General features: G+C 74.4%; 47 protein-coding genes, 1 tRNA gene and 3 pseudogenes (2 of these 51 running past the window's edge). 24 read left to right on the top strand and 27 right to left on the bottom strand.

The window, feature by feature from the left end; genetic code table 11:
* From ACFPBZ_RS01450 to ACFPBZ_RS01395, 12 genes are all read right to left on the bottom strand, one after another.
* A protein-coding gene (locus tag ACFPBZ_RS01450; protein WP_378034191.1) for an alkaline phosphatase family protein crosses the window boundary here: on the bottom strand, positions 1 to 554 show its 5' portion. The gene continues 667 nt to the left of window position 1, outside the view; only the first 554 of its 1,221 coding nucleotides appear in the window; the start codon lies at positions 552 to 554; the stop codon falls past the left edge of the window.
* A 60-nt stretch (positions 555 to 614) separates the two neighbouring features.
* Entirely contained in the window at positions 615 to 2,276 is a 1,662-nt protein-coding gene (gene mctP, locus ACFPBZ_RS01445; RefSeq protein ID WP_378034190.1) for a monocarboxylate uptake permease MctP, read from the bottom strand.
* Entirely contained in the window at positions 2,273 to 2,545 is a 273-nt protein-coding gene (locus tag ACFPBZ_RS01440; protein ID WP_378034189.1) for a DUF3311 domain-containing protein, read from the bottom strand. Before ACFPBZ_RS01440 ends, mctP begins: the two co-directional genes overlap by 4 nt.
* 75 nt (positions 2,546 to 2,620) lie before the next feature.
* Positions 2,621 to 3,259 carry a DedA family protein gene (locus ACFPBZ_RS01435; protein WP_378034188.1) on the bottom strand — a complete coding sequence of 213 codons (639 nt, stop codon included), beginning with the start codon at positions 3,257 to 3,259 and terminating at the stop codon, positions 2,621 to 2,623.
* Between the two features lie 121 nt (positions 3,260 to 3,380).
* The gene (locus ACFPBZ_RS01430) at positions 3,381 to 5,207 is read right to left on the bottom strand and encodes a phosphoenolpyruvate carboxykinase (GTP) (RefSeq protein WP_378034187.1); all 1,827 of its coding nucleotides are present in this window, start codon (positions 5,205 to 5,207) and stop codon (positions 3,381 to 3,383) included.
* A gap of 225 nt (positions 5,208 to 5,432) precedes the next feature.
* The gene (locus ACFPBZ_RS01425) at positions 5,433 to 6,320 is read right to left on the bottom strand and encodes a Sir2 family NAD-dependent protein deacetylase (RefSeq protein WP_378034263.1); all 888 of its coding nucleotides are present in this window, start codon (positions 6,318 to 6,320) and stop codon (positions 5,433 to 5,435) included.
* A gap of 57 nt (positions 6,321 to 6,377) precedes the next feature.
* A complete protein-coding gene (locus ACFPBZ_RS01420) occupies positions 6,378 to 6,728 on the bottom strand; it encodes a hypothetical protein (protein WP_378034186.1) in 351 nt (116 codons plus the stop codon).
* A 74-nt stretch (positions 6,729 to 6,802) separates the two neighbouring features.
* A complete protein-coding gene (locus ACFPBZ_RS01415; protein ID WP_378034185.1) occupies positions 6,803 to 8,209 on the bottom strand; it encodes a metallopeptidase TldD-related protein in 1,407 nt (468 codons plus the stop codon).
* Positions 8,206 to 9,741 (bottom strand): TldD/PmbA family protein, encoded by a 1,536-nt coding sequence (locus tag ACFPBZ_RS01410; protein ID WP_378034184.1) that lies wholly within the window; start codon positions 9,739 to 9,741, stop codon positions 8,206 to 8,208. The genes ACFPBZ_RS01415 and ACFPBZ_RS01410 overlap by 4 nt, the downstream gene beginning before the upstream one ends.
* A gap of 29 nt (positions 9,742 to 9,770) precedes the next feature.
* Positions 9,771 to 10,163, bottom strand: coding sequence for a DUF6802 family protein (locus ACFPBZ_RS01405; RefSeq protein ID WP_378034183.1), 393 nt, complete (start codon positions 10,161 to 10,163; stop codon positions 9,771 to 9,773).
* 55 nt (positions 10,164 to 10,218) lie between these two features.
* Positions 10,219 to 11,757 carry a hypothetical protein gene (locus ACFPBZ_RS01400; RefSeq protein ID WP_378034182.1) on the bottom strand — a complete coding sequence of 513 codons (1,539 nt, stop codon included), beginning with the start codon at positions 11,755 to 11,757 and terminating at the stop codon, positions 10,219 to 10,221.
* Complete coding sequence (locus ACFPBZ_RS01395) at positions 11,754 to 13,202, bottom strand: dynamin family protein (RefSeq protein ID WP_378034181.1); 1,449 nt, start codon at positions 13,200 to 13,202, stop codon at positions 11,754 to 11,756. Before ACFPBZ_RS01395 ends, ACFPBZ_RS01400 begins: the two co-directional genes overlap by 4 nt.
* Before the next feature lie 168 nt (positions 13,203 to 13,370).
* Here ACFPBZ_RS01395 and ACFPBZ_RS01390 point away from each other — a divergent pair, with 168 nt between their 5' ends.
* The 4 genes from ACFPBZ_RS01390 (at position 13,371) to ACFPBZ_RS01375 (ending at position 16,800) form a co-directional block, all read left to right on the top strand.
* Positions 13,371 to 13,787, top strand: coding sequence for a hypothetical protein (locus ACFPBZ_RS01390; protein ID WP_378034180.1), 417 nt, complete (start codon positions 13,371 to 13,373; stop codon positions 13,785 to 13,787).
* 153 nt (positions 13,788 to 13,940) lie between these two features.
* A complete protein-coding gene (gene trmB, locus ACFPBZ_RS01385; RefSeq protein WP_378034262.1) occupies positions 13,941 to 14,639 on the top strand; it encodes a tRNA (guanosine(46)-N7)-methyltransferase TrmB in 699 nt (232 codons plus the stop codon).
* A gap of 44 nt (positions 14,640 to 14,683) precedes the next feature.
* The gene (locus ACFPBZ_RS01380) at positions 14,684 to 15,394 is read left to right on the top strand and encodes an NYN domain-containing protein (protein WP_378034179.1); all 711 of its coding nucleotides are present in this window, start codon (positions 14,684 to 14,686) and stop codon (positions 15,392 to 15,394) included.
* A 74-nt stretch (positions 15,395 to 15,468) separates the two neighbouring features.
* Positions 15,469 to 16,800, top strand: a complete 1,332-nt coding sequence (locus ACFPBZ_RS01375; RefSeq protein ID WP_378034178.1) for an amidohydrolase family protein — start codon at positions 15,469 to 15,471, stop codon at positions 16,798 to 16,800.
* 23 nt (positions 16,801 to 16,823) lie between these two features.
* On the opposite strand, the gene ACFPBZ_RS01370 is transcribed toward ACFPBZ_RS01375, so the two are convergent.
* Positions 16,824 to 18,230 carry a DUF6194 family protein gene (locus ACFPBZ_RS01370; RefSeq protein WP_378034177.1) on the bottom strand — a complete coding sequence of 469 codons (1,407 nt, stop codon included), beginning with the start codon at positions 18,228 to 18,230 and terminating at the stop codon, positions 16,824 to 16,826.
* Positions 18,231 to 18,292: 62 nt separating this feature from the next.
* Between ACFPBZ_RS01370 and ACFPBZ_RS01365 the strand changes: the two genes are divergently transcribed.
* Together ACFPBZ_RS01365 and ACFPBZ_RS01360 are read left to right on the top strand one after the other, a co-directional pair.
* Positions 18,293 to 19,033, top strand: coding sequence for a MerR family transcriptional regulator (locus tag ACFPBZ_RS01365; RefSeq protein ID WP_378034176.1), 741 nt, complete (start codon positions 18,293 to 18,295; stop codon positions 19,031 to 19,033).
* 56 nt (positions 19,034 to 19,089) lie between these two features.
* Positions 19,090 to 20,982, top strand: coding sequence for a propionyl-CoA synthetase (locus ACFPBZ_RS01360; RefSeq protein ID WP_465251503.1), 1,893 nt, complete (start codon positions 19,090 to 19,092; stop codon positions 20,980 to 20,982).
* Positions 20,983 to 21,034: 52 nt separating this feature from the next.
* Here the strand turns inward: ACFPBZ_RS01360 and ACFPBZ_RS01355 are convergent, their stop codons facing one another.
* From ACFPBZ_RS01355 to ACFPBZ_RS01335, 5 genes are all read right to left on the bottom strand, one after another.
* A complete protein-coding gene (locus ACFPBZ_RS01355) occupies positions 21,035 to 21,214 on the bottom strand; it encodes a YbdD/YjiX family protein (RefSeq protein WP_378034175.1) in 180 nt (59 codons plus the stop codon).
* Entirely contained in the window at positions 21,214 to 23,475 is a 2,262-nt protein-coding gene (locus tag ACFPBZ_RS01350; protein WP_378034174.1) for a carbon starvation CstA family protein, read from the bottom strand. The genes ACFPBZ_RS01355 and ACFPBZ_RS01350 overlap by 1 nt, the downstream gene beginning before the upstream one ends.
* A gap of 59 nt (positions 23,476 to 23,534) precedes the next feature.
* Positions 23,535 to 24,434 (bottom strand): transglycosylase SLT domain-containing protein, encoded by a 900-nt coding sequence (locus ACFPBZ_RS01345; protein WP_378034173.1) that lies wholly within the window; start codon positions 24,432 to 24,434, stop codon positions 23,535 to 23,537.
* A gap of 403 nt (positions 24,435 to 24,837) precedes the next feature.
* Positions 24,838 to 25,785 carry an alpha/beta hydrolase gene (locus tag ACFPBZ_RS01340; protein ID WP_378034172.1) on the bottom strand — a complete coding sequence of 316 codons (948 nt, stop codon included), beginning with the start codon at positions 25,783 to 25,785 and terminating at the stop codon, positions 24,838 to 24,840.
* An 84-nt stretch (positions 25,786 to 25,869) separates the two neighbouring features.
* Positions 25,870 to 25,943 (bottom strand) — tRNA-Gly (locus tag ACFPBZ_RS01335).
* Positions 25,944 to 26,198: 255 nt separating this feature from the next.
* Between ACFPBZ_RS01335 and ACFPBZ_RS01330 the strand changes: the two genes are divergently transcribed.
* From ACFPBZ_RS01330 to ACFPBZ_RS01320, 3 genes are all read left to right on the top strand, one after another.
* Complete coding sequence (locus ACFPBZ_RS01330; protein ID WP_378034171.1) at positions 26,199 to 26,819, top strand: hypothetical protein; 621 nt, start codon at positions 26,199 to 26,201, stop codon at positions 26,817 to 26,819.
* 164 nt (positions 26,820 to 26,983) lie between these two features.
* Positions 26,984 to 28,744, top strand: a complete 1,761-nt coding sequence (locus ACFPBZ_RS01325) for a diguanylate cyclase domain-containing protein (RefSeq protein WP_378034170.1) — start codon at positions 26,984 to 26,986, stop codon at positions 28,742 to 28,744.
* A 53-nt stretch (positions 28,745 to 28,797) separates the two neighbouring features.
* Positions 28,798 to 29,157, top strand: coding sequence for a nuclear transport factor 2 family protein (locus tag ACFPBZ_RS01320; protein ID WP_378034169.1), 360 nt, complete (start codon positions 28,798 to 28,800; stop codon positions 29,155 to 29,157).
* 7 nt (positions 29,158 to 29,164) lie between these two features.
* Here the strand turns inward: ACFPBZ_RS01320 and dcd (ACFPBZ_RS01315) are convergent.
* From dcd (ACFPBZ_RS01315) to ACFPBZ_RS01300, 4 genes and pseudogenes are all read right to left on the bottom strand, one after another.
* A pseudogene (dcd, locus tag ACFPBZ_RS01315) lies at positions 29,165 to 29,449 on the bottom strand (dCTP deaminase); the annotation flags it as partial.
* 249 nt (positions 29,450 to 29,698) lie between these two features.
* Positions 29,699 to 30,226 (bottom strand): annotated as a pseudogene (locus ACFPBZ_RS01310) (hypothetical protein); the annotation flags it as partial.
* 261 nt (positions 30,227 to 30,487) lie between these two features.
* Positions 30,488 to 30,793 (bottom strand): annotated as a pseudogene (gene dcd, locus ACFPBZ_RS01305) (dCTP deaminase); the annotation flags it as partial.
* Between the two features lie 176 nt (positions 30,794 to 30,969).
* Entirely contained in the window at positions 30,970 to 33,441 is a 2,472-nt protein-coding gene (locus ACFPBZ_RS01300; protein ID WP_378034168.1) for a (Fe-S)-binding protein, read from the bottom strand.
* 470 nt (positions 33,442 to 33,911) lie between these two features.
* Here ACFPBZ_RS01300 and ACFPBZ_RS01295 point away from each other — a divergent pair, with 470 nt between their 5' ends.
* The 10 genes from ACFPBZ_RS01295 (at position 33,912) to ACFPBZ_RS01250 (ending at position 46,011) form a co-directional block, all read left to right on the top strand.
* On the top strand, positions 33,912 to 34,190 hold the full coding sequence (locus tag ACFPBZ_RS01295) for a hypothetical protein (RefSeq protein ID WP_378034167.1): 279 nt from the start codon (positions 33,912 to 33,914) through the stop codon (positions 34,188 to 34,190).
* Between the two features lie 5 nt (positions 34,191 to 34,195).
* A complete protein-coding gene (locus ACFPBZ_RS01290) occupies positions 34,196 to 34,897 on the top strand; it encodes a hypothetical protein (RefSeq protein ID WP_378034166.1) in 702 nt (233 codons plus the stop codon).
* On the top strand, positions 34,878 to 37,901 hold the full coding sequence (locus ACFPBZ_RS01285; RefSeq protein ID WP_378034165.1) for an ATP-binding protein: 3,024 nt from the start codon (positions 34,878 to 34,880) through the stop codon (positions 37,899 to 37,901). Before ACFPBZ_RS01290 ends, ACFPBZ_RS01285 begins: the two co-directional genes overlap by 20 nt.
* The gene (locus ACFPBZ_RS01280; RefSeq protein ID WP_378034164.1) at positions 37,898 to 39,751 is read left to right on the top strand and encodes an MFS transporter; all 1,854 of its coding nucleotides are present in this window, start codon (positions 37,898 to 37,900) and stop codon (positions 39,749 to 39,751) included. The genes ACFPBZ_RS01285 and ACFPBZ_RS01280 overlap by 4 nt, the downstream gene beginning before the upstream one ends.
* Positions 39,752 to 39,754: 3 nt before the next feature.
* A complete protein-coding gene (locus ACFPBZ_RS01275) occupies positions 39,755 to 40,333 on the top strand; it encodes a hypothetical protein (RefSeq protein WP_378034163.1) in 579 nt (192 codons plus the stop codon).
* 70 nt (positions 40,334 to 40,403) lie between these two features.
* Positions 40,404 to 41,408: a C40 family peptidase gene (locus ACFPBZ_RS01270; protein ID WP_417281520.1), complete on the top strand. Its 1,005-nt coding sequence runs from the start codon at positions 40,404 to 40,406 to the stop codon at positions 41,406 to 41,408.
* A 177-nt stretch (positions 41,409 to 41,585) separates the two neighbouring features.
* Positions 41,586 to 43,439, top strand: a complete 1,854-nt coding sequence (dnaK, locus tag ACFPBZ_RS01265) for a molecular chaperone DnaK (protein ID WP_378034161.1) — start codon at positions 41,586 to 41,588, stop codon at positions 43,437 to 43,439.
* 79 nt (positions 43,440 to 43,518) lie between these two features.
* On the top strand, positions 43,519 to 44,181 hold the full coding sequence (grpE, locus tag ACFPBZ_RS01260; protein ID WP_378034160.1) for a nucleotide exchange factor GrpE: 663 nt from the start codon (positions 43,519 to 43,521) through the stop codon (positions 44,179 to 44,181).
* 55 nt (positions 44,182 to 44,236) lie between these two features.
* Entirely contained in the window at positions 44,237 to 45,511 is a 1,275-nt protein-coding gene (locus ACFPBZ_RS01255) for a DnaJ C-terminal domain-containing protein (RefSeq protein WP_378034159.1), read from the top strand.
* Positions 45,508 to 46,011, top strand: a complete 504-nt coding sequence (locus ACFPBZ_RS01250; protein ID WP_378034158.1) for a heat shock protein transcriptional repressor HspR — start codon at positions 45,508 to 45,510, stop codon at positions 46,009 to 46,011. Before ACFPBZ_RS01255 ends, ACFPBZ_RS01250 begins: the two co-directional genes overlap by 4 nt.
* On the opposite strand, the gene ACFPBZ_RS01245 is transcribed toward ACFPBZ_RS01250, so the two are convergent.
* Positions 46,008 to 47,357 (bottom strand): FAD-binding oxidoreductase, encoded by a 1,350-nt coding sequence (locus ACFPBZ_RS01245; RefSeq protein WP_378034157.1) that lies wholly within the window; start codon positions 47,355 to 47,357, stop codon positions 46,008 to 46,010. The two genes, ACFPBZ_RS01250 and ACFPBZ_RS01245, sit on opposite strands and share 4 nt — an antisense overlap.
* 364 nt (positions 47,358 to 47,721) lie before the next feature.
* On the opposite strand from ACFPBZ_RS01245, the gene clpB reads away from it, so the two are divergent.
* Positions 47,722 to 50,316 carry an ATP-dependent chaperone ClpB gene (gene clpB / locus ACFPBZ_RS01240; RefSeq protein WP_378034156.1) on the top strand — a complete coding sequence of 865 codons (2,595 nt, stop codon included), beginning with the start codon at positions 47,722 to 47,724 and terminating at the stop codon, positions 50,314 to 50,316.
* Positions 50,317 to 50,376: 60 nt separating this feature from the next.
* Here clpB and ACFPBZ_RS01235 read toward each other — a convergent pair whose 3' ends face one another.
* From ACFPBZ_RS01235 to ACFPBZ_RS01220, 4 genes are read right to left on the bottom strand one after another with little or no spacing between them, the layout of a single operon-like run.
* Complete coding sequence (locus ACFPBZ_RS01235) at positions 50,377 to 51,030, bottom strand: response regulator transcription factor (protein ID WP_378034155.1); 654 nt, start codon at positions 51,028 to 51,030, stop codon at positions 50,377 to 50,379.
* On the bottom strand, positions 51,027 to 52,505 hold the full coding sequence (locus tag ACFPBZ_RS01230; RefSeq protein WP_378034154.1) for a sensor histidine kinase: 1,479 nt from the start codon (positions 52,503 to 52,505) through the stop codon (positions 51,027 to 51,029). The genes ACFPBZ_RS01235 and ACFPBZ_RS01230 overlap by 4 nt, the downstream gene beginning before the upstream one ends.
* Positions 52,477 to 52,701, bottom strand: a complete 225-nt coding sequence (locus ACFPBZ_RS01225) for a hypothetical protein (protein WP_378034153.1) — start codon at positions 52,699 to 52,701, stop codon at positions 52,477 to 52,479. The genes ACFPBZ_RS01230 and ACFPBZ_RS01225 overlap by 29 nt, the downstream gene beginning before the upstream one ends.
* A 57-nt stretch (positions 52,702 to 52,758) precedes the next feature.
* A complete protein-coding gene (locus tag ACFPBZ_RS01220) occupies positions 52,759 to 54,459 on the bottom strand; it encodes an ABC-F family ATP-binding cassette domain-containing protein (RefSeq protein ID WP_378034152.1) in 1,701 nt (566 codons plus the stop codon).
* Between the two features lie 128 nt (positions 54,460 to 54,587).
* On the opposite strand from ACFPBZ_RS01220, the gene ACFPBZ_RS01215 reads away from it, so the two are divergent.
* The 4 genes from ACFPBZ_RS01215 to pyrE all read left to right on the top strand — a co-directional run.
* Positions 54,588 to 55,667, top strand: a complete 1,080-nt coding sequence (locus ACFPBZ_RS01215; protein WP_378034151.1) for a hypothetical protein — start codon at positions 54,588 to 54,590, stop codon at positions 55,665 to 55,667.
* A complete protein-coding gene (locus ACFPBZ_RS01210; protein WP_378034150.1) occupies positions 55,664 to 56,440 on the top strand; it encodes an SDR family NAD(P)-dependent oxidoreductase in 777 nt (258 codons plus the stop codon). The genes ACFPBZ_RS01215 and ACFPBZ_RS01210 overlap by 4 nt, the downstream gene beginning before the upstream one ends.
* A 72-nt stretch (positions 56,441 to 56,512) precedes the next feature.
* Positions 56,513 to 57,424 carry a glycosyltransferase family 2 protein gene (locus ACFPBZ_RS01205; protein ID WP_378034149.1) on the top strand — a complete coding sequence of 304 codons (912 nt, stop codon included), beginning with the start codon at positions 56,513 to 56,515 and terminating at the stop codon, positions 57,422 to 57,424.
* An 18-nt stretch (positions 57,425 to 57,442) separates the two neighbouring features.
* Positions 57,443 to 57,517, top strand: the beginning of a protein-coding gene (gene pyrE, locus ACFPBZ_RS01200; RefSeq protein WP_378034148.1) for an orotate phosphoribosyltransferase. It continues 540 nt past the right edge of the window; 75 of the gene's 615 nt are visible here — the first part of the coding sequence; it begins with the start codon at positions 57,443 to 57,445; its stop codon lies beyond the right edge, outside the window.

The raw sequence follows: 57,517 nt of genomic DNA, 5'->3' as shown, positions 1-57,517 counted from the left end.
CGCTGCACCTCGGGCGCCACCCGCGTCACGGCCACCCCGGCGCGCGCCGCCCGCTGCAGCACCGTCGGGTGCGGCTGGACGGCCTCCGGGGGGAGGTCGGCGATCAGGTCGACCGGGTCGGTCGAGCCGTGCGCGCACCAGCGCAGGGTGTTCAGGACGACGTCCGGGGCCGCGCCGGGGTCGTCGGGCGGCGGGACCGCCATCGAGTAGCCCTCGATGCCGTGCGCCCCGGGCGTCAGGCCGGTCCCGAGCGAGGTGATCGAGACCGCCGTCGTCGCCGGGAAGCAGGCCGTGAGCCGACGCGAGTCGGCCGAGGACGCGAGCTCGTGCAGGGCCGGGGCGTCGTGCGGGTGGGCGGCGAGCAGCTCGGCGCCCATGCCGTCGATCAGCAGGAGGCCCGCCGCAGTGACGTCCCCGCGGTGGCGGGCGACGCCGAGCGTGTCGGTGAAGCCCGGGACGTCGAGTGCTGCCGCCATCGACGGCATGACCTCGGTGAGGGTGCCGTGGCCGTAGGCGGGAAGGAACGGCGCGGTGCGCGACGCCGTGCTGGTCATGGCGCGGGATCGTAGGGCAGGGACCTCGTGGGCTCCGCCGTGGCGGAGCCCACGGGCCTCCTAGACCGACGAGACGACGTCCGGCTTCGTGTCCTCCGGCACGCGGGTCGCGTGGTAGTCGTCGCTCGTGGTGCGGTCGATCCCCGGGGCCGTCCTCGTGGCCCGCAGGATCAGGGTGACGACGACCGCGACGACGAGGTTGCCGATCAGGGCCACCGCGCCGACGTATATCTGGACCCTGGAGCCCTCGAACGGCAGCCAGCCGAACAGGTCGAGCTTGCCCAGCGCGAGGGCGGAGCCGCCGAAGTGCTGCTTGCCGTTCACCGGGTTGGGGATGCCGTAGAGCATGATCATCCCCCAGAGGAGGCCGACCGCCCAGCCCGCGAGCAGCGCCCACCGGTGGAACCAGCGGGTGTAGAGCGCGATGGCCACCGACGGCAGCGTCTGCAGGATGATCACGCCGCCGATGAGCTGCAGGTCCACGGAGAACTGCGGGTCGACGACGACGATGAACAGCACCGCCCCGACCTTGACCACGAGCGACGCGAGCTTGGCCTGCTTGGCCTCGTCGGCCGGCGTGGCGTCGCGGCGCAGGTACTCCTTGTAGATGTTGCGGGTCCAGAGGTTGGCGGCGGCGATCGACATGATCGCGGCCGGCACCAGCGCGCCGACCCCGATGGCGGCGAACGCGACGCCCGCGAACCACGGGGGGAACTGGCCCGCGAACAGCGCCGGGACGATCGTGTTCGAGTCGGGCCGCCCGGTGGAGCCGTTGACGATCGGCTTCGTGCCCGCGGCGATCGCGACGTAGCCGAGCAGTGCGAGCAGGGCCAGCAGGAACGAGTAGGCCGGCAGCGCGGTCATGTTCCGGCGGATCGTGCCGCGGCTCGCGCTCGAGAGCACGCCGGTGATCGAGTGCGGGTAGAGGAAGAGCGCCAGGGCCGACCCGAGAGCGAGCGTGGCGTACTGGAGCTGGTTGTTCGCCGTGAGCAGCGTCGACCCGGCCGGCTGGCCGGTGGCCGGCGACGGGGTGGCGAGCTTGGCCGCCCCCGCGTCGACGATCGCGCCCCAGCCGCCGAGCTTGGCGGGCAGGTAGATGATCGCCACGATGATCACGACGTAGATCAGCACGTCCTTGACCACGGCGATCAGCGCCGGCGCCCGCAGGCCCGACTGGTAGGTGTAGGCGGCGAGCACGACGAACGCCACGAACAGCGGGGCGTGGCCCCAGAAGCCGGTGCCGTTGAGCCCGATGGTGCGCAGGACCGCCTCGAGCCCCGCGAGCTGCAGGGCGATGTAGGGCATCGTCGCGACGATGCCGGTGACGGCGACGGCCAGGGCGAGCAGCGGGGAGTCGTAGCGCCCGCGGACGAAGTCGGCCGGGGTGACGTAGCCGTGGACCCGCGACACCGACCAGAGCCGCAGCAGCGGCAGCATGACCAGCGGGAACGCGATGATCGTGTAGGGCACCGCGTAGAAGCCGAGGGCGCCGGAGGAGAACAGCAGCGCCGGGATCGCGACGAACGTGTAGGCGGTGTAGAGGTCACCGCCGAGCAGGAACCACGTCACCCACGTCCCGAACTTGCGTCCGCCGAGCCCCCACTCGTCGAGGTGCTCGAGGTCGTCGGCGCGGCGCCAGCGGCTCGCCATGAAGCCCATGACGGCGACGGCGACGAACAGCAGCAGGAACACGACGAGCTGGACCACTTGTGCGCCGGTCATCGGGCGCCCTCCTCGTCGTCGTGCCGGGTCAGCAGGTGGACCGCGAGCGTGCAGAGGATCCCGAGCGGGATCACCGCCATCTGGAACCAGTAGAAGAACGGCAGCCCGAAGAGCTCGGGGTCGCGCATGTTGAACACGGGCGTGATCAGGCTGATCAGCGGCACGAGCAGGAGCAGGTTCCAGGCACGGAACCGGAAGGCGGGCTGAGCCGGCCCGTCATGGGCGGGAACCGGGTCGGGGGCGGCCCGGTCCGCGGTGGAGGACGACATCGGCGGGTCCTGCCTGACAGAGGTGGGAGTGGACCCGCGGATGTTAGGTCGGTGTAGAGGTACGCACCAGCGCTCTTACCGTTTCGTGACCGATGTCGGGTTCGAGGCCTGCTCGCGCCGCCGCTTGCGCACCTCCCGGACGATCAGCACGGCCGCCACCACGACGACGACGGGCACCGGGCCCCACGCGAGGTAGCGGGCCACGGTCTCCAGGCTGAGCGCGAACAGGTACCCGAGCAGCACGCAGCCCCCGCCCCAGAGGATCCCGCCGACGGCGTTCCAGGGCAGGAAGGTGCGCAGGTAGGGCATGCGGGCCATGCCGGCCATCCCCGGGACGAGGGCGCGCAGCAGGGCGGTGCCGCGCCCCAGGAGGACGGCCTTGCCGCCGTGGCGGCGCAGGAACCCGTCGGTGGCCTCCCAGCGGTGCTCCCCGACGAAGCGGCCGGCCCGGGAGGCGCGCAGCCGGGGACCGACGAGGCGCCCGACCTCGTAGCCCACCGAGTCGCCCGCGATCGCGCAGACGATCGCCACGACGATCATGGGAACCAGCGCGATGATCCCCTGGTGGGCGGCGAAGCCCGCGACGAGGAGGGCGGTCTCGCCGGGGAGCACGACCCCGACCATGATCGCGGCCTCCCCGAACGCCAGCCCGCCGGCGATCACGTACAGCCAGGCGCCGACGCTCTCACCCAGGCCGCGCAGGAACTCGAGCACGAGGTCATCGTGCCCCAGCCGCCGGACTCGTCGTCGGGAACCACCCCCGGAACGAGCGAACGGCACTCCCGCTGCTTCTATCGCAGCGGAAGTGCCGTTCGCTCCACGGGGAGAGCCGTCGTCAGGCGCCGAGGCGCTGCTTCAGGGCCTCGAGCTCGTCGCGCATCGACGTGGGCAGGGAGTCGCCGATCTTGTCGAACCACTCCTGGATGAGCGGCAGCTCCTCGCGCCACTCGTCGACGTCGAAGCGCAGCGACGCCTCGATGTCCTCGAGCGGCTCCTGGAGCCCGTCGATGTCGATCTGGTCGGCGCTCGGAATGTGCCCGATCGGCGTCTCGGTGGCGGCGGCCTTGCCCTCGAGCCGCTCGATGATCCACTTCAGGACGCGGCTGTTCTCGCCGAACCCGGGCCACAGGAAGCGGTTGTCCTCGCCCCGGCGGAACCAGTTGACGTAGAAGATCTTCGGCAGCTTCGTGGCGTCGGCGTTCTTGCCGGTGTCGACCCAGTGCTGGAAGTAGTCGCCGACGTTGTAGCCCAGGAAGGGCAGCATCGCCATCGGGTCGCGGCGGACCTGGCCCTTGCCGCCCTTGGCCGCGGCGGTCATCTCGCTCGACATCGTGGCGCCCATGAAGGTGCCGTGCTGCCAGTCGAACGACTCGGTGACCAGCGGGACGGTCGTCTTGCGGCGGCCGCCGAAGAGGATCGCCGAGATCGGCACACCCTGCGGGTCCTCCCACTCGGGGGCGACCACGGGGCACTGCGAGATCGGCACGGTGTAGCGCGAGTTCGGGTGGGCGGCCGGCTTCGCCGAGCCCGGCGTCCACTCGTCCCCGGTCCACGAGGTGAGGTGCTGGGGGTCGCCCTCCAGGCCCTCCCACCAGATGTCGCCGTCGTCGGTCAGCGCGACGTTGGTGAACAGGGCGTTGCCCTGCTCGATGGTGCGCATGGCGTTCGGGTTGGTGTTCCAGTTGGTGCCGGGGGCGACACCGAAGAAGCCGAACTCCGGGTTGACCGCGTAGAGCCGGCCGTCGGGGCCGAAGCGCATCCAGGCGATGTCGTCGCCGACCGTCTCGGCGCGCCAGCCCGGGATGGTGGGCTGCAGCATCGCGAGGTTGGTCTTGCCGCAGGCCGACGGGAAGGCGGCGGCGACGTAGTACGCCTTGTCCTCCGGGCTGATCAGCTTGAGGATCAGCATGTGCTCGGCGAGCCAGCCCTCGTCGCGCGCCATCACCGAGGCGATGCGCAGCGAGTAGCACTTCTTGCCCAGCAGCGCGTTGCCGCCGTAGCCGGAGCCGAAGCTCCAGATCTCGCGGGACTCCGGGAAGTGGCTGATGTACTTCGTGTCGTTGCAGGGCCACTTCACGTCGGCCTGGCCCGGCTCGAGCGGCGCACCCACGGAGTGCAGCGCGGGGACCCACTCGGCGTCCGCGCCCTCGAGGCGCGAGTACACCTCGGCCCCCATGCGGGTCATGATGTGCATCGAGGTGACGACGTAGGCGCTGTCGGAGATCTCGACGCCCAGCTTCGGGTGCTCCGCGTTCGTCGGCCCCATGCAGAACGGGATGACGTACATCGTGCGACCCCGCATGCAGCCCCGGTAGAGCTCGCGCATGGTCGCCTTCATCTCGCCCGGGTCCATCCAGTTGTTGGTGACCCCGGCGTCGCCGGGCTCCACCGAACAGATGAACGTGCGCTCCTCGACCCGCGCGACGTCGTCGGGGTCGGAGGCGGCGTAGAACGAGTTGGGCTTCTTCTCCGGGTCGAGCCGCGTGTAGGTGCCGGCTTCGACGAGCTCGTCGGTGAGACGCGTCCACTCCTCCGGCGACCCGTCACACCAGACCACCCGGTCCGGCGTGGTGAGCTCGGCGACCTCCGCGACCCAGTCCAGCACCTCCTGGCGCTGCAGCGGCGGATTGTCGAGCCCGGGGATGGTCGGTGCGGCCGTCATACGTCGTGTCACTCCTCGATCGTCTCGCCGGTCCTCCCGTACGACGACCACGCGGGTCGTCCCGCCGACGCCACGCCCTGTGATGCACCGGCATGCAGGCATTCGGGCGGCCGAGACACATCGCCGTGTGGCCCCGTCGGAGTACTACGACGTTAACGACAGATGTTGCAGACGGAACCGCTACCTGGTGTCTCAGGCACCACTTCCACGATCAAGCTGAACGATTCAGGCGCGCAGGGCCCTGACCAGGGCGGGAAGGACGTTGCCGAGCGGTGTGTCCAGGCGCACCCCGGCGAGGTCGTCGCCGCGACTGGGCCCGGCGGTGACAATCGCCACAGGAATCCCCGCCCGGGTGGCGGCCCGGGCGAACCGCAGCCCGGACATCACGGCGAGTGACGAACCCAGGACCAGCAGGGTGCGCGCCCGCCCCACGAGGTCGAAGCAGTGCGCCACCCGCGGGCGCGGCACCGACTCCCCGAAGAACACCACGTCGGGCTTCAGCGGGCCCACCCCGCACACCGGGCAGTCGATCATCGTGAACCGCGCGACGAGCTCGTCGGGCAGCTCGACGTCGCCGTCGGGGTTGACGTCGCGGTGCCGCACCGCGGTCACGGCCTCGTCGAAGGCCGGGTTCGCGGCGGCGAGCCGCGCCTGCACGTCGGCCCGGTCGAGCTCGGCGCGGCAGCCCAGGCACACCACCCGGGCGAGCGCGCCGTGCAGCTCGACGACGTCGCGGGCGCCGCCGGCCTGGTGCAGCCCGTCGACGTTCTGGGTGATCACGTCCCGGACGAGGCCGCAGCGCTGCAGCGCGGCCACCGCCTCGTGCCCGGGATTGGGGCGGGCGCCGGCGATCTGGGGCCAGCCGACGTGGCTGCGGGCCCAGTAGCGGTGCCGGGCCGCCGGGTCGCCGACGAAGGCCTCGTAGGTCATCGGGGAGTGCTTGCGGGCCGAGCTCGACGGGCCCCGGTAGTCGGGGATCCCCGAGTCGGTGGACAGCCCGGCACCGGACAGGACGCACACCCCGCCCTCGCCGACGAGCGAGGCGAGGTCGGCGAAGCCGCCGCGGACGGGGACCTCGGCGGCCTCCCAGGCGTCCGTCCCGGGGTACCGCATCACGACCTTGCCCACGATCCCAGTGTGCCCTCCCGGTGTGTCCTCCCGGGGGGAGCGTCAGGCGAGCCCGGAGCGCGGGCGACCGAGCAGGCGGAGGATCCCGACGACCACGGCGCCGACGAGCAGCCACACGAGCGCGGGCAGGCCGTAGGACACGATCACCTGCACGGTGGGGTCGCCGAGCACGAACAGGTCGCGCAGCCCGAGGGTGAGCCCGTCGGCGCCGGCGGCGACCAGCTGCGACACCGTGTTGTCCGGGTTGGCGCCGAGGACCCGGAGCACGACGTGGACCACGAGGATCGTCGCGAAGAGGCCGGTGACGAGGCGGACGACCCCGCCGACGAGACCGAGCACCCCGCGGGCGGCGGAGCCGGCACGGGAGCCGGTGGGGCGGGCGGTCTGCGACATGTCGTCCGGGTTCCCGGCGGACGACGCGCGTCATCGCGCCGGGCGCAACGATCACGTCACGCCCCTGACCGGCGTCAGCTCGCCTGCGACACCGAGGACATGTTGAAGTCGGGGATCCGCAGCGGGGGCATGGCGACGAGGGTGAACCAGTCCTTCCACTCCCGCGGCAGCGTGCGCTCGGTGGCGCCCGCCTCGGCGGCCCGCCGGACGAGGTCGAGCGGCGACTCGTTGAACCGGAAGTTGTTCACCTCGCCGACCACCTCGCCGCCCTCGACGAGGTAGACGCCGTCGCGGGTCAGGCCCGTCAGCAGCATCGTCTCCGGGTCGACCTCGCGCATGTACCAGAGGCAGGTCAGCAGCAGGCCCCGCCCGGTGCCCGCGACCATCTCCTCCAGCGACGCCGCCGACCCGCCGGTGAGCAGCAGGTTCTCCGGCGGCGGGGCGAACCGGGCCCCGGCGGCGGCGAACTCGGCCGCGGCCGCGCGGGGGTAGGCGAGCTCGTTCACGCGGCCGTCGCGCAGCCACTCGACCCGCCGGGTGGTCGCGCCGTTGTCGAAGACCGACACCTCGTCGCCCGAGCTGGTGGTGGCGAGGACCGGCTCGTGGACGAGGGCGGGGAAGCCCGGGGCGTCGGGGTCGCCGGCGAGGGTGAGCGGCAGCGTCGTGAGCTGCTCGCCGACGCGGGTGCCCCCGGGCCGGGAGAGCGCGCTGCGTCCCTCCTGCGCGGGCCGCCCGCCCATCGACCACGCCAGGTAGATCATGAAGTCGCTGACGGCCGACGGCGGGAGCAGCGTCTCGTAGCGCCCGGCGTCGAGGGCGATCCGGCGCCGGCCCCAGGCCAGCCGCCCGCGCAGGCCGTCGAGCAGCGCCGGCAGCCCGACGTCGGTGAAGTCGCGGGTGGAGGTCCCGCCCCACACCGAGGACCCCGACGACGGGTCCTTGAGGTTGACCTCCACCGCGCCGCCCGGCTCCACCCACCGGCGGCGCACCCCGGCCGACGTGCCCAGCCACGTCGTCGTGACGTGGTGGTCGGCGAAGCCCGCGCTCAGGTCGGAGGAGAAGGACTCCCCGAGGTCGCTCGCGAGTCCGGCGAACACCCCGGCGGACGTCTCGCCGGGGCCCTCGTCGAAGTCGGCGTCGGCCGGTCCGGTCGGCGGCGGCAGCTCGGCGGCGTCGCGGGCGGCGCCCGACTGCTCGGCGGCGTGCACGGCGGCCCGGACCGCGTCGTCGACCGCGCCCGTCCCGACGAGGTCGTCGGGGGCGGAGAGCCGCACCACGCCCGCGCCGGTCCCGCCGGCGCGCAGCGGCACCAGCAGGACGAGGCCGAGCGTGCGGTCGGTGGTGACCCCGTTGGTCGTCATGGTGGAGTTCGCCCAGCGCAGGACGGCCTCGCTGGTCTCCCGCACGAGCACGGCGGCCCCGGCGTCGGGCCGGATGCGCCGCGCGGCCTCGAGGGCGCGTTCGACGAGGACGGCGCTCACCGGGAACCCTCCGTGGCGGTGTTGAGGACGTTGATGCCGCGGAACAGGGCGCTCGGGCAGCCGTGGCTCACCGGCGCGACCTGTCCCGGCTGGGCCTTGCCGCACGTGAAGGCGCCGCCGAGGCGCCAGGTCGACGGGCCGCCGACCGCCTCCAGCGCGCCCCAGAAGTCGGTGGTCGTGGCCTGGTAGGCGACGTCGCGGACCTGCCCGGCGAGCTCGCCGTTCGCGATCCGGTAGAAGCGCTGGCCCGTGAACTGGAAGTTGTAGCGCTGCATGTCGATCGACCAGGAGCGGTCGCCCACCACGTAGATGCCGTCGTCGACCCGCGAGATGAGCTCGGTGGTGGAGACGTCGGCGCCGGGGTCGGGGGTGATCGACACGTTCGCCATCCGCTGCATCGGGACGTGCCCGGCGGAGTCGGCGTAGGCGCAGCCGTTGGAGCGCTCCAACCCGAGGCGCGGCGCGAAGGAGCGGTCGACCTGGTAGCCGACGAGCACCCCGTCGCGGATCAGGTCGAACTCGCCGGTGGCGACGCCGTCGTCGTCGTAGCCCACCGACGCCAGGCCGTGCGGCTCGGTGCGGTCGCCCGTGACCTGGAGGACCTCGCTGCCGTAGCGCAGGGTGCCGAGCTGGTCGGGCGTCGCGAAGCTCGTGCCGGCGTAGGCGGCCTCGTAGCCGATCGCCCGGTCGTACTCGGTGGCGTGCCCGATCGACTCGTGGATCACCAGCCACAGGTTCGTCGGGTCGATGACGAGGTCGGTGGGCCCGGCGGTGACCGACGGCGCCCGCAGCTTCTCGGCCAGCAGCCCGGGGAGCTCGGCCAGCTCGGCGTCCCAGTCCCAGCCGGTCCCGGTCAGGTACTCCCACCCGCGCCCGGCCGGCGGGGCGACGGTGCGCAGCGACTCGAACCCGCCGCCCTCCCGGTCGACCGCGGTGACGCTCACCCCCGGGTCGACCCGCACCCGCTGCTGCGTGGTGACGGTGCCGGCGAGGTCGGCGTAGAAGGTCTGCTCCTTGACCAGCAGGCACGACGCCTCGACGTGGTCGACGCCCGGTGCGGCGAGCAGGGTCGACGAGCGCTGCGCGAGCAGCCCGATCCGGTCGCCCGGGTCGACCGCGAACGGGTCGGTGTCGTAGGGCGAGACCCAGGTGCGGTCGGCGTGCACCGGCTCCGCGGCGAGCGTGACCGTCTCGCGGGCCACCGGCGCCAGGGTCGCGGCGACGTCGAGGGCGCGGCGCGCGGTCGCGACGGCCGCGGAGGGCGTCACGTCGACGTGCGCGGCGAACCCCCAGACCCCGTGGCGGAGCACCCGGACCGCGAGGCCCACCCGGTCGGAGTCGGACGAGCTCACCACCCGGGCGTCGCGCAGCTCGAGTGACTGGCTGCGCAGGCGGTGCACCCGCACGTCGGCGTGCTCGACCCCCGCGTCGCGGGCCACCTGCAGCGCCGCGTCGGCGACCGACCGCAGCGGCAGCGCGAGGAAGTCCTCGTCGACGGGGCGCGCGGGTGGGGTGTCTCCGGCGTCCGGCACGGCCGGACCGTACCCGAGGAGGCCGTCGGTCAGCCGCGCGTCCACTCCCCGGTCCGGGGATCGACCGACGGGGGAGGGGGCGGCGGCGCCCCCCACGGGTGGTCCTCGGTCTCCACCCGGCCGTCGGGGCCGTACCGGCTCGTCACCACGCCGTGGACACCGACGCGGGTGACGAGGTCGGCGTGCCCGTCGTGGTCGGGGTCGGTGGCGAGGACGAGGTCGTCGCCCAGCGGGGCGATCGTGGTGTCGGCGAGCCCGTCGAGGTCGGAGTCGAGGGTGGGGGCGTCGAGGACGGGCGCGCCCGGGACGAGGTCCCCGGTCAGCAGCTCGGGCGGACCGGCCGGGGCCGGCCACGGGACGTGCCCGGGGCCCGGGGGCTCTCCCGGCCCCGGCACGGTGGGGTCGACGGCGAACTCGGCCATGCCCGCGACGGTAGGGACCTCGTCGGGTCCGTGGTGGCCGTTCGGGGGAAGTCGCCTAGGTCGTGTCGCGGACGTGGGCGAGCCGGGCCAGGACCGCCTCGGCCCGGGCGACCGCCTCGGCGGTCCGGACCTCCCGCGCCCGGTCGCGGCGGTCCTGCTCGGCGAGGGCGGAGAGCTCGGCGTCGAGGGCGCGGCCGCGCTCGTCGAGGGCCCGGTCGAGGGCGAGCGTGATCTCCCGGTCGGCGACGATGAGGGCGTCGACCAGCACGCGCTCGAGGTCGGTCCGGGCCTGCCCGAGGGCCTCGGCGAGCCACGTCCGCGCGTGCGCCCGCTCGGCGGCTCTCCGCCGGGCCCGGGCCAGCCACGTGGCCGCGCCCAGCCCGATCCCCACCGACACCGGCACCAGCGCCGCCCCGACGACGGGGGCGACCGGCACGGCGAGCAGCGGCAGCAGGGCCAGCCGGGAGAGCCCGAGCCCGCCGGAGGCCCCCGCCACCACGAGCAGCCGGTCGGGCGCCCGCGGGGCGGGGACCGGGACGTCCGGCCGGGCCTCGGGGGCCGGGAGCCGCAGCCGGGCGAGCTCCGCGGGGGAGAGCAGACCGGCGAGGGTCCCGCCGACGAGCCTCCGCAGCCGCTCCCCGAGCTCGGCCACGACGGCCTCCGCGACCGCGGTGAGGTCCCGGGCCACCTCCGGGCCCAGGTCGGCGAGCCCGGCTCGCGACGCGGTGTCGATGCGCTCGCGGTGCCGTGCCCCGAGGGCCCGGATCCGCCGCCCGAGGTCGTCGACCGCGGCGACGCGGGCGCCGGCGAGCTCGGCGCGCCAGCGCACGTGGTGCTCGCGGCGCAGGCTCGTCCGGGCGATCTCCAGCTCGGTCCGACGACGACCCCGGTCCGTCCCCGGCCGCGTCCCCGACAGGGCCGTGACGCCCGCCCGCAGGGCGTTGGCCTCGTCGAGCATCCGCCGGCGCCGGGCGACGAGCTGGTGCAGCCGCCGCTGCAGCGGCGCGATCCCGGCCGCCCGGCGGCGCTGCTCGCCCTCCGGACCGGTGCCCCGCGCGGCGCGGGCGAGCACCGGGGACACCGGGAACCACTCGGCGCCGGCGAGGCGGGGCACGTGCTCGGCGACGAGGTCGCGGTCGGCCTCCAGGACCGTCCGCCAGCCGCGGTGGGCCTCGGTGCCGACGAGCGCGAACACGACCGTCTCCACCTCGCCCGCGACGGCCGCGAGGCGGTCGAGCTCGTCCCGGTCGAGCGGGGCGCCCGCGCCGACCACGACGAGCAGCATCGAGGCGGGGCCGGGGTCCCAGGCGCCGTCGCGGGTGCGGCGCGGGAGCAGCAGGTCGAGCTCCTCGAGCAGCGGCACCCCGCCCGGCTCGTCGGTGAACCGGTCGGGGCCGGGATCGGGGTCGAGGTCGAGCAGCGCCCCCACCAGCGCCCGGCGGCCTCGTCCCGGGGCGCCCACCACGGCCACCACGGGAGCCCCGCCGGAACCGTCGGCCGGGGATGCCGGCGAGGACGGCGCGCCGCGGTCGGCGAGCGCCCGGTCGAGCCCCCGCCGCGCCGCCGCCACCTCGTCGGGCAGCGCCGTGCTCACCGCGTGAGCTCCCCCCAGATCCGGGCCCACCCGCGGTGGACGGCCTCGGCGACGTCGGCCCGCGCGGGCGGGGTGCCCCAGGCCGCGTAGCCCCGCCAGGCCGCGGCCCGGCGTGCGGCGTGCCCCGCGAGCTCGCCCTCCCCGAGGCCCAGCCGGGCGGGCAGGGCGGCACCGGGGTCGGCCAGCAGCTCCAGCTCCTCGCCGAGGTCGGCGGGCAGGTCGAGGGCGCCGCTGCGGTGGCGGGCGGTGGCCCCGGCCAGGTCGAGGTCGAGGTGGAAGGGCCGGGCACGCAGGTCCTCGACGAGGTCGGCGCGGAGCTCGGCGTCGCGCCCCGAGAACGGCACCGCCCGCCCCGCCGGCCGGTCGGCGCGCAGGGCCGCGAGCTCGGCCGGGGCGAGGGCCTCGACGCGGCGTTCCGCCGCGACGGCCGCGAGCAGGTCGGCCCGGGCCCGGACCTCGGCGCGGAGCCGGGCGACCACCTCGTCGAGCCCCGAGGCGGCGAGCAGGGCCGCGCACACGTCGCCCACCCCCGCGCCGGGCCGCTCGCGCAGCAGGGTGACGGCGAGGGTGATGCCGCGCCGGTCGAGCAGCTCGAGCAGGCGGGCACGGGCGGGCACGTCGACCGGCAGCGCGGTCTGCAGGAAGAGCTCCGGGTCGGCCAGGGCGGTGGCCAGGGTCTCCCGGTCGGCGCTCGCGAGGGCGGCGAGGGCCTGCAGGTCGGGGGTGCGCAGGGCGCCGGTGGTGGCGGTCTCGGCGAGGAGCCCGACCACGGGGGTGACCGGCCCGAGCCGCGGGCCGAGCCGGCGGGAGAGGGTCGCGGCGACGACGTCGGCGTCCGCCGCCGAGCCCACCGTGTCGGCCCGGCCGAGCACGGCGACCACCCCGGGCGGGCCGCGCCGGGCGGCCCCGGCCAGCCGGTCGACCTCGTCGGGACGGGCGGACGAGGGCAGCACCACCAGCGCGGCCTCCGCGTCCGCGGGGCCGTCGACCGTGGCCGCCGGACGGCGCGCCGAGCCCGCTCCGGGGGTGTCGACCACGGTCAGCCCGTCGAGCGCGTCGCTGGTCAGCGTCACGAGCAGGTGGTCGACGTCGGTCGGGGCGACCCCGAGCCGGTCGCCCACCGACGCGGGCACCCGGCCCCCGTCCACGAGCGGGAGCGGGCGGCGGGTGCCGTCGGTGAGCACGACGTCGAGCCGGTCGACCGGGCCGCGGGTGTAGCGGGCCGTCAGCCGCGTGCACTCGCCCGCCCCGGTGGGCGCGACGCGACGACCGACCAGCGCGTTGACCAGCGTCGACTTGCCCGAGGAGACGGGACCGGTCACGACGACGGCCGGCGTCGCCGTGGCGCGGGCGGCGATCGCGTCGAGCGCGTCGGCGGTCGGCAGCGCCACCGACGGCGCGAGAGCGCGGCAGGCGGCCGCGGTGTCCTCGGCCCATCGACCCATGGCCGCCACGGTAGGGAGCGCGCCCCGCGCGTGGGGGCCGTTCGCGCACATCAGGTGTCCCAGCCGTCACAAGTCACGGGCGTGCCGGGTTTCGCCCGATCGGCCGGACGGGGATGCTTGTCCCCGCCGGGGCCACCGCCCGGGGAACCGAGCCAGAGAGGCCCAGCCGTGCCCAGTACCGGGACGTACCTGCTCGTCGTCGTGATCGGGTTCGTCCTCACGGTGATCGTCGGGCAGATCCTCATGCGGGCGGGCCTCGGCTTCCTGCGTGACGTCTTCGACGACCGCGACGTCGCCGCCTCGATCACCCGCCTGCTCGCGGTCGCGTACTACCTGGTCGCGCTCGGGTTCATGTCCCTGGTGTCGACCTGGGAGCCCTTCCAGATCGAGGGCACCGTGCGCTACGTGGTCACCAAGGTCGGCATGATCCTGCTGTTCCTCGGCGTCCTGCACGTGATCACGCTCTTCGTCCTCGCCCGCGTCCGGAACAACCGGCGGGCCCAGAGCATGGCCGCCTCGCTGCGCGGCGGCGGTCGGCGTCCGCAGCGCGGTCCGAACGACCGCACCCAGGCGCTCGAGGGCTGAGCCGGAGGGCCCGCAGCCGGGTGTGACGAGCCCGGCCCGGGCCGGGGTGTGAGGATCGTCGTCGTGGCAGAGGCAGCGCGCGCCGAGGTGGAGGAGTCGGACCGACCCGACCCCCGGCGCGGGATCGTCAGCTTCGCCGACCGCGGCGGGCGGATGACCGCGGGCCAGCAGCGGGCCTGGGACCGGATCTGGCCCCGGTTCGGCTGCGAGCTCGCCGACCTCGGCGAGCACGGACTGCTGCACGACGACGGCTCGCTCGACGCGGTGGCCTGGTTCGGCCGGGACGCCCCGCTGCGCCTCGAGATCGGCTCGGGCATGGGCGAGACGACGGCCGCGCTGGCGGAGGCCGAGCCGGACGCCGACCACGTCGCCGTCGAGGTCTACCCGCCCGGGCTGGGTCAGCTCCTCATGCGGATCGAGGCCGCGGACCTGCAGAACCTGCGGCTGCTGCGCGGCGACGCGCTCGTCGTGCTCCGCGAGCGCATCGCGCCCGACTCCCTGGACAACCTGCGCGTCTACTACCCCGACCCCTGGCCCAAGCGCCGCCACCACAAGCGCCGCATCGTCCAGCCGGAGACGGTCGCCCTGATGGCGTCGCGGCTGCGCCCCGGCGCCACGCTGCACCTGGCCACCGACATCGCCGACTACGCGGACTGGATGCTCGAGGTCACCGACGCCGAGCCCCGGCTGGAGAACCCCCACGGCGGCTTCGCCCCGCGCCCCGCCTGGAGGCCCCGCACCAAGTTCGAGAGCCGCGCCGAGCAGGAGGGCCGGCCGAGCCGGGACCTGCTGCTGGTCAGGACGCGCAGCGCAGCGGAGCCGGGCCCGTTGGTACGGACGGGGACGTCGTGATCGCCCGGCGGACGCGTCGGCGGCGGGCCGTTAGAGTCGATCCCGTGTCCCCCTCCCCCGCCCCCTCCCCGGCCGACCTCGCGCACGCCGCGACCGTGCCCGGGGGGATCGCCGGCGGGGCGCCGGAGCCGGACCACGCGGTGATCGAGGTCCCCCAGGGTCCCGATCGCACGCTGCTCGTCTGGGACGCGCCGAACATGGACATGAGCCTGGGCTCGCTGCTCGGCGCCCGTCCGACGTCCGCGTTCCGGCCGCGCTTCGACGCCGTCGGCCGCTGGCTCCTGGGCCTCGCCGGGCCGGAGGGCCTGGCCGAGGCGACCGTGTTCACCAACGTCGTCCCGGGCTCCACCGAGATCGTGCGGCCGTGGGTCGAGGCGCTGCGCAACGTCGGTTTCGCGGTCTTCGCCAAGCCCAAGACGGCCGACGACTCCGACGTCGACGACGACATGCTCGCCCACATCGCGGCGCGCCTGGCCGAGGGCACGCTGGCCCACGTCGTGGTGGCGTCGGGCGACGGGCGCGCCTTCCGGGAGCCGCTCGAGGACCTCGTCGAGCAGGGCATCCGGGTCACGGTCATCGGGTTCCGGGAGTACGCCGCGTTCGCGGTGGCCTCCGAGGTCGTCACGTTCCTCGACCTCGAGGAGATCGAGGGCGTCTTCCGCGAGCCCCTCCCGCGGGTCAGCCTCGACACGCTGCCCGCCGGTGGTGCCTGGCTGCAGCCGCTGCGGTCCCTGCGCTCGCTGCTCGAGCGGTAGCGAACGGTCCCGACGACGCGTCGCCAGCTCACCCGGCTGGCGGCGCTCGCCGCGCGCTGACCAGACTGGTGACCATGTCCGCGCGCCGTCTGCACGCCCCGGTCGTCCTGCCCTGCGACGGCGGGGCGGTCACCGTCCTGCGCGACGCGGTCGTCGACGTCGACGACGCCGGGCGCATCGCCTTCGTCGGGCCGGTCGCCGACGCGCCCGCGACCGACGCGCCGACCACGCGCCTGTCCGGACTGCTCATGCCGGGCCTGGTCAACACCCACGCCCACACCCCGCTCGCGCTGCTGCGCGGCATGGGCGGCGACCTGCCGCTGATGCGCTGGCTCACCGAGGTGGTGTGGCCGGCGGAGTCGCGGCTCGAGGGCGCCGACGTGCGCGCCGGGATGCTCGCGGGCGGCGTGGAGATGCTGCGCGCCGGGGTCACCACGTCGACCGAGATGTACTTCTGGGCCGACCAGGTCGTCGACGCGGTGCTCGAGCTCGGCACCCGCGTCGTGATGACCCCGGGCATCATCAGCGCGCCCGGCATGGAGCGCCTCGGCACGTGGGAGCAGATGCGTGACGGCATCTCGGCGTGGATCGACGCCGACGGGCTGCGGTTCGGCCCGGGCGACCGCGTCGAGCTCGGCTACGGCGCGCACTCGGCGTACACGCTGACGGCGGAGGCGGTCGCGACGACGGCCGCCGCGGCCCGCGAGCGCGACGCGCTGCTGCACATCCACGTGGCCGAGGCGGTGGGGGAGGACGACGAGGTGCGGGCCGTGTTCGGGTCGGTGCCCGCGATGCTGGAGACCACCGGCAGCCTCGGGGGTCGGGTCCTCGCCGCGCACGCGATCCAGCTGTCGGACCAGGACGTCGAGATCCTCGCCCGGCATGACGTCGCGGTCGCCCACTGCCCCGGCTCGAACGCGAAGCTCGCGGCGGGCGTGGCGAGGGTGGCCGAGATGCTCGCCGCCGGGCTGCGGATGGGGCTGGGCACCGACTCGCCCGCCTCGAACGACGACCTCGACCTGTGGGAGGAGCAGCGCCTCGCCTCGCTGTTCGCCCGGCAGCGCGGCGCGGACGCCACCGCCCTGACCGCCGCCGACGCCCTGGCCCTCGCGACCCGCGGCGGCGCCGAGGCCCTCGGGCGCGACGACATCGGCCGGCTGCGGCCGGGCGCGTGGGCCGACGTGGTGCACGTCGAGCTCGACGGCCCGGATGTCGGCGCCGCGTTCATCGACCCCGACGACGACGCCCAGCTCGTCTCCAACCTCGTCTGGTCGGCCGGCGCGAAGGCCGTCCGCGACGTGTGGGTGGCCGGCGAGCAGGTGCTCGCCGAGCGCGCCCCGACGCGCGTCGACCCCGCCGAGGTGGTCGCCGCCGCGCGCACGTCGGGGCGGCGCATCAAGGGCTGAGCAGCATCACGGCCTGAGCGGCATCACGGGCCGAGCCGCCGCGCCAGGGCCAGACGGGCCAGCCGGTCGATCTCCCCCCACCGCGCGGCGCCCGGGTTCAGCACCGCCACCCAGCCCTGCGCGGCGTACACCGGGTGCGGCAGGAACCGGTCGAGCTCGGCCGGGTCGGCCGGCCCGGGCATCTCGTCGCGGCCCACGGCGAGGTTGAGCCGGAAGACGCCGGGCCGGTCGAGCCGCGAGGTCTCGTCGTGCCCGGGGTAGTCGCCGACGACGATCGTCGCGAAGGGCAGGCGGTCGTCGGGATCGGCGTAGAAGAACCAGTCGCCGTGCGCGACGGCCGGGGCGCCGGCGGCCTCGTCCGCCCGCAGGTGGGTCACCCCGGGCAGGGCGAGCAGGAACGCGGCGAGGTCGAGGACCGTCGGGTCCTCCGGCTCGTCGGGACCGGGCACCTCGGCCGGGCCGGCGACGTGGACGTACTCCTCGTCGCCGACCGCCGCGACGATCGCGCCGGCCGACGCCCAGGACCAGGCGCGGTCGGGGTCGCCCGGGTCCCAGGTGCTGCGGGCGAGCCGGAGGTGCCCGTCGTGGGCCAGGACGACGGTCGGTCCCCGACGATGCTCGCGGGCACGGATCGCGAGCAGGTTCCGGGCCATCTCGGCGTCGCGGACCCCGAGCATCCTGGAGACCCGCGCCCCCTCGGTGGCGCCCGTCCGGGCCGCCGCGGCGTGGTAGCGCAGGAGCCCGAGCGCGGTCCGCCCGTGCAGCTCCGCGACCTCCCAGGCGGGCCGGGACGTCGCCCCGACGAGGCGCGGGGCCTCGGCGTGGAGGAGGGAGACGAGGTCGTCGGCCACGGCGCGCAGGGCGACGGCGCCCGCGGTGGCGCCCACCGACCGGGACGCGTCGACCTGGGCGTCCCAGGTGGCCCACGGCTCGTCCGGCCCGAGCAGACGGTCGAGCTCGGCCGCGTCGGTCCCCACGGCGTCGAGCTCCGCGGCGAGGTAGCTGTGGAGGTGCTCGAGGTACGGCCGGGGGCTCGGGGCGGTCACGTCGGTGGGCAGGTCCATCCCGTGCACCGCGACCCGGTCGGCCGGCGGGAGCTCGTCGTTGCGCACCCGCAGGCCCGCCACCAGCTCGCGCACCCCCGGCCGCCCGCCGAAGCCGTGGCTGATGCCGGCGACGAGCACGTCGTCGAGGCGGCCCGGTCCACCGCGCACCCAGGCGTCGAGTGCGAGCGTGGCGACGGCGTCGCTCTCCAGCACCACCGACCGCACGCCGTCGGGGACCAGGGCGGCGAGCACCCGGGACCAGAGGGCGGGGAAGGCCGGTTCGTCGTGGGTCGGTTCCCCCAGCCCGACGATGCCGGGGAGGGCGGGGCGGGCGCGGAGGTCGGAGACGACGGCATCCGCGGCGGCACGGATCGAGGTGGCCATGCCCCTCGACCGTACCGTTGAACAACCGAGTGAAGTTCGGGGAGCGACGAGCAGGGAGTCCGGTGCCGGGAACCTCAACCGCGAGTCGGCTGCGTCCGGTCGACCTGGCGCGGGAGCACGGCCTGTCCGCGCAGGCGGTCCGCACCTACGAGCGCGACGGCGTGCTCCCGCCCGCGACCCGGACCCCCGGCGGGCACCGGGCCTACACGGCCGTCCACGCCCGCGCCCTGCGCGCCTTCCTCGCGCTCGTCCCCGCCCACGGCCACGCCGCGGCCCGCGAGATCCTGCGCGCGGTCGGGGCGGGTGACGTCGAGGGCGCGCTGCGCGTGGTCGACGCCGGGCACGACCGGCTGCGGCGCGACCGCGCGACCCTCGACGCGGTGGCCGCCGCCGCGGGCCTGCTGATCGGGTCCCCGCCCGTGCTCGACCGGGCCCTCCCGGTGGATGGAGCCCTCTCGGTGGGGGAGCTCGCCCGCCGCCTCGGGGTGGTGCCCGCGACGCTGCGCGCCTGGGAGCGGGCGGACGTCCTCGCCCCGGTGCGCGACCGGTCCGGGCAGCGCCGCTACGCCCCCGACGACGTCCGCGACGCCGAGCTCGCCCACCTGCTGCGCCGCGGCGGGGAACCGCTGGGGCGCATCGCGGTCGTCGTCGGGCAGGTCCGGCGCGCCGGCGGCACCGAGGAGCTCGCGGCCTCCCTCACGGCCTGGCGGGAGCGGCTGACCGCCCGGGGGCGGGCCATGCTGCGCGGCGCCGGAGCGCTGGCCGCGTACCTGGAGGCGCTGCCTGGGGAACATCCCCCATGACGAACGTCCGCTCGGTCGGGTGCGCCACGTCACCCGAGATGGCAACCTCGCGGACCATGAGCGGCGAGTACCAGCAGGCCTACGAACGCAGCATGACCGACCCGGACGGCTTCTGGCGCGAGGCCGCCGCGCTGATCGACTGGGAGCGCGAGCCCGAGACGATCATGGACTCCTCGGCGCTGCCGTTCTCCCGCTGGTTCGGCGGCGGCGAGCTCAACACCTGTCACAACGCCCTCGACCGGCACGTCGACGCGGGCCGGGGCGACCAGCCGGCCCTCATCCACGACTCGCCGGTCACCGAGAGCGTCACCACGTTCACCTACACCGAGCTGCGGGACCTCGTCGCGCGCTTCGCGGGGGTCCTGCGCTCGGTGGGCGTCGGCAAGGGCGACCGCGTCGTCATCTACATGCCGATGGTCCCCGAGGCCGTCATCGCGATGCTCGCCTGCGCGCGGCTCGGCGCGGTGCACAGCGTCGTCTTCGGCGGGTTCGCCGCCCGCGAGCTCGCCGTACGCATCGACGACGCCCGGCCCTCGGCCATCGTCTCCGCGTCCTGCGGCATCGAGGGCAAGCGGGTCATCGAGTACAAGCCGCTGCTCGACAAGGCGATCGACCTCGCCGAGCACGACCCCGGCCGCTCGATCGTGCTCCAGCGCCCGCAGTTCCAGGGGGAGATGACCGACCGCGACGTCGACTGGGCCGAGGCGATGAGCACCGCCGAGCCCACCGAGTGCGTCCCCGTGGCGGCCACCGACCCGCTCTACGTCCTCTACACCTCCGGCACCACGGGCAAGCCCAAGGGCGTCCAGCGCGACAACGGCGGCCACGCGGTGGCGCTGCGCTGGTCGATGGAGGCGATCTACGACATCCACCCGGGCGAGACGTTCTTCTGCGCCTCCGACGTCGGGTGGGTGGTCGGGCACTCCTACATCGTCTACGCGCCCCTGCTCACCGGGGCGACGACCGTGCTCTACGAGGGCAAGCCGATCGGCACCCCCGACGCCGGCCAGTTCTGGCGCGTCATCGCCCAGCACGGGGTGAAGGCCCTGTTCACCGCGCCCACCGCGTTCCGGGGGATCAAGAAGGAGGACCCCGACGCCGCGCTCCTGGCCGAGTACGACCTCTCAGGCTTCGAGACCCTCTTCCTCGCCGGCGAGCGCCTCGACCCCGAGACCTACCACTGGGCCACCGAGAAGCTCGGCGTCCCGGTGATCGACCACTGGTGGCAGACCGAGACCGGCTGGGCCATCGCGGCCAACCCGCGGGGCCTCGAGCCGCTCGAGATCAAGCCCGGCTCCCCGTCGGTCCCGGTCCCGGGCTACCAGGTGGAGATCCTCGACGTCGACGGCTCGCCGCTGCCCGCCGGGGAGGAGGGGGCGATCGTCATCAAGCTGCCCCTGCCGCCGGCCTGCCTGCAGACCCTGTGGGACGACGACGAGCGGTTCCGCGAGTCGTACATGTCCCGGTACGAGGGCTACTACCTCACCGGCGACGGCGGCTACATCGACGCCGACGGCTACGTCTTCGTCATGGGCCGCACCGACGACGTCATCAACGTCGCCGGCCACCGCCTGTCCACCGGCTCGATGGAGGAGGTCCTCGCGGGCCACCCCGACGTCGCCGAGTGCGCCGTGATCGGGGTGAACGACCAGATGAAGGGCCAGGTGCCCCGCGGCTTCGTCGTGCTCAAGGCGGGGGTCACCCGCGGCGAGGACGAGATCGGCCCCGAGCTGGTCGCGCTGGTCCGCTCCGAGGTGGGAGCGGTCGCGTCGTTCAAGAACGTCGCCGTGGTCCCGGCGCTGCCGAAGACCCGCTCGGGCAAGGTGCTGCGCAAGACGATGCGCCAGATCGCCGACGGCGAGGACGCCATGGTGCCCTCGACGATCGACGACGCCTCGGTGCTCGACACGCTGCGCCCGGTCCTGGAGAAGGGCCCGGCGGGTGGCTGACGCCTTGTGAGCACTGATCCGTGTCCAGACACGGATCAGTGCTCACGGGCTGTCAGCAGCACCTCCCCTGCGGGTTCGTCTCCTGGGCGTCGACGCGGGCGCGCCAGAACTCGCGCTCGCCCATCGGCGGGTGGGTGTGGCCCCGGCGGTGGTGCGACTCGACGTAGCGCTCGTAGGCGTCCGCGCCGATCACGCCGCGCCACCACCAGCGCAGCCCCCGCCAGGGCCCCATCAGTGGCCCGCTCGCGTGGGCGCGCCGACCTCGGCCACCCACCGCTTCTCCAGCTCCTTCTCCGAGGGCTGCGAGACCAGGCCGGACGGGGCGTAGAGCCGCGAGGGCACCGGGTCGTCCTCGAAATCGGGCCGGCCGCCCTCGCGCAGGGAGCGGATCGCGGCGACCGCGGCCGCGACGATCACCACCAGCGCGAGGACGAGGAACAGGATCGAGAGCGTCCCCTGGATGAAGGTGTTCCGGACGACCGCCTCCATCGCCGCGGGCGTCCGCGCGGCGCCCATGCTCGTGCGGCCCGCGGCCAGGGCCTCCCGGTAGGCGGAGTTCTGCGCCCAGTAGCCCACCGCGGGCACCGAGGAGAAGATCTTGTAGAGCGAGGCCGTGACCGTGATGACGGTGACCGCGACGAGGGGAACCAGCACGATCCACAGCGCGCCCACCGACCCGCGCCGGGCCACGATCGCCAGGCAGACCGCGAGCGCGATGGCCGCGAGCAGCTGGTTCGCGATCCCGAACAGCGGGAAGAGCGTGTTGATCCCGCCCAGGGGGTCGGTCACGCCCATGATCAAGATACCGCCCCAGGCCCCGCACATGATCAGCGTGCCGATCCAGACCCCGGGTCGCCACGACATGTCCCGGAACCTCGGCACGATGCCGCCCAGCGCGTCCTGGAGCATGAACCGCGCCACCCGGGTCCCGGCGTCGACGGCGGTGAGGATGAACAGCGCCTCGAACATGATCGCGAAGTGGTACCAGAAGCTCATCAGCGCGGCGCCGCCGAACAGCCCGGACAGGATGTTCGCGAGACCCAGCGCGAGGGTCGGCGCGCCGCCGGTCCGCGAGACGATCGTCTGCTCGCCGACCGACTGCGCGGTGCCCGCCAGCAGCTCCGGGCTCACGTTCACTCCGGTCAAGCCGAGCGAGTTGACGAACATCGCCGCCGAGTCGACGGCCCCGCCGGTCATCGCCGCGGGCGAGTTCATGGCGAAGTAGATGCCGCGGTCGATCGAGACCGCGGCCACCAGCGCCATGATCGCGACGAACGACTCCATCAGCATGCCGCCGTAGCCGATGAAGCGCGTCTGCCGCTCCTTCTCGACGAGCTTCGGCGTGGTCCCCGACGAGATCAGCGCGTGGAACCCGGACAGGGCCCCGCAGGCGATCGTCACGAACAGGAACGGGAACAGCGGCCCGGGCACCACCGGGCCGCCCGCGGGGTTGCCGGCGAACTCGCTGACCGCGGGGGCCATGACGTCGGGCCGCACGACGACCACCGCGACGGCCAGCAGCGCGATCGTCCCGATCTTCATGAAGGTGGAGAGGTAGTCGCGCGGGGCGAGCAGCATCCACACCGGCAGCACCGCGGCGATCACGCCGTAGACCACCACGCCCCAGGCGAGCGTCGTCCGGTCGAAGGTGAAGAACTCCGCCGCGCCGCTCTCGGAGATCCAGCCGCCGGCGACGATCGCGAACAGGAGCAGCGCGACGCCGATGACCGAGACCTCGCCGACCTTCCCGGGCCGCAGGTAGCGCAGGTAGAAGCCCATGAACAGCGCGATCGGGATCGTCATCGCCACGGAGAACACGCCCCACGGGCTCTCGCCGAGGGCCTGCACGACGACGAGGGCGAGCACCGCGATCAGGATGATCATGATCGCGAGGGTGGCGACCACGGCCGCCGCCCCGCCGACGCGGCCGAGCTCGTCGCGGGCCATCCCGGCAAGCGAGCGCCCGCCGCGGCGCATGGAGAAGAAGAGCACCAGGTAGTCCTGGACGGCGCCCGCGAGCACCACCCCGACGATGATCCAGATCGTGCCGGGGAGGTAGCCCATCTGGGCGGCGAGCACCGGGCCCACCAGCGGACCGGCGCCGGCGATCGCGGCGAAGTGGTGCCCGTAGAGCACGCGCCGGTCGGTCGGCAGGTAGTCCTGGCCGTTCTCGGAGTGCTCGGCCGGGGTGGCGCGCCGGTCGTCCGGGCGCAGGAGGCGCCGCTCGATGAAGGTCGAGTAGAAGCGGTAGGCGGCGAGGTAGGTGCACACCGCTGCGAAGACGAACCAGATGGCGTTCACGGTCTCGCCGCGCACCAGGGCGAGCATCACCCAGCCGAGGCCACCGACCAGCCCGACCGCCGACCAGGCCGCGATCCGCAGCGGTGTCCACCGCCGCCGCTCGGCCTCCAGGACCTCGTCCTCGACCGCCGTGGGCGGGAGGTCGTCACTCGGGGCGGCCGCGCCGCCGGGACCCGCGGACGTCGTCGTCATGGCGCCTCCCTCTCCGTGAAACGGACAGGAGGAACATACGGGGACGAACCGCCGGGGAACTAGTCCGCGCGACCGAGGCCGTCGTCGGGGAGCTTCGCGCCGCCGTAGCCGATGTAGTTGCCCGAGGAGTTGCGCAGCCCGCCGTCCTGCAGGGCGTCGAGGCCGTGGTTGGCGACCATCGTGCGGATGCCGGCGGTGATGTTGGCGACCGGGTCGAAGATGCCCTTGTCGGCGAGCGAGGGGAGCACGGCGTTGCGGAACGTCGTGTCGATAAGCTGCATGAGGCCCTTCGACGGGGTCCCCGCGGCGGCGTTGGAGTCCCAGTCGTTCACGGCGTTCGCCTTGCCGGTGGACTCGCGCATGATGATCTGCCGGACGCCGGGGGCGAGCTTCTGCGGCAGCCCCAGGAGGCCGAGCGCCTTCGCGATCTGGCCGTTCAGCGTCTTGTCGTTGCCCGCCGCGTAGGGCCGGCCGAACTCGACGGGCCCGTTCTCCCGGGCGACCGAGATGGCCTTCGAGAGGTTCTCGACCCCACCGGACGAGGCCGCCGAGTCGAGCTCCTCCGACGACATCGCGACGGTGGTGACGTCGCTGATGGCCGATCCCGCCGAGCTCGCCGGGCGGGCGGTCGGCCCGTTCTGGGCGGCCAGGGCCATCTCCGCGGAGGAGAGCTGCGTGGTGGCGCCCGAGTCGGCGTCGGCGGTGTGGGTCGTGTCCAGGGTCTGCACGGCGGGGACCACGGCCCCGGCGGCGACGGCCACGACGAGGATCCGGCCCGACGTGGCGGCGGACATCGGGCGCTGCGGGCGCGGGCGGGCCGGGGCCGGGGTCAGGGCGGGGGTGCGGGGGGCGGGCCCGACGACGGCGCGGGCCGTCAGCGCGACGGCCGGGGCCGGGGTGCGGCCGAGACCGGGGCCGGTCGCCCAGGTGCCGGGGAGCGGTGTCCCGTGTCGTGCCATGTAGATCGCCCTTCGCCGCAGGGAACACACGGCGCGGCCGCTGGGGAGCGTGACATCGGCGTGATGTCGTGACCTCGTCGTGATCTGGACCGAGGGAACATAGCGCTGTCGCGCGGCCACGTTCGGCGAGGGTGTTTGAGCAGGCCGCTTCCGGCGACGCCGACGTCCGGAAACGTGTGCGATCGGCGGTCCCGAGGCCCCGGACGGGTGGAACCGGCGGCGCCCGGCGGTGCGTGGCGCCCCGACGAGCGGTCCCGGACCGCCCCCGACCCGGCTCCCGCACGACGAACGGGGGACGAGCGGCCCGCGGCGACCTCCGGGCGACCGGGCCGGGCGTCTCGTCGTGGCCGGGCGCGTCCGAGGGGTCGACCCGCGCATCCGGAGCAGTCCCCTCAGGGACCGCTCAGGTCGCGCTCTCCGCCAGGAGGTCGGCGAGGGCGTCGAGGGCCCGGTCGCCCTCCTCGCGGGCGGCGGTCGAGGCCGCGGCCAGCCCGAAGAAGCCGTGCACCAGCCCCTCGCCGCGCAGCAGCCGCACCGGGACGCCGGCGGCCGCCATCGCCTCGGCGTGCGCCACGCCCTCGTCGCGCAGGGGGTCGAGATCCGCCACGGCCACCACCGCGGGGGCCAGGTCGGCGAGCTCCCCGAGCCGGGCCGCCTCCCCGAGGTTCACCGACGGGTCGCCGTGCCTGGTGGCGTCGGGGAGGTAGCGCGCCCAGAACCAGCGCATGTCGGCCGCAGTGAGGAAGGGCCCGTCGGCGTTCTCGACGACGCTCGGGTGCGCCATCGTGGGGTCGAGCCCCGGGTAGAGGAGCAGCTGCGCCTCGAGGCGGGGGCCCCAGTCCCGGGCGAGCAGGGCGAGCCCCGCGGCCAGTCCCGCGCCCGCCGAGTCGCCGCCGACGACGAGCCGGCCCCCGACGTGCGCCGCGGCCCAGCGCAGCGCCGTGTGCGCGTCCTGCAGCGGCGCGGGGTGCGGGTGCTCGGGCGCGAGCCGGTAGTCGACCGACACCACGGTCGCGCCGAGGTGGCGGCAGACCCGCCGGGCGGCGGCGTCGCCGGTGTCGAGGTCGCCCACCACCCAGCCACCCCCGTGCAGCCAGACCACGGTGACCCCGCGGGAGTGCTCCGGGGCGTAGACGCGCACCGCGACGTCGACCTCGGTGCCGGTGGAGGTGTCGGTGACGACGTCGTCGTGCACCGACGCGACCGGGAGCTCCTGGCTGCCGCGCCGGAGCAGGGCGAGGTCGCGGTAGTTGCGGCGGGCCTCCTCCGGCGTCTCCCGGGTGATCGGCAGCCACCCGTCGGCCTCGAGCTTCTCCAGTGCTACGGCGAGTTCGGGGTCCAGGGCGCTCACGCGATCGGCTCCTGTCGGCACGGACGACGAAGGCCCGCCTCCGGGAGTCCGGCGACGGGCCTGTGCGACCTGTGGTGGGTCGGATGGAGCGAGTGACGGGAATCGAACCCGCATTCTCAGCTTGGGAAGCTGATGTTCTACCACTGAACTACACTCGCCTGCTGCGCCGACCACGATACACGGGGTGCGGCCCGGACGATCGAGGGGCCGGGCGACCGGTGCACAGGGCAACGACATCGATGTAACTCACTCGGATCACGCTGCGGTCTCGGCCGGATATCGGCCGAACCGGTGACGGACCGTCAATCCGATTGCGCCCAAGCGGTACTCCTGGCCCACCCGTCTGTCGGGGCGGGACGACTTCGTGTGTGCTGACGCCGTGGGTGAGGCGACCACCGGGAGGGGGAGCGGCCATGACTCTTCGTGAGCAGTTCGAGGGCGGGGCCGCGAGGCCGGGCCCGGTCGCGCCGGATCTCCTCGTCATCGTCGCCACCGAGGACGACGCGGAGGCACTCGCACCGCTCGGTCGTCCGGTCCACGACGACGCGCCGGTGACGCCGGTGCTCGTGGCCACCGGGCCCGACCCGCTCGAGGTCGACGCGGTCCTCGACGACCTGGCCGCCCCGGCCGGGCGCCTGCTGCTGCTCGACGGCCCGTGTGACAGCTGGGCCGAGGAGGCCGCGCGCCTCGTCGTGCGCCTGGACGCGCTGATCGGTGGGGAGCCCCCGGCCGGCGTCATCGTGCGCGGGGGGTCGGAGGCCGCTCTCGCCGCCGCGCGCTGCGCGGTCGCCGCGGGCGTGCCCCTGCTGCACCTGGCCGTCGAGGTCGGCGACGTCCGCACCGCCGCCACCCAGGCCGCCGTGGCCGAGCTCGCCGCGTGGCAGACCTCGCCGGAGGGCGGCACGGCCCACCCGGCGGAGATCGACCTCCTGGTGCACCGCCGGCTCGCCCCCGCCGCCCCGCGGGCCCGGCACGCCGACCCGACCGTGGTCCGTATGCCGGCCACGCGATCCTCGCGGACCCGCTCGGCCTGAGGCCGACGCGCTAGGCCGTTCGGCCGCTACCTCTGCAACGAGTCGCCCAGTCTCACTGGTAGGCGATCGTCAAACCTGTGACGATTACCCGGGAACGGCTAACGTCATGCCGCCGGCTGGGGATGTCCAGCGACAGGGGAGGCCGGCGCGGAAGGGGGAGGGTGGTGAAACGAGCGCCCAGACTGACCACCGAGGTCCAGCGTCTCGGGGTCACGGTCTCCGTCGCCGCGCTCGTCATCGTCCTGCTCGTCGTCTTCCGGGTGCTCTACAGCGCGGCCGTGACGAGCCCGGCGGAGGAGCGCCTGCAGTCCGGTCTGCTCGCCGTCGAGGACTCCCACCAGGCGATGCTCTCGATGGACTCCTCGCTGCGCGGCTACCTCGCGACCGGCGACCAGTTCTTCCTCGACGAGGCCACCAAGTCCACGCCCGCCCTCGCCACGGCCAACACGCAGATGCTCAACCTGCTCGAGGAGCCGGCGCTGCGGCAGAACGTGCTCGGCCTGGTGCTCGCCCAGCAGCGCTGGCGCACGGAGTGGGCCGACCGCGTGCGCCAGGGCCCGCCGCCCGCCGGGGTCGAGGCGTTCGTCCTGCAGGGCAAGGCGATCTTCGACAACTACCAGAGCCGCAAGAACGAGACCCGGGCCGCGACCCTGGCCGCCGTCGAGGACAACCAGCGGCTCGCGTCGATCAACCAGTGGGCGATCGCCGTGGTGCTCGTGCTGGTGGGTCTCGCGACCCTCGCGATCGCGCTCCGTGGTCGGCGGCGGCTCGAACGGCACGTGGTCGCGCCCGTCGACGGGCTCCTCGCCTCGGTCCGCGGGATCTCCGAGGGCCGGCTGGTGCCGCCCGAACCCGTGGCCGGCTCCGCGGAACTGGTCGCCCTGCGCGACGGCCTCGCCGACATGACCGTCGCCCTGCGCCACCAGCACGAGGAGACGATGGCCCAGGCCGAGCGCCTGCAGGCGCAGACCGACCGCCTGCGCACCATTCTGATCATGACCCGCGAGATCGCGGGATCCCTCAACACCCGCTACGTGGTCGACTCCACCGTGCAGGCCGCGGTCGCCGTCACCGACGGGCGAGTGCTGCTGTGGCTGCTCGACGAGGACGGCTCGGGGCTCGAGCTCGCCTACGACTCCACGCGCGGAGCCGTCGCGCCGCTGGAGCGCCAGTGCAGCCTCGGCGTGGGCGTCGTCGGCCGCTCCGCGCGCTACGGCCAGATCTCGCGCGGCGACCCCGACACCGACGACGAGGCCGCGGTGGCGGTCCCCCTCGTGGTCGGCGCCCGGGTGATCGGGGTGCTGGAGTGCTTCGACGGCACCGAGGGCGAGGTCGACGGCCAGGCGCTGTCCGCGGTGGAGATGCTCGCGACCCTGGCGGGCTCGGCGATCGAGGCGAGCCGCCTGCACGCGGCCACCGAACGGCTGTCCCAGTTCGACCCGCTCACCCAGCTCGCGAACCGCCGCCGGCTCGGCACCGACCTCGACAACGCGGTCGCCAACGCCAAGCGCCACGGCCACCCGATGTCGGTGATCATGCTCGACCTCGACCACTTCAAGGAGCTCAACGACCGCTACGGCCACCAGCAGGGCGACGTCGTCCTGCAGGAGGTGGCCAGCACGCTCCGGGCCTCGATGCGCGACGGCGAGACCGCCTACCGCTACGGCGGCGAGGAGTTCGCGATCCTCATCACCGAGGGCGGTCCCGACGACGCCGCGGCGCTCGCCGAGCGGCTGCGCGAGCGGGTGGAGGCCGACTTCAAGCGCGGCGGACGCCAGCTGGTCACCGCCTCCTTCGGCATCGCGACGCTGCCCGAGCACGCCGGCGACGGCGAGGGGCTCGTCTCCGAGGCGGACCGGGCGCTCTACTCGGCCAAGAACTCCGGCCGCAACCGCGTGCACCGCGCGGGCCAGCTGGTCGGTTAGGGGCGCTCGGCGCTCCTCCCGTGCACGACGACGACCGACAGGAGCCCGACCCGGTGTCGACCACCGACGACCTGATGAACGCCCAGCTGCTCGGTGTGTTCAACGAGCGCGACCCCGAGCGGCGCCGGAAGACGATCGAGGACATCTACGCCCCGGACGTGGTCTTCTCCGGGCCCGGCGAGGCGCCGGTCACCGGGCACGACGAGCTCGACGCCGCGGCCCGGCGCATCCTCGACGGCGCCCCCGACTTCGTGTTCAGCCCCGCCGGGAAGCCCCTCGTCACCGACGACCTCGGCCACCTCGCGTGGAACCTCGGGCCGGAGGGACGGCCGCCGGTGGTGCGGGGCTTCGACGTCGCCCTGGTCCGCGACGGGCTGATCGTGCGCCTCTGGACGTTCCTGCTCCAGGACTGAGCCTCGCTCAGCCCTGGTCCGGGGGCAGGCCGCGTCGGAAGTTCACGTAGGAGCGCGAGGGCGTCGGTCCGCGCTGGTCCTGGTAGCGCGAGCCGTAGACGGCCGAGCCGTAGGGGAACTCGGAGGGCGAGGAGAGCCGGAACAGGCAGAGCTGCCCGACCTTCATGCCCGGCCAGAGCCGGATGGGCAGGTTCGCGACGTTCGAGAGCTCCAGCGTGACGTGCCCGGAGAACCCGGGGTCGATGAAGCCGGCCGTCGAGTGCGTGAGGAGCCCGAGACGGCCGAGGCTGGAGTTGTGCGTCGGGATGAAGCTCCGGCCGGCCAGGAACATGCCGTCCGCGGCGCCCACCTGGATGCACCGGACCGGTCGCGTGGCGACCGGTCGGACGTCGACGACACCGCGGTGGGTGTGGTGACGGCCGGAGGTCTTGAGCCGGGCGATCTTCCGGGGGAGCCGGAAGACCTCGAACCAGGGCGTGAACTTCACCTGGTGGGCCACACCGTGGTCGACGCCGTAGAGGGTGACCCGCTTCTTGCGCTTCTTCGGTCGGAGTCCGAGGCCGGCGGCGAGTTCGAAGACGGCCTCCGACAGCTCCTCCCGCATGTTCACGAACTCGCACCGGCCGAACTCGTCGACGTAGCCGTCGGAGTCCATGAGGCCCTGAAGGAGCGCCAGTCGCTGCCCGATGCTCGCCCGCAGGTATCCGTCCGGGACGTGCTTGTGCCCGAGCAGACCCAGGCGGCGCAACGTGCTCGAGAGGGAGCCGTCGGCGCTGTATCGGCCACCGGCATCGCGGATGCGGCCCTCCCGGCCACGGCTGAGGCCGCCGACGCGGTACGCCACCCGTCCGGAGGACGGCCAGACGTCGTGGCCGATCGCGCGGATCTCCTCGAGGACGTGCTCGTCTCCGTGGCCGCAAGTGACCTCGGCCTTCGTGCTCGTGCCGTCGCCCAGCCACACACCGAGGACGTAGGGATCGATCGGGAGGTCCGCCTCGGGACAGCGCAGCGCGGCGGCCAGGTCGACGTGGTGGTTGATCTCGTCCCGGACGCGCAGGCTGGCGGCCATCTCCTCGGTGGTCACCACCGCCGAGGTGCCGTACCTCTTCCGCGCCGCCTTCGTCGTGGTCCGCCACTGGTGCGAGGCGTCCGCGGTCAGGGTCTCCCCATCGGAGAAGACCACGTCGTAGCAGGGTCGCCCGAGGATCACCTCGGTGGCCGCGACGACGGGACGTGGCTTCCCGTCCGGCCCGTAGACCTCGTCGCCGACCCGGAGCTCGCCCATGGTCGTCCACCCCGAGGGCGTCGGGATCGGCGTGTCGACGGCGAGGGCCTTCCCCTCGAGCCGGCCCGCCACGTCGTCGGGCAGCGTGATGACCTCGTAGGTCGAGCCGAGGACGAACTCGCCCGGGTGCAGCACGAACGCCTCGTCCTGCGGCGGCTCGACCATCCGCGTCAGGTCGTCCTGCTGCAGGGCCGGGTCGATGTGGGTGTAGGCGTGGTTGTTGAACGTGCGGAAGTGCCGGTCGAGGCGCAGGTCCACGCTCGAGGGCTGCAGCAGCGTCTCGTCGAACGGGTCGAGCGCGACGCGGCCGGCCGCGATCTCGGCGCGAATGTCGCGGTCGGAGAGCAGCACGGTCGCACCCTATCGGCGCAACGCGACACGCCGCGTCGCAGGTCATCCGCGGGACCGGGAGGCGCATTCCGGCACTCCGGCAGCGGTCCGGAGGTGCCTGAGGTGCCGCTCGGGGGCGGGAGGGCCCGGACGCACGAAGGGCCCCCCGGCGTACCGGGGGGCCCTTCGGCGGACGACTACTCGGCCGGGTTCTTCACGTTCGCCGAGGTGGCGGTGGTGGCCGGGTCGGAGTCGCCCGGCCCGTCCCCGTCGGCCGGCTGACCGCGCTTGACCGCGGCCAGCAGCATCTGCGAGACGTCCATGACCTCGGTGCCCACGGCCTTGGCCTCGCTCTGGCGCTCGGTCAGACCGTCGGTGAGCATGACGCGGCAGAACGGGCAGCCCGTCGCGATCGTGTCGGTCTCGGTAGAGATGGCCTCGTCGACGCGCTCCATGTTGATGCGCTTGCCGATGTTCTCCTCCATCCACATGCGCGCACCACCGGCGCCGCAGCACAGCGCCCGGTCGGCGTGCCGCGGCATCTCCTTGAGCACCGCACCCGCCGCGGCCACGAGCTCACGCGGCGGCGAGTAGACCTCGTTGTGCCGGCCGAGGTAGCAGGGGTCGTGGTAGGTGACCGTCTTCGGGCCGGTGTGCCCGTTCGACCCGTTGCCGTTGCCGGCGTTCTCGGCCAGCGCGACCGAGGCCGGGGCGGCCTGGTCGGTGGGGTGCCCGTTCGACGAGTGCCCGTCGGCCTTGACCAGCCCGGGCTCGGTGCCGTCCGAGTGCGGCCCCTTGTACTGCAGGTTGGTCGCCGGGTTGATGTCGAGCTTGACGGTGGGGACCGGCGAGGCCTCCGGCGCGACCGGGACGAGCTTCTTCTCCCGCACCAGCTGGTTGAGCAGCTGGGTGTGGTGGACGACCTCGTAGTGGCCGTCGAGCTGCGGATACTCGCGGCCCAGGGTGTTCATGCAGTGCGGGCAGGTGGTGACGATCTTGCGCGTCCCCGGCTCGCGGCCCTCGAAGACGCCGTCGAGCATCTCCTTGGTCTGCATCGCCATCATCTGGAAGAGGAACTCGTTGCCCGAGCGCCGCGCCGGGTCACCGGTGCAGCTCTCCTCCTTGCCGAGCACGACGAAGTCGACGCCCGCGATGTGGAGCAGCTCCGCGGTGGCGCGGACCGTCTTCTTCGCGTTGTCGTCGAAGGCGCCGGCGCAACCGATGAAGAACAGGTACTCGGTGGACGGCGAGAGCTCGCCGTCGAACTCCGGCACCTCGAAGGGCAGATCCTTCGCCCAGTCCATGCGGCTGGAGTTGTTCTGGCCCCAGGGGTTGCCCTTGTTCTCCAGGTTGCGGAAGAGCACCCCGAGCTCGCCGGGGAACTCCGACTCAATCATGACCTGGTTGCGCCGCATGTCGATGATGTGGTCGACGTGCTCGATGTCGACCGGGCACTGCTCGACGCAGGCGCCGCAGGTGGTGCAGGACCAGAGGACCTCGGGGTCGATGACGCCGAGCTGCTGGGCGGTCCCCACGAGGGGCCGCATGGCCTGGATGTCGTCGGTCCCGGTGTGGCGCTCGTAGCCCGACTCCGGCACGCCGTGGCCGCCGTGCTCGTTCTTGGCGAGGCCCGCGTCCCAGTCGATGCCGCCGCCGTCGGGCATGTCCTTGCCGCCGATCATGTACGGCGCCTTCGCGAGCATGTGGTCGCGGAGGTCCATGATCAGCAGCTTCGGGGACAGCGGCTTGCCGGTGTTCCACGCGGGGCACTGCGACTGGCAGCGGCCGCACTCGGTGCACGTCTCGAAGTCGAGCATGCCCTTCCACGTGAAGTCCTCGATCTTGCCGCGACCGAACGAGGCCTCCTCGGGCGGGTCCTCGAAGTCGATCGGCTTGCCGTCGTACTCGATGGGCTGCAGCGGGCCCAGGGCCTTCGGCAGGCGCTTCGCGGCGACGTTGATCGGGGCGATGAAGATGTGGAGGTGCTTGGAGTAGAGCACCTGCACCAGGAAGACCAGGGCCACGCCGATGTGGAGCAGCAGGAACACGGTCTCGAGGACGAACAGCGTCGTCGCGGACAGGCCGGTGAACAGCTGGCCGACGGCGATCGAGACCCAGGCGCCCGACTCGTAGGGCAGGTTGCCGGCGGCCGACGAGGTGCCGCGGAAGGCGAACAGCGTCCAGACGACGTTGAAGATCAGGAACAGCACGATCCAGGCGCCGGAGGTGTGGGAGCCGTAGAAGCGCGACGAGCGCTCCCGGCGCTCCGGGTCCTGGCGAACGCGCAGGATGCCGAACGTGATGATCGAGAGCAGCACCATCACGGCGATGAAGTCCTGGAGGAAGCCCAGGATCGGCGAGCGCCCGATCAGCGGGATGTGGAAGTCCTCGACGAACAGCGCGCCGTAGGCCTCGATGTAGACCGTCAGCAGGATGACGAAGCCCCACATCGTGAAGAGGTGGGCGACACCGGGTACCGACCAGCGCAGCAGCTTGCGCTGCCCCGCGACCTCGACGATCTGGGTGCGCAGGCGGGCGCCGAGGCCCTCCGAACGCTTGGCGTCGGGCTGGCCCGACTTGATGAGCGTGAAGAGCCAGTAGGCGCGGCGAGCGGCGATCACCCCCACGGCGAGGGTGAGGGCGAGGCCCAGGATCAATCGGACGAGCACTGTTCGACCTCCCAGTGGACCTCTGCGCGGAGGCAGGGTCGACAACGTCGTACGGCCTCGCGGCGCGCGGGGTGTGGTGGTGCGCGCCGGAGCCGGATCAACCGGACTGTAACGGCTGGTCGCGACGGCGTCCCGATGAGGCCGCTGAGGCACTACTCACCGGTAACCACCACCTGCGCGATCTGGACGGGCCCCGTCACTCCGTGGTGGGCCGCTGGAACGTCCGGACGAACATCCCCCGCCGGATACCGCGCGCCGCCGCACGCATCTGCGCGGACCACGCCACGATGTCGGACGATCGTCGGGGACGACGGAGCAGTGCGGCGCCGGACCGTGATCAGTGCGTGGCCGGGAGGTCGCACGCTGCCACCGTCGGGGGTACCGCAGTCCCCCGCCCGACGTGTTTACTCGACCGGTCGAGACACCGGCGATGAGCAGACGACCGCGATCCGCCCAGGAGGAACCACGCCATGATCGTCCCGACCCTGGGGGCTCACCTCGTGGATTCCCAGATCATGGCGCAGGGCCTCGGCACGAACGGGCTGCAGGGCTGGATCCGTGACAACATCGTGCCGCTGCTGTTGCTCGGCATCGCCGTGATCATGCTGTGGATCGGCGGCCGCGGCGACAACGCGGGCGTCGCCCGCCGGGGCGTGGGCCTGCTCGTGGGCCTCGTCGCCCTGGGCATCGCGGTGTCGGGCAACGGTCCGGCGGTCGGGCAGTTCCTGGCTCAGTTGATCACGGGGTGACGCGGGTGCAGATCCGCACCGACGACGACGTGTACCGGGTCGACGCCGTCTGGCTCGGCCCCCCGCGGGCGACCTTCCCCTGGCGCGCCCGCTACTCCAGCTACGGCGTCGGGCTGATCGTCATGATCATCGTGATGTTCGTGCAGCGGCGTCTCGGGATCCAGATCGGCTTCTTCTCGGTGGCCTGGGCGCTGCTGATCACGGTGGCCGTGGTGCGGTTCGTCAGCAAGCGGATCAACGAGGACCGGCCGCTGCTCGAGTGGCTGACGCTGTTCTTCCACGAGCTCCGCGGGCCGCGCCGGCGCACCCGTGGCGCCGGGAGCACCGTCGGCACCGGGCACGTGGCGATCGCGGCGTCCCGCCCGCGGGCCGCGCTCCCGCCGGGCCGCTCCGACCCGCACGCGACGGTGGCCGTCCGGGACCGCCGCCGCGCCGTTCCCGACGACCGCCCCTCCCGCCCCCGCCGCCGCGGGCGCCGCTCCTGGACCATCCGCGAGGGCGCTCCCCCGGCCGCGACCCCCGCCCCGGCCCCCGCCCCGGCGGGACCTGCCGCCGACCCCGACGGGGTGGTACGCGTCGCCGCCCGCCGCGCCGACCGGCCCGCGAAGGCGCCCCGCCGCCCCCGCACCCGCCCGGTGGCGGAGCCCCGCCGCTACGGCCCGAGCGCCCGGGACGAGGAGGCCGACGGTGCGTCGGGGCGCGTCTGACACGGGATGGGGCCGCCCCCCGAAGGGCCGCCCCTGGGCCGGGGACACCGCCGACGGCGAGACCGGTGACGCGGCCGGATGGGGCACCTTCCCCGGCGGCCTGCCCGCGACGCCGGCCGAGGTCGTGCCGGTCGACCGCCCCGCCCCGGCGGGCACCGACGAGGACGACGACGACCCGCGCGAGGCGACCCGACCTCCTCGTCGGGCCGGGCGCGGTCGGCGTGGCCGGGCGCTCGCGGGCTCCGGGTCGGCCCCGGACTACCGCTCCTCGATCGCGCTGCGCTCCATCGACGGCAACGTCGCGCGGACCGGGTCGACGGTCACGGCCTGGTACCGGCTCGCCGCGCAGCCGTGGAGCTTCCGGTCGGACCCCCAGCGCGAGTCGCTGATCCGGCGCATCGCCAATCAGCTCGGTGAGCTGCAGGGCCGCTGGGTGCACCTGCGGGTCACCAGCCGGCCCTTCCCGGTCGCGCGCTGGGCCGAGGCCTTCGACGAGAACTCGCCGGGCCGGCTGCCCGACGTCGACCGCGCGCTGTCGTGGGAGGAGTTCGTCACCGGCGAGCAGCACCACCTGATGGGCCTGTCGATGGCCGACAAGGAGGTGTTCCTCGGGGTCGAGGTCTCCGGGCGCTCCATGGTCGACCGGTGGCTCGAGACGGCGGCACCGGTGCTGCACCGGCTGATGCCGAGCGCGGCGAGCGCCGAGCTGACGGCGCTGGAGACCGAGATCGCGCACGTCGACGCCCTCGTCGGCGGGGCGGGCCTCGACGGCACGCCGTGCACCGCCGAGGACATGGCGTGGCTGATGCACCGCTCGTGCGCGCTGGGCCTGCCCGCGCCGCAGCACGTGCACGCCGAGGCGGGCGTGGCCTGGGAGCCCGAGGACCTGGCGGCGTTCACCGACGGCGTGTCGATGCACCAGGAGCCCTACGCCCCGACGGTGCAGGTGGAGGGCCGCCAGGGGCTGCACCCGGTGTCGCGGCACGTCGCGGTGCTCTCGGTGGGCCTCATGGACTCGCTGCGCATCCCCGAGGCCGACGACCCGTGGATGCAGCGCTCCGACCGCCTGCCGTTCCCGGTGGAGTGGTCGGCCCGGATCTACGTGCGGCGCCCGGAGGAGGTGTCGGGCGAGCTGCAGCGCCAGATGGGCAAGGTGCGCAGCCAGATCCGGCACTACACGCACGACCACGACCTCGACCCCCCGATGTCCCTGGAGCGCCAGGCCGACCGGGTGCTGCAGATCGAGGACGAGCTCTCCGGCGGGCTCACGCAGCTCAACACGCGGGTCTACGGGTGGTGGCGCGTCGCGGTGTCGGGCCGCGACGAGGCCGAGGCGCTGACCCGCGCCCAGCAGCTGCTCGACCTCTACCGCCCGCAGGTGGCGCTCGAGCACCCCGAGGCGCAGTACGCCTACGCCCGCGAGTTCATCCCCGGCGAGCCGCTGGCCTCGACGGCCTACCGGCGCCGCGGGTCGGTGACCTGGGTGGCCGCGGGCGTCCCGGCGGCCTCGGCGAGCGTCGGCGACCGGCGCGGGGTGCTGCTCGGCGAGACCTGCACCGCGACGCGGCGTCCGGTGGCGTGGGACCCGTGGATGGCCCAGGAGGTCCGGCGGGCGTCGGGCCTCACCGCGGTGGTCGGCGGCCTGGGCTCCGGCAAGTCGTTCCTCACCGGGCTCATGGTCTACAAGACCCTGCGGGCGGGGGCGCGGTGGACGGTCCTCGACCCGTCGGGCCCGCTGGCCGCCCTGACCCGGCTGCCCGAGCTCGCCCCGTTCTCCCGGCACATCCACCTGCTCGGGGCCGACCCCGGCATCCTCAACCCGTACCGCGTGGTCGCCGAGCCGCGCCGCGACCACTTCCTCGACGAGGACGACCCGGAGAAGGCGTGGCGCCGGGAGCGGTCGCTGGCGGCCGCGACCCGCCGCCGGCTCGTCCTCGACGTGCTGACCGGCCTGCTGCCCTACGACGTCGCGCGGCTGCCGCACACCCGGATCGTGCTGCTCCGCGCGGTGCGCGAGGTCGGCGGCGGCCAGCACCGCGACCCGGGCCAGGTCATCGCCACCCTGCGCCGGCACGCCCGCGAGGGCGAGGACCACGCCGACGTCGTCGCCGACTTCCTCGAGGAGCGCCGCGAGCTGCCGCAGGCCGCGCTGCTGTTCCCCGAGCGCAGCCTCGACCCGGCCGACCCCCGCGGGCCGGACGACTCGCCCGTGGGCGACCCCGCGATCCTCGACGAGGACTACCGCCTGACGGTCCTGACGATGCAGGGGATGTCGCTGCCCCGGCCCGGCAGCCCGCGCGAGGAGTGGACCGACGGCGAGTCGCTGGCCGTGGAGCTGCTGAACCTGGCGTCCTGGCTGACCCAGCGGACCGTCTACACCGCCGACCGCGACCTGCGGAAGGGCGTCGCGCTCGACGAGACCCACTTCCTGTCCCAGATCCCCACCGGCAAGGTCCTCATCGACCGGCTGGCCCGCGACTCGCGCAAGTTCAACGTCCGCGCGCTGTTCGCCTCCCAGCTGGCCGGCGACCTGCTGCGGGTGCCGGGCTTCGCGTCCCTGGTCGACGCGGTCTTCGTCGGGCGGACCGACGACGCCGAGGCCCAGGCGGAGGCGCTGCGGCTGCTGCGGGTGCCCACCGACGTCGGCTACGAGGAGATGCTCGGCACCCTCTCGCCCCGGCCCAGCGCCGGGCGTGGCGGCGGCGACCACGACGACCGTCCCGACGACACCCCGCGCCAGTTCGTGTTCTCCGACGGGCACGGCGGCGTGGAGAAGATCCGGGTCGACCTCGAGGGCGGGCACCTCGCGCACCTGCGCGCCGCGCTCGACACCAACCCCGACGCCCGGCGCGCGCACCTGCCGCCCGCGCCGCGGGTGTCGGCGCCCGCCGCCCGCACCCCGCTCGAGGAGGAGCCGGCGACGCCGCTGCCGGGCGGCTCCACCCCCCTGGTCGACGACGTCCCGGCCGCCCGCACCCCCGACCGCGGCGGGGGCGACGAGTGATCGTCGTCCTCGGCATCGTCGTGGCGGCACTGGTGGTGGGCTGGCGGAAGGGACGTCCCGGACGCCGGGGCACGACCGCGCCGTCGCCGCGCTCGCGCCGGCTGCGCGCCCTGCTCGTCGTCGGCTCGCTGGTCGGCGGGCTGGTCCTCGTCGGCGGCACGGCGTCGGCGCAGGCGTTCGACTGCAAGGCCCCGCCCGACCCCGACCGGCCGGGCACGGGCCTCGTCGGGTCGCTCGACCCCGCGCCGATCGGCGTCGGCGTCCCGGGCAGCGTCTACGACGAGGTCGGCTACGCGGGGCAGGTGTGGTGGACCTACGACCTGGGCTGCGGGCCCGGCGGCGCCCGCGACCCCGCGGCGGCCACCGACACCTGGCTGGGCAACCAGGCCTTCAACGTCGCCAAGCTCGTCGTCGGCGGCGTCAACTGGGCGCACTACCTGATCGCCCGCGGCTCCAGCCTGCTCACCCCGCTCGACTCCGTGATCCAGACCGGGACGCGGGCGATGTACGAGGCCGTGTTCACCACGTGGGTCGGGATCGCACTGGCGGCCCTGGCGGCGATCATGCTGGTGCTCGCCATGCGGGGCGACCTCTCCCAGCAGGCCCGCCGCGGCCTCGTCGCGGTGCTCGCGCTCGGGCTCGCCGGGGCGGCCTACGCGGCGCCGATCCAGTGGTCCCGCGCGCTCGACGGCGTGCTGCTCGACGGGGTCACGGCGATGCAGCAGGGCTTCCTGCGCCAGGTGGGGGTGGGCGACCAGAACACCCTGCCGACGGTGCTGACCGACCAGATCGTCTACTCCAACTGGCTGCGCGGGGAGTTCGGGTCGGCCGACGTGCCGCAGGCCCGCGACCTCGGCCGCCCGCTGCTCGAGGCCCAGACGTTCTCCAAGGTCGAGGTGGCCACGGGGCAGGACGGCCAGGCGCAGGCCGACGCGAAGAAGCAGCAGTTCACCCAGGTGGCGGGCCAGGTCGGCGACCGCTACTCCTACTTCCAGGGCCGGTCGGGCTCGCGGGTCGGCGCCGGGGTCCTCGCGCTGGTCCAGGCGGCCTGCATCGCCCTCTTCCAGCTAATGAGCAAGGTGCTCGTGCTGGTCTCGATGCTCATGATCCGGCTGCTCGTGATGGTGGCCCCGGCCCTCGCCGTGGTGGCCCTGCTGCGCCCCGAGGTGCTGCCGGCGATGCTGCGCGTGGGCGGCGCGGCGCTGGTCAACACCCTGCTGGTGGGCGCGCTCGCGGGTCTGCACTCGCTGCTCGTGATCTCGCTCTTCCGGCCCGGCTCCGGGGTCGACACCTGGCTCGCGCTGCTGGTCACCGGCGTGGTCACGGTGATCCTCTGGGCGGTGTCGCGGCCGTTCCGGCGGCTGGCGTCGATGGTGTCGCTGACCCGTGAGCAGGTGAGCGGGGTACTGCCCGCCAGCGGCTCCGGCGCGGTCGGGCGGGCGCTGGGACGGCTGGGCGGGCAGGGCGGGCAGGCCGGGCGCGACGACTCCTGGTGGGGCGAGCGGGCGCAGCGGCACTCGTCCGGGATGCGGATCCGCCCGGAGGAGAGCGACCCGGTGACCGACCGGGCGGCGCGCGGCCGCCGCACGGTCCGCGTGGAGTCCGAGGTGGTGCGGCCCGGCACCGGCTCCGGCTCTGGCACCGGCACTGGGGGCGTGCCGCGCCGCGAGATCGACGCCGCCCGCCCGGCGCTGCCCGCGGGGTCCCCGCGCGTGGAGGTCGACGGGGCGCCCTCGCAGCGCATCTACCGGCCGTCGTCCCGCCCCCGCCCGGTAGCCGACGGTCCCGTGATCGAGGGCCGGGTGCTGGAGAGCCGGACCCGGGTGACCCCGCCGCGGGACGAGGGCTGACCCGTGCCGATCCGGACGAGGCGGGGACGCTCGGGCGCTTACCGGGCGCTCTGGGAGTGGCCGCTGCACAGCCCGGCACGCTTCGCCCTCGTCGTCGCGGTCCTCGCGGTGGTGATCGGCGGCGTGACGTCGCTCGGGCAGTGGGCCTCGCCCTCGGCGTCGACGGGCACCGCCCTCGGCCCCGTGGCCGAGGCGCCGACGGTGTCCGCGCTGCCCGCCGTCCCGGCCGCACCGCTCGAGCTGACCCCGACGACGCTGCCGCTCACCGCCGCCCCGCAGGAGGCCCTCGGGGTGGCGCAGCGCTGGGCGACCGCCTGGGCGACCCACCCGCCCGGGGTCACCGGGGCCCAGTGGAGCGACGCGCTGCGGCCCTACACCACCGACGAGTACCTCCCGACCCTCACCGAGGTCGACCCGGCGAACATCCCGTCCTCGCGGGTGACGGGGGCGCCGCGGGCGGTCGAGGTGCGCCCCGAGTCGGTGCGGGTGGTGGTGCCCACCGACGCGGTGAGCCTGCAGCTGCTGCTCGTGCAGGTGGGGTCGGGGGACTGGCGGGTCGCCGGGTACGACCGGGCGTCGTGACGTGACCACCCTGCTGCGGCCCCCCGACGGCCCCCCCAGACTGCCCCGGCTCCCGGTCCGCCTCCGGTTCCTGCGCCTCCTCGTCCCGGTCGGCGTGCTCGCGCTGGCGCTCGTCGTCGTGCTGCTCATGGGCCTGCTCGTGGTCGGGCAGTTCACCGGCGGCGGCGACCCCGACGCGGCGGGGACCTGCGACGCGGGCTCGGGGCGGGCCGCGGTCGGGGTCCCGACGACCGCCGCGGACCTCTCGCCCGTGCAGCGGCAGACGGCCGCGACGATCGTCGGGGTGGCGAAGGGGATGGCCGCGCCGCCGCGGGCGTGGATCGTCGCGCTGGCCACCGCGATGCAGGAGTCGCGGATGGGCACCGCCGGGATCGACGTCGCGGTGGACCACGACTCCCTCGGGGTGTTCCAGCAGCGGCCCAGCCAGGGGTGGGGGAGTCCCGACGAGATCCGCGACCCCGTCTACGCGACGAAGACCTTCCTGTCGCGGCTCCTCGCCGTCCCCGGCTGGGCCGACATGCCGGTCACGCGGGCGGCGCAGACGGTCCAGCGCTCCGCCTTCCCGAGCGCCTACGCGAAGTGGGAGCCGCTCGCGGAGTCGCTGGTGGGCGACCTCGCCGGGGTCACGGGCATCCGGCCCTGCGAGGAGGGACCCACCACCGGCGTCGCCGCCGCGCTGCCGCCCGGGGTGGCGAGGACGGCCGTCGACTTCGCGGTGGCCGAGACCGGCAAGCCCTACGTGTGGGGTGCCACGGGCCCGTCCAGCTACGACTGCTCGGGCCTGATGCTGCGGGCCTTCCAGCGCGCCGGGGTGATCCTGCCGCGGGTCTCGCGCGACCAGTACGGCGCTGGCGGGCACGTCCCGGTGGCGCAGGCGCAGGCCGGTGACCTGCTGTTCTGGGCCTACGACAGCTCCGACCCCGACTCCATCCACCACGTCGCGCTGTACCTCGGCGACGGGAAGATGATGGAGGCCCAGCAGACCGGCGTCCCCCTCGGCGTGCGGTCGGTGTCGTTCACCGAGAAGGGGCTCGTGCCGCTCGCGACGCGCCCGGGGACCGCCCCGCCGACCTAGTGTCCGTTTGCACAGTTGAGCGTGCCGGGAACAAGTCCCGTGACCCGTTCGTTGCCCAGGACAGAGCGAGTTGAGCGAGCGGGACTCACCCCCGCATCGCCCCCGCCCGGCGGGATCGCTAGACTTGAGCGCAACGGGCTCACGGGAACTACGTACTCCTGAAGGGAGTCATCACTCATGGCGCGAGCGGTCGGCATCGACCTCGGCACCACCAACTCCGTGGTCGCGGTCCTCGAGGGCGGCGAGCCCACGGTCATCGCCAACTCGGAGGGCAGCCGGACCACCCCCTCGGTGGTCGCCTTCGCCCGCAACGGCGACGTCCTCGTCGGCCAGTCGGCGAAGAACCAGGCCGTCACCAACGTCGACCGGACGATCCGGTCGGTGAAGCGGCACATGGGCACCGACTGGACCACCGAGATCGACGGCAAGAAGTACACCGCGCAGGAGATCAGCGCCCGCACGCTGATGAAGCTCAAGCGCGACGCCGAGTCCTACCTGGGCGAGGAGGTCACCGACGCGGTGATCACCGTCCCGGCCTACTTCGAGGACTCGCAGCGCCAGGCCACCAAGGAGGCCGGCCAGATCGCGGGCCTCAACGTCCTGCGCATCGTGAACGAGCCCACCGCGGCCGCCCTCGCCTACGGGCTGGAGAAGGGCTCCGACGAGCAGACGATCCTCGTCTTCGACCTCGGTGGCGGCACGTTCGACGTCTCGCTCCTCGACATCGGCGACGGCGTCGTCGAGGTCCGCGCCACCAACGGGGACAACAACCTCGGTGGCGACGACTGGGACGAGAAGATCATCGGCTGGCTCGTCGACAAGTTCAAGAGCTCGCAGGGCATCGACCTGTCCAAGGACAAGATGGCGATGCAGCGGCTCCGCGAGGCCGCCGAGAAGGCGAAGATCGAGCTGTCGAGCTCGTCCTCCACCAGCATCAACCTGCCGTACATCACGGTCGACGCCGACAAGAACCCGCTGTTCCTCGACGAGACGCTCTCGCGCTCGGAGTTCCAGCGGATCACCTCCGACCTGCTCGAGCGGTGCCGCAAGCCGTTCAACCAGGTCGTGAAGGACGCCGGCATCTCGGTCGGGCAGATCAGCCACGTCGTCATGGTCGGCGGCTCCACCCGTATGCCCGCCGTGACCGAGCTCGTCAAGGAGCTCAGCGGCAAGGACCCCAACAAGGGTGTGAACCCCGACGAGGTCGTCGCCGTCGGCGCCACGCTGCAGGCCGGCGTGCTGCGCGGTGACGTCAAGGACGTCCTGCTGCTCGACGTCACGCCGCTGTCCCTCGGCATCGAGACCAAGGGCGGCGTCATGACCAAGCTGATCGAGAAGAACACGACGATCCCCACCAAGAAGTCCGAGGTCTTCACCACGGCGGAGAACAACCAGCCGTCGGTCCAGATCCAGGTCTTCCAGGGCGAGCGCGAGATCGCGGCCTACAACAAGAAGCTCGGCATGTTCGAGCTGACCGGGCTGCCCCCGGCGCCGCAGGGCGTCCCGCAGATCGAGGTCACGTTCGACATCGACGCCAACGGCATCGTGAACGTGTCCGCGGTCGACAAGGGCACCGGCAAGTCGCAGGCGATGACGATCACCGGAGGGTCGGCCCTGTCCAAGGACGAGATCGACCGCATGGTCTCCGACGCGGAGGCCCACGCCGACGAGGACCGGCAGCGCCGCGAGGCCGCCGAGACCCGCAACCAGGCGGAGTCGCTGGTCCACCAGACCGAGAAGGTCCTGTCGGAGAACGCCGACAAGGTGCCCGCCGAGACCAAGGACAAGGTCCAGGGCTCGCTCGACGACCTGAAGAAGGCCCTCGAGGGCGACGACACCGAGACGATCAAGTCCGCGGTGGAGAAGCTGGCGACCGACTCCCAGGAGCTCGGCCAGGCCATCTACTCGCAGGCCCAGGGTGACGCCGCCGCCGGCGGTGCCACCGGCGGTGCCGCGGGCGGCGCCACCGACGCCTCGGCCGACGGCGACGACGTCGTCGACGCCGAGATCGTCGACGACGACAAGAAGTAAGTCCCCCCACGACGACGGGTGTCGCGCCCGGCCCACGGGCCGGGCGCGACGGTGTCGGACCCCCCAGGAGGAGGCCACCGTGCATGACCCGACGGACGTCCGCGAGGACGTGTCGGTGGAGGACCACGCCGAGGAGTTCGGGGCCGGCCCCGACGCCCCCGGCGGCCTGACGGTCGAGGGCATCGAGATTCCCGACGAGGCCGTGGGCGGCACGCCCACCGCCGCCGACGGGGACACCGACGCCCCGGTCGCGGACCCCGAGCTCTCGAAGCTGCGGACCGATCTCGACGAGCGCACCTCCGACCTGCAGCGCGTGTCGGCGGAGTACGCCAACTACCGCCGCCGCGTCGACCGCGACCGTGAGTCGACGGTCGCCGCGGCGAAGGCGCAGGTCGCGGCCGAGCTGCTGACCGTGCTCGACGACGTCGAGCGGGCCAAGGCCCACGGCGACCTCACCGGGCCGTTCAAGGTCGTGGCCGACCGGCTGACCGAGTCGCTGACCCGGGTCGGCCTCACGTCGTTCGCCGAGGTGGGCGACGCGTTCGACCCGTCGGTGCACGAGGCCGTCGCGTCGGGCTCGTCCGCCGACGTCGACGGCCCGACGGTCACCACGGTGATGCGTCGCGGCTACCGGTTCGGCGAGAAGGTGCTGCGTCCGGCCATGGTCGAGGTCACCGACCACGACCCCGACGCGGTCGCGGCCGACCCGGCCGACGGTGGTCCCGGGACCGCCGGACAGTGAAGGATCGTGGGCGTGCCCGGCGCGATGCCGGGCTCACGGGAGGAGGGACTCGCACGTGAGCAATCGTGACTGGCTCGAGAAGGACTTCTACCGTGAGCTCGGCGTCGCCAAGGACGCCCCGGCCGACGAGATCAAGAAGGCCTACCGCAAGATCGCGCGGGAGAACCACCCCGACGCGAAGCCCGGCGACACCGCGGCCGAGGCGAAGTTCAAGGCCGCGGGCGAGGCCTACGGGGTGCTCTCCGACCCCTCGAAGCGCAAGGAGTACGACGAGGCCCGCACACTGTTCGCGGGCGGGCGCTTCGGTGGCTTCGGCGGCGGTGGCGGTCGCGCCCCCGGCGGCGGCGGGGGACAGCCCGGGTTCGAGGACCTGTTCGGCGGCGCCGGTCGCGGCGGCGCCGGCGGTCTCGGCGACCTCCTCGGCGGCATCTTCGGGAACATGAGCGGTGCGACGACCGCCGACCCCACCGGCGGGCTGGGTGGCCCCGGCGGGATGGGCGGCGCCGGCGGCATGGGCGGGGTCCCCCGCCAGCGTCGCGGCGCCGACGTCGAGACCGAGGTCCGCATCGACTTCGCCGAGGCGGTCAACGGAGCCACGCTCCCGCTGCGGCTGACCTCGCCGATGCGCTGCGGCACCTGCGAGGGCTCCGGCGCCAAGCCGGGCACCACGCCGCGCACCTGCACCCGCTGCGGCGGGGCCGGCCTCGTGTCCCGCAGCCAGGGCGCGTTCGCGTTCAGCGAGCCGTGCCCCGACTGCCGGGGCACCGGACACCTCGTCGACGACCCGTGCCCCGAGTGCGGCGGCGACGGCGTCAGCTCCCGTCCGCGCACCCTGACGATCCGCATCCCCGCGGGCGTCGAGGACGGCAAGCGCATCCGGCTGGCCGGCAAGGGCCAGCCCGGACCCAGCGGCGGACCCTCCGGCGACCTCTACGTCATCGTGCACGTCGGCGGCGACTCGGTGTTCGGGCGCTCGGCGAAGAACGCCGACGACCTGACGCTCGCGCTGCCGGTCACCTACCCCGAGCTCGTGCGGGGCGCCACGGTCACGGTGCCCACGCTCGACGGCCGCATCTCGCTCAAGGTGCCGCCGGGGAGCTCGCCCGGGCGGACCCTGCGGGTGCGCGGGCGCGGCGTGAAGCGCAAGGACAAGGCGGGCGACCTGCTCGTCACCCTCGAGCTCGCCGTCCCGGCCCGGCTGTCACCCGAGGCGAGCGACGCCCTCGACGCCTACGCGAAGGCCACCGCCGACCACGACCCGCGGGCCCACGTGACCGAGCGGGCCGACCGGGCCCACGCCGAAGGGGCCCGCCGGGAAGCCGCGTCATGAGCGGCGGGGAGGGGACCGAGCGGCCGACAGGTGGTCGGGCCCGCGCCCCGCAGGCCGGCTCCGGCATCCCCGGCCTCCCGCCCTGGGCCGACGAGGACACCCCCGTCTTCGTCATCTCCATCGCGGCCGAGTTCTCGGGGATGCACGCCCAGACGCTCCGCTCGTACGACCGGATCGGCCTCGTCAGCCCCGGTCGTGCCAGCGGCGGCGGCCGCCGCTACTCGGTCCGCGACATCGCCCTGCTGCGCGAGGTGCAGCGCCTCTCCCAGGAGGAGGGCGTCAACCTCGCCGGCATCAAGCGGATCATCGAGCTCGAGCGCGAGGTCGACCAGCTCACCGACCGGCTCGCCGAGGTCGTCGAGGAGCTCGGCCGCGCGCAGTCGCGGCTCCAGACGCTCGCCGACCAGCCCGGCCGCGGGAGCGACCTGCTGCCCGTGCGCCGCACCCAGTCGGTGGTCGTCTGGCAGCCCGGGCGGCGCCGGCCGTCGGCCGAGGGCTAGACGTCGTCGTCGGGCACGGGGTCGTGGTGGATCCGCTCGGGCGGCGTGCCGTCGGCCAGCAGCGCCGCCGTCGTCGCCCGCACCATGGCGGGCGACCCGGCCACCACCACGTCGTGGTCGTGCCACGGCCCCGACCGGGCCACGGCGTCGACGACCGTGCCCGGGGCGAGGTCGGGGTCGAGCGGGTCGGACTCGCACGCCCCCACCACGGCCAGCCACGGCGCCGACTCCGCGATCTCGACGAAGCGGTCGAGCGTGTGCAGGTCGTCCGGGGTGCGGCCGCCGATCAGCACCGTGGTCGGCCGCACGTCGACCCCGGCGGCGGCGCGGGCGGCGAGGCCCTCGCACACCGCGAGGGCCACCGAGGCCCCGGTCCCGCCGCCCACCAGGAGCAGCTCCCGCTCGGCCCCGGCGTCGACCGCGAGGTCGCCCTCCGCGGGCCCGATGCGCCACCGCTCGCCGCAGCGGGCGTGCGCCACCAGGGCGCGGCTCACCCAGCCGCCCTCGACCGCGCGCACGTGGAACTCGAGCAGCCCGTCGGCCCGCGGGGCTCCCGCCGGCGTGAGGTGGCGCCAGAGGCGCGGACGCTGCGGCACCTCGACGGTGACCGACTGGCCGGGGCGGTAGTCCACCGGCACGTCCGGGGCCACCGTGATGACCGCGAGATCCCAGCTCAGGCGGCGGTGGCCCACCACCGTCGCGTCGACGACCGCGGGCAGCGCCGCCGCGACCCGGCGGGCCGGCTCGGCGGCCAGCGAGTAGGCCCGCACCCAGGCGGCGTCCGCGCCCGGGGCCCACAGCTCGCCCGCGAACTCGCGGGCGGCGCCCACCAGGGCGACGCCCACGGCCTCGTCGGCCGAGCCGTCGAGCCCCAGGGAGCGGTGCTCCCGGGCCAGCGCGGCGACGCCGGCGGCGAGCTCGCCGGGCCGGTCGACGGCGGACATCGCCGCGACGGCGGCCCGCAGCAGTCGTCGGGCCGCCGGGCCCGACTGCGCCGGGAAGCGGTCGCGCAGCGCCGGGGCGAGGGTGAACAGCAGGGCGCCGAAGAAGTGCGCGAGCTCGGGCTCCCGGTCGCCGATCCGCGCCCACACGGCGCGGACGGCCTCGCCGGCGCGGGCGACGTCGTCCCGCGGCGACACGAGGACGGTGGTGGGCTCGTCGGGCCGCGGGACCGGCGGGGATGGGGCGGCGGCGACCGGGACCGCGGCGGGCGGCGGCACGGTCTCCGGGACGACGAGGGCCGTCGGGCGCGGTCGGGCGGGGCGGGTCTCGACGAGCCGCAGGACCCGGCCGCGGGGGACGGCCCCGTCGGGCTGGGCGCGCGTCGCGGCCCGACCGTCGCCCACCGGTGCGTCCGATACGACGCGCGCCGTTGGGCCGATCGGCTCGGCAGGTACCGCCGACATGCCGACTCCCCTCCGCGTCCCGGCGAGGTCCCGCACCTCGTCCACGACGGATGCATTGTGACAGAGCGTGCCGACGGACCGCGAACCGCGCCCGTGTCGTCACCGTGGGTGCTCGGTGGACCGGTCGGACCGTTCGGCCTCTCCTCGAACTTGAGTGGAATAGACTCAACTCGGAAGGGGTTACCCCGACGACGGCGACTGCCGCCCTGCACCCGGCGTGGTGCGGCGCGACCGCCCTCCCGTACCCGGACACTCACCAGTGACCTCCCCGGCTCGCGCCGGACTCCCGGAAAGGCCAGGCCCGATGGACTTCTCGCCGACCACGCGGACCCAGCAGGCGGTGTCCGCCGCGGTCCGCGCCGCCACGGCGTCGGGACACCCGCAGGTGTCGCCGGCCCACCTGCTCGTCGCCCTGCTCGACCAGACCGAGGGCATCACCACGCCGCTGCTGCGCGCCGTGTCCGCCGAGCCCGACGCCGTGCGGGCCGAGGCCGAGCGGCTGATCGCGACGATGCCCAGCGCCACCGGCTCCGGGGTCGCGGCGCCGCAGTTCGACGGCGACTCCGCCCGGGTGCTCGCGCACGCGCAGCAGCTCGCCGGCGAGATGGGTGACGAGTACGTCTCCACCGAGCACCTCCTCGTCGGGATCGCCGCCGCCGGCGGGCGCACCGCCGAGGTCCTCCGGCGCCACGGCGCCACGGCCGAGGCCCTCCAGGAGGCCTTCGGCAAGGTCCGGGGCTCGGCGCGCATCACCTCGCCCGACCCCGAGGGCACGTTCCAGGCGCTCGAGAAGTACGGCCAGGACCTCACCGACCGCGCGCGCTCCGGCAAGCTCGACCCAGTGGTCGGCCGCGACGCCGAGATCCGCCGCGTCGTCCAGGTGCTCTCGCGCCGCACCAAGAACAACCCCGTCCTGATCGGGGAGCCCGGCGTCGGCAAGACCGCCATCGTCGAGGGGCTCGCCCAGCGCATCGTCGCGGGCGACGTCCCGGAGTCGCTGCGCGACAAGCGCGTCGTCTCCCTCGACCTCGGCTCGATGGTCGCCGGTGCCAAGTACCGCGGCGAGTTCGAGGAGCGGCTCAAGGCCGTCCTCGGCGAGATCACCGACTCGGCCGGCCAGGTCATCACCTTCATCGACGAGCTGCACACCATCGTCGGTGCGGGCGCCACCGGCGAGTCCGCGATGGACGCCGGCAACATGATCAAGCCGATGCTCGCGCGCGGCGAGCTCCGGATGGTCGGGGCGACGACGCTCGACGAGTACCGCAAGCACATCGAGTCCGACCCGGCGCTCGAGCGGCGCTTCCAGCAGGTCCTGGTCGGGGAGCCGACCGTCGAGGACACCGTCGGCATCCTGCGCGGGCTCAAGGAGCGCTACGAGGTCCACCACGGCGTGCGGATCACCGACGCCGCCCTCGTGGCCGCCGCCGCGCTGTCCGACCGCTACATCACCGCGCGCTTCCTGCCCGACAAGGCGATCGACCTCGTCGACGAGGCCGCCTCGCACCTGCGGATGGAGATCGACTCGCGGCCGGTCGAGATCGACGAGGTGGAGCGCGCCGTGCGCCGCCTCGAGATCGAGGAGATGGCGCTCGCGAAGGAGTCCGACGCCGCGTCGGCCGAGCGGCTGGGCGCCCTGCGCGCCGAGCTCGCGGAGAAGCGCGAGGAGCTGTCGGCCCTGACCGCCCGGTGGCAGGGCGAGAAGGACTCGATCAACTCGATCCGCGACCTCAAGGAGCAGCTCGAGTCGCTGCGCGGTGAGGCCGACCGCGCCGAGCGCGACGGCGACTACGAGACCGTCGCCCGGTTGCGCTACCGCGACATCCCCACGGTCGAGAAGCAGCTCGCCGGCGCCGAGGAGGCCACCACGGCCGCCGGGCCGGTGATGCTCAAGGAGGAGGTCGGGCCCGACGACGTGGCCGACGTGGTCTCCGCCTGGACCGGCATCCCCGCGGGCCGGCTGCTCGAGGGCGAGACCCAGAAGCTGCTGCGGATGGAGGACGAGCTCGGCCGCCGCGTGGTCGGGCAGGCCCAGGCCGTGCGCGCGGTGTCCGATGCCGTGCGCCGCACGCGGGCCGGCATCGCCGACCCCGACCGGCCCACCGGCTCGTTCCTCTTCCTCGGCCCCACCGGCGTCGGCAAGACCGAGCTGGCCAAGGCGCTCGCCGGCTTCCTGTTCGACGACGAGCGGGCAATGATCCGCATCGACATGTCGGAGTACGGCGAGAAGCACTCCGTCGCCCGGCTCGTCGGGGCGCCCCCCGGCTACGTCGGCTACGACCAGGGCGGCCAGCTCACCGAGGCCGTGCGGCGCCGCCCGTACTCGGTGGTGCTGCTCGACGAGGTCGAGAAGGCCCACCCCGACGTGTTCGACGTGCTCCTGCAGGTCCTCGACGACGGCCGCCTCACCGACGGCCAGGGCCGGACGGTCGACTTCCGCAACACGATCCTGGTGCTCACCTCGAACCTCGGGTCGGCGGCGCTGATGGACACCTCGCTCGACGACGCCGGTCGCCGCGAGAAGGTCATGGACGTCGTCAAGCGCTCGTTCAAGCCGGAGTTCCTCAACCGGCTCGACGACGTGGTCGTCTTCCACGCCCTGTCGACCGAGGAGCTCACCTCGATCGTCGACATCCAGGTCGAGCGGCTCGCCGCCCGCCTGGCCGGGCGACGGCTGACCCTCGAGGTCACCGACGCCGCGAAGGAGTGGCTGGCGCTGCAGGGCTTCGACCCCCTCTACGGGGCGCGGCCGCTGCGCCGGCTCGTGCAGTCCGCGATCGGCGACCAGCTCGCCCGGGAGCTGCTCGGCGGCGAGGTCCGCGAGGGCGACACCGTGCGGGTCGACCTCGACAAGGACGCCGACGCCGGTGTGGGCGCGCTGGCGGTGTCCGCGCTCTAGGTCCGTGGTGCCGAGCGCCCGGGGTTGTCCACGCAGCCCCGGGCGCCCGTCCGGCCCGGTCTACGCCAGGCGGTAGCCCATTCCGCGCACCGTTGCGATCCGGTCGGTCCCGATCTTGCGGCGCAGGTAGCGCACGTAGACGTCGACGACGTTCGAGCCGGGGTCGAAGTCGTAGCCCCAGACCCGGGAGAGCAGCTGTTCGCGGGAGAGCACCTGGCCGGGGTGGCGCAGGAACGTCTCGGCCAGCACGTACTCGCGCGCCGACAGGTCCACCACCACGCCGTCGACCGTCGCCTGCCGCGTCCGCAGGTCGAGGGAGAGCGACCCGTGCCGCAGCACCGTCACCTCCCCGCCGTCGTGGACCAGCCGGCGGCGCACCCGGGCCAGCAGTTCCTCGAAGCGGAACGGCTTGGCCATGTAGTCGTCGGCGCCGCCCTCGAGGCCCGCGACGGTGTCGGTGACCGAGTCGCGGGCCGTCAGCACGATCACCGGCAGCCGCGACCCGGAGCCCCGCAGCGCGCCCAGCACCGCGAACCCGTCGAGCAGCGGCAGGCCGATGTCGAGGACGAGGAGGTCGTGGTGCCCGGAGAGTGCCTGGTCGCGCGCCGCGACGCCGTCGGTCACGACGGTCGTCGCGAACCCGTTGGCGCGCAGCCCCTTCTCGACGAAGGCCGCGATCCGGGGCTCGTCCTCGGCGACGAGGACGCTGCTCACGACGCCCGCCAGGGTATGACCAGCGTGAACGTCGCGCCCGGCCCGGTCTCGCCCGGCCGCCCCGACCCGATGCCGTCCGAGAGCTCCACCCGCCCGTGGTGGCCCGCGGCGATCGCGGCGACCACGGCCAGGCCGAGTCCGGCGCCGTCGGAGCGCCGCGAGCCCGAGCCGCGGGCGAAGCGGGCGAAGATCCGGTCCCGGTCGGCCTCGGCCACGCCGCTGCCGGTGTCGGACACCCGCAGCCGCACGACGCCGCCGGTGACCGTCGCGCCCAGCACGATCCGGTCGCCCGGCCCGGTGTGGGCCACGGCGTTGTCGGCGAGGGCGAGCAGGGCCTGCGTGATCCGCTGCGCGTCGAGGGCGGCGACGAAGCCGTCGGCCGACGAGAGCACGCCCCAGGCGCGGTCGGCGAGCCGCTCCGCCTGCCGCCGCGTCTCGTGGACCAGGGCGTCGACGTCGGTCGGCTCGGTCCGCACGAAGGTGGGCTGTTCGGCCTTCGCGAGCACCAGGAGGTCGGAGACGATGCGGTTCATCCGCTCCAGCTCGTCGTCGACGAGCGCCACCGCGTCCCGGACGTCGGCCGGGTCGCCGGGGTCGACCACGTCGAGGTGGCCGCGGACGATCGTGATCGGGGTGCGCAGCTCGTGCCCGGCGTCGTCGACGAAGCGGCGCTGGGCGGCGGCCCCGTCCTCCACCCGGTCGAGCATCGCGTTGACGGCGGCCACCAGCGCTCCCATCTCGTCGCGGCTCGCCCCGGCCGGGATGCGGGCCGACAGGTCGGTCTCGGTGATCGCCCGTGCGGTGTCGGCGACCGCCCGGACCGGGCGCAGGATGCGCCCCGCGACGAACCAGGCGCCCACCGCGGCGAGGACGGCCGTGACGGCCCCGACGCCCACCATCAGCAGCGCGGCCTCGTCGGCGCCCGCCCGCTCCTGGTCGGCGAAGTAGGCCGCGACCAGCACCCCGCGCTGCGGCGAGCCCGCCAGGGTCACCGGCACCGCGAGGTAGCGGACCTCGCCCGCCGCACTGGCGTAGGACCCGGCGGTCGGGGTGGCCACCGGCCCGACGAGGGCCGCGAAGGCCGGGTCGGCGGAGAGCAGCACGGGGCTCTGCTGGCGGCTCTGGAAGCGGAAGACCCCGTCGACGTAGCCGAGGAACTTCTCGTTCGGCCGGGCGAGGTTGTAGGTGATCGCCGTCCGCAGGACCGCGTCGACCGTGCCGAAGGGCGTTCCCGACGACGGGTCGCGGCCCGACGCCGTGAGGCCGGTGAACTCGTCGATCTCGGTGCGCAGCGCGGCGTCCATGCGCTCGTCGGTGGCGCGCACGGACAGCTGCCACGTCACGAGGGTGACGACGGCGAGGCTCGCGAGGACCAGCAGCAGCACCCACGCGACGATCCGCAGCCGGGCGCCCCGCGCGCGCAGGGCGCCCAGGACACCCGCGGGCTCAGTTGTCGTCGTCGGGACCGTCGTCACCCTCGTCGTCGTCCTCCTGCTGGCCCGCGGGCGGCGGGGCGACCGTGCCCTCGTCGTCGTCCTCCGCCGGGGCACCCGGCACCGCGGAGGGCACCGAGACCGGCGCCGGGAGGGTGGGCGCGCCCGAGGTGTCGCAGGCGGCGAGCCCGGCCAGGGACACGACGAGCAGGGCGGCGGCGAGGCGGGAGCGGGTCATGAGCATGACTCTCGTGCTCCGCGGTGAGGCGCCGATGACGGCCGGATGAGAGAGCTCTCATGCGGTCTCGTCGACCCGGCCCGCCGCCACGTGCCACCGGCGGGTGGTGCGGACCGTGTCGAGCATCCGGCGGTCGTGGGTGACGAGCAGGAGGGTGCCCTCGTAGGACTCGAGGGCCGACTCGAGCTGCTCGATGGCGGGCAGGTCGAGGTGGTTGGTGGGCTCGTCGAGCACCAGCAGGTTCACCCCGCGCGCCTGCAGCAGCGCGAGCGCCGCGCGGGTGCGCTCGCCGGGGGACAGCGAACCGGCGCCGCGGTGCACGTGCTCGGAGCCGAGCCCGAACTTGGCGAGCAGGGTCCGGACCTCCGCGGTCGGCCACCGGTCCACCTCGGGCTCGCGGGAGAACGCGTCGACCAGGCTGCGCTCCCCGTCGCCCGGGTCGAGCTCCCCTATCGGCGTGCTCCCCTCATTGCTGCGTCTCCCGCCCAGCACGGCCCGCGCCTGGTCGACCTCCCCGACCACCACCCCCGAGCCCAGGGCGGCCACGCCCTCGTCGGGAACGATCCGGCCGAGCAGCAGGGAGAGCAGCGTCGTCTTGCCCGCGCCGTTGGCGCCGGTGACGGCGACCCGGTCGCCGTAGTCGAGCTGCAGGGTCACCGGGCCGAGGGTGAAGTCCCCGCGCCGGACGACCGCGTCCCGCACCGACGCGACGACCGTGCCCGAGCGGGGGGCCGCGGCGATCGTCATGCGCAGCTCCCACTCCTTGCGGGGCTCCTCCACCGCGTCGAGGCGCTCGATCCGGCGCTCGGTCTGCGACACCTTCGAGGCCTGCTTCTCAGTGGCCTCCGCGCGGAACTTGCGGGAGCTCTTGTCGCTGTCCGCTCGGCCGCCCTTTCGTCTCGCGTTGCGGACGCCGTGCTCCATCCAGTTCCGCTGCTCGTGCATCCGGCTGGTGAGCGTGTCCTTCTTGTCGGCGTACTCCTCGAAGGCCTCGCGCGCGTGCCGGCGGGCGACGGCCCGTTCGACGAGGTAGGACTCGTAGCCGCCGCCGTACGCCGCGACCTGCTGCTGGGCGAGGTCGAGCTCGACGACGCCGGTGACGGTCCGGGCGAGGAACTCGCGGTCGTGGCTGACCACCACCGTCGGCGCCCGCAGCTCGCGCACGAAGCGCTCCAGGCGGTCGAGGCCCGCGAGGTCGAGGTCGTTGGTGGGCTCGTCGAGCAGGAACACGTCGAACCGGGCCAGCAGCAGCGCGGCGAGGTTGACCCGGGCGGCCTGGCCGCCCGACAGCGAGGTCATCAGGGCGCCGCCCGCGAGGCCGAGCCCGAGGTCGGCGGCGACCTCGGGGACGCGGTCCTCCAGGTCGGCCCCGCCGAGATCGAGCCAGCGCTCCAGGGCGGTCGAGTACCGCTCCCCGTCCCCGCCGTGCTCGAGCTCCGCGGTGGCCGCGTCGAGCTCGGCCTGCGCGTCGGCCACCCCGGTTCGCCGGGACAGGAACCCGGTGATCGTCTCGCCCGGCCGCCGGGCCGGCTCCTGGGGCAGGTACCCGACGGTGGCCGTGGGCGGCGCGAGGTCGACCGTCCCGGTGTCGGCGGGTTCCAGGCCAGCGAGCACGCGGAGCAGCGTCGACTTGCCCGCGCCGTTGGCCCCGACGAGCCCGACGACGTCGCCCGCGGCGACCGTGAGGGACGCCCCGGAGAAGACGGTGCGGGCGCCGTGGACGGCGGACACGTCCCGGGCGACGAGGGTGGCGGTCACCGCCGCGAGGGTAGTGGCCGGTGGGCGGCGCGATCCCCCGCGCCGGGTCCGGACCCCGGCGCCAGAAAGGCTGCTCCGCCCGAGTGTCGTCCCCCGGGAGTGTCGGGGTCAGGTCGTAGTCTCGCCGAGTGCCTGCCTGGATCTGGTTCGTCGTGGCGCTCGTCGCCGCAGCCGGCGGTGCGCTGCTGCTCTGGTACGACCGCTCGAAGCCGGAACGCCGGGGCAATGACCGGCGGGACTGGGCGGCGTCGAAGGGCTGGGAGTTCACCGACGCGCTGTCCTCACCCCCGCACGCGTGGCGCTACGGCACGCTCCGGGGTGACGGGCCGCGCCAGGCGTACGACGTCGCGACGGGGGCCGTCCCCGGCCCGGGCGGTCGCCGGCTCGGCTGCATCTTCGACCAGGAGCAGGACGGGACCACCGTCGGGACGATCGCCGCGGTCCGCGGCACCATCGCGGTGCCCGTGGCCGTCGAGCTGCGCCTGCCCGACGCGCCCCGGCCCGACGACTCCGAGCTCGACAACCTCGGCCAGGTCGGGCGCCGCTACGCGTTCGTCTCCAACGCGCTCGAGGGCCGCAAGCTGCTGACCCGCCAGGTCACCGAGGCAGCCGACCGCGTGGGCGCCGACGTGCCGCTGGTCTGGGCCGAGGACACCTGGGTGCTCGCCTCCATCGAGCCGGGCGCCGACCCCGACCGCGTCGAGGGGCTCATCGAGTCGCTCGTCGAGGTCTCGGCGGCGATCAAGGAGGCCGTCGAGGGCGGCGGCACCGGCGTCGCGGGCAGCCCGGCCGACGAGTCGCCCACCCGCACCATGCGCGAGCGCGACGAGCCCGAGGCCGACGACGCGCCGACCACCGTCGTGGGCTCCCGCCGCGAGGACCGGCCCGACCCGGCCCCCGCCGCGAAGGGCGCGCCCGCGAGGTCCGCGGCCGCTCCCACGAAGGAGTCCGCCGGGCGCGGGTCGGGCAAGGACGCCGACCCCGATCCCGACGACGACTTCGAGCTCGACGACGAGCTCGACCGCTTCGTGGCCGGCGACGAGGAGGCGAGCCCGTACAACCGCGGGGGCTCGCCCACCCACCGCGACCGGCCGGGCGACATCCCCTACGACCTCGAGCGCGACGACCCGGGCACCGACGAGCCGCGTCCGGCCAAGGGCCGGTCCCCGGGCGGCAGCACGTGGCGCAGCGGGCCCCGCAGCGGATGACCCGTCCCACCGCGCTGGTCACCGGGGCCAGCTCCGGGATCGGCACCGAGTTCGCCGTCCAGCTCGCCGCCGTCGGCCACCGGCTCGTGCTGGTCGCCCGCGACGAGGCGCGGCTGCGGGCGCTCGCCGACCGGCTCGGCGGGGACGACCACGCCGAGGTGCTGGTGGCCGACCTCGCCGACCCGGCCTCGCGCCTCGTCGTCGAACGCCGGCTGGCCGAGCCCGGCGACCGGCCGCCGGTCGACCTGCTCGTCAACAACGCCGGCTACGGCACCGCGGGCGAGTTCGTCGACACCGACCTCGACGTGCTGGCCGCGAACCACGAGGTCAACGTGACCACCGTGCTGCGCCTCACGCGGGTCGCGCTGCCCGGCATGATCGACCGGGGCCACGGCGGGGTCATCAACGTGTCCAGCGTCGCCGGCTTCCTGCCCGGCCGGGGTTCGGTCTACGGCGCGGGCAAGGCCTACGTGACGATGCTGTCCCAGAACCTCGCCGGGGTGCTCGGCGGCACGGGCGTGCACGTGATGGCGCTGTGCCCCGGGTTCGTGAAGACCGAGTTCCACCAGCGCTTCGGCCGGGCCCGCAGCGGGCCGGGCTTCGCCTGGATGGAGGCCGACCGGGTGGTGCGCGACGCGCTGGCCGACTTCGCGAAGGGCCGCCCGGTGTCGATCCCGAGCCCGCTCTACAAGACGATCGTCGTCGCCGCGCGGCTCGCGCCGCCGCGGCTCGTCCACGCCGTCGCGCGCCGGACCGCCTCCGGTCGCGGGTGAGGGCGGACACCCGGTACCGCCAGAACCGGACAAGTCGTTGACCTGCGACGACCCGGAGTCGACGATGGCCCCGTGAGCGACGGTGCGACCTCTCCCCGGGTGTCCGTCGTCGTGCCGCTGTACCAGAAGGAGCGGTACATCGGCCGGACGATCGCGAGCGTGCTGGCGCAGACGTTCGACGACTTCGAGCTCGTCGTGCTCGACAACGCCTGCACCGACGGCTCGGCCGACGTGGTTCGCTCGTTCACCGACCCCCGGCTGCGCCTCGAGCGCAACGAGGAGACGATCCCGGCGCCGCAGAACTTCGACCGGGCGGTCCGGCTCTCCCGCGCCCCGCTGGTCAAGGTCCTCAACGCCGACGACCTGATCTACCCCACGGCCCTCGCCGAGCAGGTCGCGGTCCTCGACGCCGACCCGACGCTCGCGCTCGTCTCCTGCCGGCACGACCTCGTCGACGACGACGACCGCGTGGTGGCCCGCGACCGGGCGCTGCGCAGCGCCGACCTCCTCGGCCGGCAGGACGCGGTGACCGTCTGGCGGCGGATCCTGCGCCACCGCGGGAGCCCGCTCGGCGTGCCCGGGAACATGCTGTTCCGCCGCACGGCCTACGACGCCGCCGGCGGGTTCCCCGACAACGCCTACGCCCTGGACGTCGCGATGGCCGCGCTCCTCGTCGAGCACGGCGGCTTCTACGGCATGCCCCGCACCCTGTCGGCCTTCCGGCTGGCCGCCGGGTCGGTGACGTCGACGGCGTTCCGGCGCAACATGACCCTGCAGCACCGGTTCCTGGGAGAGCTGCGGCAGCGGCACGCCGACGTCGTGCGGCGCCGCGACGTCGCCTTCGGGCTGCTGCGCGAGCCGCTCACCGTCCTGCGCAGCCGCGTGATGGCGACGGCGTCGGTCGACCCCGCCACGCGGCGCCACCGGTGGGCCCTCGGCCTGATCGACCCGCGACGGACGAGGGTGACCGACCCGGCGCGGTGATCGCGGACAATGGTCCGCATGTCCTCGTCGCACGCCCCACTGCCCGGAGCCCCCGCGAACCGTGCCGTCGCCGCCGTCGGGGGCGGACCCGAC

The organism is Actinomycetospora atypica (genome assembly GCF_042653685.1).
In the GTDB taxonomy this organism is placed as follows: domain Bacteria; phylum Actinomycetota; class Actinomycetes; order Mycobacteriales; family Pseudonocardiaceae; genus Actinomycetospora; species Actinomycetospora atypica.
Note: the sequence above shows the minus strand (reverse complement) of the source record. Positions and strands in the feature narration are given on the sequence as shown.

Coding starts and splice junctions, on each gene's coding strand:
- mctP (WP_378034190.1), bottom strand. CDS start 2,276: ATGACCGGCGCACAAGTGGTCCAGCTCGTCGTGTTCCTGCTGCTGTTC.
- ACFPBZ_RS01440 (WP_378034189.1), bottom strand. CDS start 2,545: ATGTCGTCCTCCACCGCGGACCGGGCCGCCCCCGACCCGGTTCCCGCC.
- ACFPBZ_RS01430 (WP_378034187.1), bottom strand. CDS start 5,207: ATGACGGCCGCACCGACCATCCCCGGGCTCGACAATCCGCCGCTGCAG.
- ACFPBZ_RS01425 (WP_378034263.1), bottom strand. CDS start 6,320: ATGCGGTACCCCGGGACGGACGCCTGGGAGGCCGCCGAGGTCCCCGTC.
- ACFPBZ_RS01420 (WP_378034186.1), bottom strand. CDS start 6,728: ATGTCGCAGACCGCCCGCCCCACCGGCTCCCGTGCCGGCTCCGCCGCC.
- ACFPBZ_RS01405 (WP_378034183.1), bottom strand. CDS start 10,163: ATGGCCGAGTTCGCCGTCGACCCCACCGTGCCGGGGCCGGGAGAGCCC.
- ACFPBZ_RS01395 (WP_378034181.1), bottom strand. CDS start 13,202: ATGGGTCGATGGGCCGAGGACACCGCGGCCGCCTGCCGCGCTCTCGCG.
- trmB (WP_378034262.1), top strand. CDS start 13,941: ATGACCGCGGGCCAGCAGCGGGCCTGGGACCGGATCTGGCCCCGGTTC.
- ACFPBZ_RS01375 (WP_378034178.1), top strand. CDS start 15,469: ATGTCCGCGCGCCGTCTGCACGCCCCGGTCGTCCTGCCCTGCGACGGC.
- ACFPBZ_RS01370 (WP_378034177.1), bottom strand. CDS start 18,230: ATGGCCACCTCGATCCGTGCCGCCGCGGATGCCGTCGTCTCCGACCTC.
- ACFPBZ_RS01360 (WP_465251503.1), top strand. CDS start 19,090: ATGAGCGGCGAGTACCAGCAGGCCTACGAACGCAGCATGACCGACCCG.
- ACFPBZ_RS01355 (WP_378034175.1), bottom strand. CDS start 21,214: ATGGGGCCCTGGCGGGGGCTGCGCTGGTGGTGGCGCGGCGTGATCGGC.
- ACFPBZ_RS01350 (WP_378034174.1), bottom strand. CDS start 23,475: ATGACGACGACGTCCGCGGGTCCCGGCGGCGCGGCCGCCCCGAGTGAC.
- ACFPBZ_RS01345 (WP_378034173.1), bottom strand. CDS start 24,434: ATGGCACGACACGGGACACCGCTCCCCGGCACCTGGGCGACCGGCCCC.
- ACFPBZ_RS01330 (WP_378034171.1), top strand. CDS start 26,199: ATGACTCTTCGTGAGCAGTTCGAGGGCGGGGCCGCGAGGCCGGGCCCG.
- ACFPBZ_RS01295 (WP_378034167.1), top strand. CDS start 33,912: ATGATCGTCCCGACCCTGGGGGCTCACCTCGTGGATTCCCAGATCATG.
- dnaK (WP_378034161.1), top strand. CDS start 41,586: ATGGCGCGAGCGGTCGGCATCGACCTCGGCACCACCAACTCCGTGGTC.
- ACFPBZ_RS01250 (WP_378034158.1), top strand. CDS start 45,508: ATGAGCGGCGGGGAGGGGACCGAGCGGCCGACAGGTGGTCGGGCCCGC.
- clpB (WP_378034156.1), top strand. CDS start 47,722: ATGGACTTCTCGCCGACCACGCGGACCCAGCAGGCGGTGTCCGCCGCG.
- ACFPBZ_RS01225 (WP_378034153.1), bottom strand. CDS start 52,701: ATGACCCGCTCCCGCCTCGCCGCCGCCCTGCTCGTCGTGTCCCTGGCC.
- ACFPBZ_RS01210 (WP_378034150.1), top strand. CDS start 55,664: ATGACCCGTCCCACCGCGCTGGTCACCGGGGCCAGCTCCGGGATCGGC.